The organism is Nocardioides marinquilinus (genome assembly GCF_039543705.1).
Classification (GTDB): Bacteria; Actinomycetota; Actinomycetes; order Propionibacteriales; family Nocardioidaceae; genus Nocardioides; species Nocardioides marinquilinus.
Genome location: NZ_BAABKG010000004.1, coordinates 167,611 through 224,121, shown reverse-complemented (window position 1 = coordinate 224,121; position 56,511 = coordinate 167,611). Strand labels below are relative to the sequence as shown.

The window sequence follows — 56,511 nt, the reverse complement described above, 5'->3', positions numbered from 1 at the left end:
GCGCGAGGTCGCGCAGGTGGCCGCGGTGGGCCCGCTCGAGGCGGTGCACCGTGCCCGAGACCGTGCGGCTGAGCCGCACCGTCTCGGCCTGCGCGCCGAGGCCGCTGAGCACCATGGCGGGCACGGCCTCGCGGACGGCGTTCGCGGGGTCGCGCAGCACGTCGAGGGCGAGGACGACGGCGTAGCCGGCGGCCGCGACGTCGGCGCCGGGCCGGGGCAGGTCGCCGCGGTTGAGCCGGTCGGCCCACGCCCTCACGCGCCGCCACAGGTCGGTGGTCGGGGCGCCGGGGTGGCGCACCGAGACCAGCGCGACGCGGTCGGCGACCTGCACGACCACGCGCGGGGCGTCGTCGTCGGTGGCGTCGAGGGCGACCACCAGGTCGGCCTCGGCCGGGTGGCCCGGCACCACGTCGCCGACGCCGGCGCGCAGCAGGCCGCGGCGGACGGCGTCCATGGGGGCGCCGGCGCCGTGCACCCGCACGGTGGTCGACTGCAGCCGCGCGAAGGTGGCGTAGGGGTCGGGGTCGACCGACTCCAGGTGCGCGAGCGCCTCGGCGTGCCGGCCGCGGACGGCGTCCGACGGCGGCGGCAGGCTGAGGGTGTCGAGGTCGAGCAGCAGGTCGTGCGCGAGCAGCTGGGTGAGCACGGCTCGCACGAGCGGTCGGGCGGGCTCGCCGCCGAGCAGCTCGGCGAGCTCGGTCTCGCTGGCGCCGCGGTGCAGCGCCGGGGCGATGGTGTCGAGGGCGAGGGCGAGCACGTCGGAGCCGCGCAGCGCCAGCTCGCCCGCGACCCCGCTGACGAACACGCCGCCGGGGACGGGGGCGTGGTGCAGTCCGGGTCTGGCCATCAGGGTCATGTCAGTGCTCCTTCGTTCTCGGTGGTGGCTGGGTCGGTGCGGGGCGGGTCGTGCTGGACGGGCCCGTAGCGGAACTCGTCGCCGGGGCGCTGGACGACCTCGACGACCCACTCCGTGGCGTGGGGCGACTCCCCCACCGCGGGCGCGGCCTCCTCGAGGTAGCTGACGGTGTCGTGGGCGCGGCGCTCGAGCATCCGCGGCAGGGCGTGCACGGCGACGGCGCTGGCCAGGTCGAGGTACTGCGGCTTGTTGCGCAGCCGGAAGTCCTGCGACTCGGCGGTGACGGCGCTGTCGGGTCCGGTGTCGCGCGGGATGGTCTTGAGCACCACCTCGGCCGGGACGCCGTGCCGCGCACGCCAGCGGGTGAGCTCGACGAGCCGGGTGGCGTCGTCCGGGGCGCGGACGGCGTCGTCGAGGTCGGGCCCGGGGTACCAGCGGCGCCGGGCGACGACGACGTCGCCGACGCTGATGCGCGGCAGGGCGAGGGTCTGGTCGTGCAGCTCGGGGTGGGCGGCGTGCCACTGGTCGGGGAGGCTGTTGTAGAGCCGGCCGGTCATGGTGAGGCCGGAGGCCACCGACAGCGCGGGCGGGTAGAGGCCGGGGTGGCCGCCGCCGAGCGGCAGCACCCTCACCTCGGCGCCGTCGTCCGGGTCGACGACGGCGAGCCGGCCGGCCTCGGTGCGCAGCCGCAGCCGGTGCCAGTCCTCGGGGTCGAGGCCGTGCTCGAGCACCCGCGGGTGGGCGTTGACGTTGAGGCCGTGCAGCGATCGGTCCTCGACGAGGCGGTGCGGTCCGCCGTACACGTGCTCGAGCCGGGCCCGCAGCAGGTGGACGGCGCGGCCGCCGACGGCGGCGTCGGCGCCGAGGAACCGCGAGAGCAGCATGCCGTGGCCGGGCAGCCCGTCGTTGAGCACGAGCCGGTCGCCGGCGCGCTGCACGAGCGCGCCGTAGCTGAGCGGCGCCTGCCGCAGCGGGTCGGGCAGCCGGGCCAGCAGCGCGCGGACGTCGTCCGGCTCGAGCCGCAGCTCGTCGCCCCCGGCCGCGACGACGGCGTCGAGGCCGGCGTGCACGGTGGCGGTGACGTCGCGGCGCAGCGTGGTGAGTGCGACGACGGTGGCGCGGGTGGCCGCATCCACACCGCCGACGCCGCCCAGGCCGTCGAGGGCGCGGCCGACGGCGTCGGGGTCGCTGCCGGCGGCGGCGAGCGCCTCGGCCGCGGCGGTGACGTCGCCGACGAGGGTGGGTGCCTGCTCGACGAGCGGCACGTCGGCGTCGGCGCCGTAGCGGCGGGCGAACAGGCCGGGCATCACCGAGCGCACGTCGTGCAGCCAGTCGAAGACCGAGAGCAGGCCGGCGGCGGGGCCGAGGTCGGCGAGCGCGCCGGCCCAGGCGTCGGGGTTCACGTGGGCGGGCGGCACGTAGTAGTCCTCGTGGGCGGGCACGCGGGCGGGCCGGCCGCTGCGGGCGCTGAGCTCGACGAGCGCCTGCTCGACGCGCTCGAGCACGTCGCGGCGGCCGGGCTCGCGGGTCTCGAGGTCGGCCAGGGCGGTGCGCACGGCGGCGACCACGTCGGCGACACCGGGGTCGGCGTCCACCGCGCCGGCGAGCAGCCGGTCGACGTCGTCCCAGCGGTCCTCGGGGTCGGCGTAGCGGCAGAGCATGCCGCGGCGCAGGGCCTCGTCGAGGAAGGTGCGGGCCAGGTCGGGGTCGCCGGTGGCCTTGGCCAGCACGTCGCGGACGGCGTCGAGGCGGCGCGGGCCGAGGCGGACGGCGTCCACGAGCACGCCGAGCAGCCCGGTGGCGGCGACGGCCATGCGGGTGGTGCCGGCGGGTCCGGCGCCGAGCCAGAACAGCCGGTCGCCCTCGACGACGGCGGTGGGCGGCAGGCCGCACCAGGCGGCGCGCGGGTCGAGGCCGCCGACGAGGTAGGCCAGCATCACGCGGTCGAGCGAGGCGTGGGCCGACGCGCCGTCGGGGGTGACGAGCGCGGGGTCGACGGCGCCGTCGGCGGCCGTGGCGGGCACGGCGAGCGAGACGGCGGTGAACCGCGAGAGCGGGCTGGTGCGTACGGCAGCGCGGGTGAGGTACTGCAGCAGCCCGCGCTCCGACTTGCGGTGGCGCGAGGCCGGCTGGTCGCCGCGGTCGAGCACGTCGCGGTAGCGCTCGGCCTGGGCGGCCACCTGGGGCGCGACGAGGTCGAGGGAGCGGCGCAGGTCGGGGTGGCCGACCTGCCGGGCGAGGACGACGCGCTCGCCGCGGGCGGCGTCGTCGATCGCGCTCGTGACGGCGTCGAGGGCTGCGTCGCGGGTCGTGCGGGCCGTGGCCCAGGCGACGGCGTCGTCGTGGACGTCGGCCGGGGCGGGCCGGTCGTTGTGGACGGCGCGGCGCAGCGCCACCAGGGCGCGGCGCTCGTCGGGGTCGGTGGCGGCGCCGATGCGCTCGTAGAGCGCGTCCTCCGCGGCGGTGGTCGCGACGGCGAGCGCCTGCTCGGCGTCCACGAGGGCCTCGAGCAGCTCGCGCAGCGCGGGGTCAGCGAGCCGCTCGCGCAGCAGCGGGTTGCTGCGCAGGAACCACAGGCCGTCGGTGACGGCGCGGCGGTCGGCGGGCTCGACCTCGGTGGTCAGGTCGGTGATGTCGAGCGTGCTAGCCACGGTCGGCCTCCTGGGTCAGGTCAGCGGTGGGGCCGGCGAGGCGGTCGCGCCAGGTGCTGCCGAGCACGTCGTCGACGGCGCGGGCCACGGCGTAGGCGGTGTAGTAGCGCTGCATCGGCGGGACGCCGAGCACGGGCAGCTGCTCGTAGGCGAGGTTGACCAGCAGCCGGTAGCCGGTGAACCAGCCGCCGTGGCCGCCCTCGACGCCGGCGGCGTGCACGGTGCGGTGGAAGTCGGTGTCGGGCTGGGCGCCGGTGGGGCCCTGGGCGGCGGCTCCGGGCGGGCCGAGGTGGCTGACGGCGCCGGCGCCGCCGGTGCCGCTGACGGCGTCGAGCAGCGCGCCGGTGACGGTGCCGCGCGAGACGGCCGCGTCCACGACGCCGGAGTTGTAGCCGAGCGCGTTGCGCCAGCCGGTGGCGACGGCGTCGGTGCCGCCGTCGATCCGCGCGCGGACGACGTCGCGGAACAGCTCGGCCTCGCCGTCGAAGCGGCGATCGAAGACAGGGCGCACGTCGGCGGTCGGCCTGGTCCAGGCGAAGAAGCCCTCGGCGTGGGAGTGCAGCGAGAAGACGCCGAACCCGATGCCGAGGGTGTGGGTGTCGGCCATGGCGGCGAGCACCTCGGCCACGCGGCGGGTGGCGAGCGCGGTGTCGCCCGGGTGGGCGGCGAGGTCGTCGAGGGTGGCGGCGAGCGGCGCGCCCAAGGTGCTGGCGCACACCAGCCGCAGCTCGTCGAGGGTGGGCTCGCCCGTGCCGACGTCGTCGACGGTGAGCACCTGCACGTCGCCGTGCCCGCGCATGGGCAGGTAGGGCGGCGGCACCGACTCCAGGCGCCCGAGCTCGCGCGCGGTGGGCAGGTAGTCGGCCTCGGTGACGGCGTCCTCGGCGCTCGACGGCGGGCCGGCGTCGGCCTGCCGGGCCAGCGCGGCCAGCTCGTCGGGCGTGATGCCGTCGACGACGACGTCCACGTGCGGGCCGTACCGCCAGCCCCGCTTGAGGTGCGCGAGGCGTCGTCCGCCGTCGCGGGCCCGGCGCCACAGCGGGACGGCGTGGTGGGCCAGCCAGTCCTGCGTGATCGGGGCGCGGGTGAACAGGCGCACGCCGCCGGTGGTGGTGCCGGCGCGCGGCTGCACGTCCGGTGTGGTCGTGGGCGCTGTGGTCATGGCGTCCTCCCTGCTCGAGGCGACCGGATGGCGGTCGCGTGCTTCGAGCCGTCACTCTCACCGCGTTCTCGCAGGTCAGAGGCCGGTGGACGTCGGGACGGTGACTCGTGTCATGCGCCGGGTGACATGCCGTGATCGGGCCTGGTGGTCACTCGCTGCCAGGCACCGAGTGGCCACCCCCACGGGGTTGTCACCCCTCCTCCGGGGGCGCAGCGTGAGGGGCATGACTATCGGCCACACCGACCACCGAGTCGACGCCGTCGACCCCACGTGCACCAGCCTCGACGAGGGCCTGCGGGTCCGCGGCGTCTGGATCCTGTCGATCTTCGCGGTGGTGTGGACGGCGGTCGCCGCCTCCGGCCTCTCCGAGACCGGCGCCTCGCTCTGGGCCCTGCCCAGCGTGGGCGTCGCCGTCCTCGTCTCGGTGGGCCTGATCGTGACCGCCCGTCGCCGAGCTCACGACCCCGCCCTCGCCCGCGTGCGCCACCTCCCGTCCTGGTGGTCACGCGGCGTGGGCGTGGTCAACGTGCTGCAGATCGTGGTGATCGCCGCCGTGGCCATCACCCTCGCCCGCACCGACCACGCCGCCTACATCCCCGCCGCCGTCGCCGTCGTCGTCGGCCTCCACTTCGTGCCACTGGCCCGCGCCTTCGACCAGCCGCAGTACCGCACCCTCGCGCTCCTGCTCGTCGGCGTCGGCGCCGCCGGCGCCGGCCTCGTGCTCGCCGGCGCCGAGGACGTCGTCGTCCAGGCTGCGGTGGGGTACGCCAGCGCGATCACGCTCTGGGCAACGTCCTCGAACGTCGCGACCCGCAACTAGGTGTGCTGGACAGTACGTACCGCTGATGTGCGAGAGCAGGCACCCGCGTCAGTCCGCCCAGAATGACGTTGCACCTCTTCCCAGGTCTTCCAGCACATTCGTCCTTCACTTCGGACGGGACGCGCCGCGAGGTATGCGCGCGAACTAGTCCCTAGGGAAGGCGGCAACTCCTCACTACGCCTACTGGGACTCCTGTCACGACTTTTCGCCGGAATGCTCAACCCCGCCATCCCCGCGGGCTAGTGTTCCGTCGTGCGCTACCCCTACGAAGACCTCGACGACTCTCGATTCGAGGATCTGGTCGTCGAGGTCATGCGCAAGCTGTTTGGCGAAGGGGTCGAGTCGTTTGCACCCGGCAAGGACGGCGGTCGAGACGCACGCTTTCGTGGCACGGCCGAGCGATTTCCGAGCACAACTGACCCCTGGCGTGGAGTGACCATCGGTCAGGCCAAGCACACGAGTGGTATCAACCTCCACTTCAGTGACAACAACTTTAGCGGCGAGGACAACGCTTCTTCGGTTATTTCCAAGGAGATCCCGAGGATCAAGAAGCTCGTAGAAGCTGGAGAAATCGACAACTACATTCTGTTTAGCAACCGGCGCCTGGGTGGGTCCACGGCTCCCAGCATCGAAGCGCGGCTCGCGTCAGCCACAGGGCTCGCCCGCGAGAGCATCCGTCTCGCGGGCGTTGAGTTCCTCGACCGGATCTTGCGTCGATACCCGGAGTTGATCAGGCTCGCGGAGATCGACCCGATTGACGGACCGTTGTTGGTCTCCAGCTACGAGATCGCCGAAGTCATTCTCACTATATCAACGCAGCTGTCGGCGCCAATTCCAGTCGAGGACGCGCCGGTTGTTGATCGCGTCTCTTTCGACCGGAAGAATGAAACCAACGCGATGAGCACAGAATTCGCCGCGCTGCTTGAAGAAAAGTACCTGAGTTATACGGCGAAGATCGAAAAGTTTCTAGCTGACCCGGCTAACCATGATGCGCTTCAACTCTATCAAAGCGCAGTGGACGATTTCCAACGAAAGATCGTCGCGAAAAAGCGAGAATATCAATCGTTCGACGATGTTTTCAACTATCTAGTCGACTTCCTGGTTAAACGAGACGCCGTCCTGTCGCGTAACCGTCCACTACTGGGCGCTATGATCTTCTACATGTACTGGCACTGCGACATCGGAGAGAGCCCTGATGCTGCTGCCGAATAAGCATTCGCACCCCGATCAGACTGTACTAGCAGCGGCTGTGACAATCCTTAAGGAACTTCGACGGAAGCGCGTTGTAACTTACGATGACCTCAAGGCATCCTTGGATGTTCGCGTGCGCTCTGCCGACTACCTCTTCTCGCCGGCCGTGAGTCTGCTTTACCTTCTCGAACTCGTTGAGTACCGGCCTACTGTAGACTCGTTCGAATACGTCGGTTCAGAATGAAGTTGTATCGCCTTTACTCGAATAGAGACGATGTCTTCCAGGCCGTCCAATTCAACCGCGGACTCTCCGCCGTGATGGCGGAAATTCGGGTTCCTGCCAATAGGCAACTCGATACACACAACCTTGGCAAGACCACCATCGGTGAGTTGCTCGACTTTTGCCTTCTGCGCGGGAAGAATCAAGACTTCTTTTTGTATAAGCACGGCGAGCGGTTCGCGGACTACACCTTCTATTTGGAAGTTCAACTTCCTGACGGCCGTTTCCTGACCCTCGCCCGCCCGGTAACGCCGGGATCACGTGTGTCGTTCGCCCTGTCCGAGGCTCCGTTGCGTGACGTCACGACTCTCGATAGCTCGTTCCAGTGGGATCATGTGGGAGTCGCATTCGATCGCGCCCGGCTTCTCTTGGATGGCTACCTTTCTCTGGATGTGCTTCAACCGTGGCATTTCCGAAAACTGGTGGGGTACCTGATTCGCTCTCAGCGGGACTACCAGGACGTCTTTCAGCTTGGGAAATTCTCCGGCAAGCACCAGGAGTGGAAGCCGTTCGTAGGGCACCTCCTTGGACTGTCACCTCAACCCGTCATTAACCTGTATTCGAAACGAGAAGAACTCGCTGAAGTTAACGCGGCGCTGGCAACCCTGACACGCGAATGGGGAGGCGACGACGTCGACGCCTCCGTAGTCGACGGGCTCATTTCTGTCAAGCGCCGAGAGATAGAGACCCGTACGGCTAGCCTAGATTCTTTCGATTTTTACGAGGTCGACTTGCGCCTGACCGCGGAGGTCGTAGAGGGCGCAGAACAATCTATCTCCGCGTTGAATGACGAGAGCTATCGGCTGGCGCAACTGATGCAACGCATTTCCGAGTCGATTGCCGGGGAACAGGTTGTTTTTCGGCCGCGTGAAGCTGAGCGCCTTTTCAACGAGGCTGGGGTCGTCTTTGGTGAACAGATTAAGCGGGACTACAACCAACTGGTCGCATTCAACCAAGCCATCACGAACGAGCGACGCGAAGCCCTGCAGCAACAGCTTGCGCGCGCCCAACAGCGCGCAGCGGAGATTCGTTCCGAACTCGATCGTCTGAACGATGACCGCGCTCGATCGCTCGAGTTTCTTCGTGAGTCGGATGCACTAGTGAAGTACAAAGAGCTCTCTCGCGAGTTGGCTACCCTGCAAGGCGAGTTGAGCGCTCTGGAGGCTCGGCGATCCGCCGCCTCACGTCTGCTCGAACTGCGGCGCAGTGCACGCGCCTTGCAGGAAGAGTTCGGGCATCTCGAGACCCAAGTCGAGTCTGAGATTGAAGAACTAAGCGCGGATGAAGGGTCCCGCTTTGGTCGGCTGCGTAGGTATTTCACTGAGATTGTCTACGAGGTACTGGGCCAAAACGCGCTCATTGCGATTCGAGTCAATAGTCAAGGCGGGCTCGAGTTCACCGCTGAATTCATCGGCGACGCTGGCAATGCCACGAGCGGAGACCGAGGGACCTCGTACCGAAAGCTTCTATGCATTGCATTCGACTTGGCGATGCTACGCGCCTATTCCGACGTAACCTTCCCACGGTTTGTTTACCACGATGGAGCGCTCGAACAACTCGAGCCACGCAAGCGAGAGAAATTGATCGGCGTGCTTAGAGAATACGATCGGCTTGGTTTTCAGCCTGTCATATCGCTCCTTGACAGTGATCTCCCTGCGCCGCTCGGATCGTCACCATCAACACTTTCCGCAGGCGACGTGGTACTGACTTTGCACGATGAAGGCGCCAGCGGACGACTGTTCAGAGATGAGAGCTGGTAGGCGACGGCGGTCATGCACCTGCCCCTAGCATGGGGTTGTCGTGCGTGATCGCCGGGAATAAAGGGGATGTCATCCATGAGACCGATTGAGGCAGGCGACCTCGCCACTCTGGACTTCACGAAGGCGGCGGCCGCGGAGGCGCTTGCGTGGCGGAACCTTCTCCCGCCCGAGCCATGGCTAGGGGTCGTCGCCAAGTACCCCGAGTTGTTTGGTGATTACGTGCGAACCCGCTTAGAGGCGGGGATGGCAAATGCCCCCGTGGTGGTAGCGCGCGCTCGGAAGGCTCACCAGCAGACGCGTCCTGTCCCGGTGGTGGGGATACCGGAAAGAATCGCGTACCGGGCGCTAAGCAGCCGGGTACTCGCGGACATCGCGTCAGTTGACAGGTCTTCTGAGGCGTACGCCAGATTCGTTGCTGGTCCCATCGAAGCTGCGTACCAAGGAAAGCGTTTCCTTCGCGTGAGCGATGCCGTATATCAGTACGTCATCGAGTCTGATATTACCGCATTTTACGAGTATGTCGATCACGCCCGTTTGTTGGCCGAATTGCAGTTACGAACTTCGGAAGTCGGGCCTCCCCAATTGCTGGTCGAGTTGCTGACTGAAGTACAAGGGCGCTCATTCGGACTGCCGCAGTTGCTCGATCCCTCCGATGAGCTTTCGGAAGTCTATGCACGGATCGTCGAGAGGGAACTTCAGCGGTCCGGGATTGAGGCTTGGCGGTACAACGACGACTTTCGTTTGGCGGCCCGCACGTACGACGAGGCTCAAGCGAATCTCGAAGCTTTGGCGCAAGTCGCTAGTACGGTGGGGCTAGTCCTAAATGAGAGAAAGACCCGAGTTGTAAAGTTCTTCAACTACTTTTGGAAGAACTGGATCGAATCGCCCACGGAGGGTGATGTCGAATTCAAACCCGAGCTGATCAAAGCTGAGGGTGTCTACGGGGAACTGGATGACGACGGTCTAGCCGAGCTGGCCAAGGAGAGTTTTGAGAGGCTAGACCAGCCTGCAGGTTCCCCGACTCACTTGGACGCTCGGGATCTTTCCGCCGAGGACTCCAGGCTCCTGGGGCGGGCGATCGCCATCTCAACGAAGCAGGCGAACTCTGTCGGGCTGAAGCATGTCTCCACTCTCTACGAGTACGCGCCGCATCTGACTCATCGACTCGGCCCCTACCTGGTAGCGCTAAACGTGAAAGCCGTCGATGTCGGCCCCACGTGGGATGCGCTGGTGGGCCGCGGTCAATTCTTCAACGCCTGGCAGCGTGTGTGGTTGGTCTACGTCGCCCGAGTGTGTGGGCTGCTATCGGACCCAGCGCGCCAGGGTTGGGTCCAAACGCAGCGAACCGAAGGCGATGCCCTTCTGCGAGCCGAAGCAACTTTGGCGCTGGCGCCATTCAAACTCGCAAGCTTCGACGACATTGATCGGGCCGTGCGCTCTGAGCCCGAAGCGCTTCTACCCTGGTACGCGCTTGCGGCGAAGGCGATCCCAAACGTGAACGCCAAGCGTCTTGAGGCCTTGAAGGAGAGCCACCGGCTTGTGGAGTTGCTTCTCCATAAGCCGGAGAAGAAGCCGAAGTCATGACCAGTGATGACCCTGCCTGGTCCCTTACGGACGACGCGTTGGTTCTGATCCTCCACGCGGGCGACGTTCACGACTCGCTTCGTGCCCCCGACACCTTCAGCACACTGCGTCCGGGACAGCTAGGGGGAGCCACCGAGAGGCAGGCGTGGCCGCGAGAAACGGCAGTCCTGAGGTTGATCGCGACGGTGGAGGCGTTCGCGAATGCGGCATCCGAGTTGTCCTTCCGGCTCAAGGGGCTGCCGGTCCCCAAGGAGCCGTTCACTTGGCCAGCGCGAAAGAAGCACTACACCCTGTACCACGGCTTCTCTCTAGAAAGTTGTGATGGCTGGCGGCCGGTAGAGGCCGGGATAGACCTTCGAAACTGTCTCGCGCACGGGCTCGGGAACCTGACAGACCTGCTGCTAAAGGACGAGTCTCTGGGCGCTCGAATGAAAGAGCTCGACGTGGTGGTGAGCGGCAACAGGATGCACTTCGCGCGGTCGACTGTCCCGACGCTCGTCATTGCTTGTCGAAAGTTTGTCCGAAGCTTGGAACAGCAGCTCGTCGCGCAGTTGTAGTAGCCGCACCGCCTTGGTTTGCCGACCAGATGCCAGGCCAGGACGTGCCCGTTCTAGGTCGAGAGAGTGTGTCCTTCCGCCGCGACTGACGTAGCGGCTAGACCCTCCTGGGTCGCTTGCTATCTGTGGCCCGAAGCCGCAGCTGCACGACTGCGAAGAACCGCTGTCTCAGTTCGATTCGTCGCAAGGTCGGCGGCGTGGCTGAAGGCGGCAGCAGCTTCGACATCACATCCGGCGCGTTCGAGCAGGTCGCCGCGCACGCTGGGGATTAGAGGTGAGTTCGGGAGGGCGTCAACCGGGAGCAGGTCCAGGATCGCGAGGCCGACGGCGGGGCCGTTGGCACGGCCGTGAGCGACGGCGCGGTTGACATCAACAACGGGGCCGGGAGCGGCGTCCGCGAGGACGTCGTAGAGCGCGGCGATGCGGTGCCAGTCGGTGGCGTCGGCGGTCTCGGCGCGGGCGTGCTGGGCGGCAATGGCGGCCTGGAGGAAGTAGCGGCCCACCGGCGTACCCCCGGCAGCGAAGCGGTCTGCTGCGGCGAGGGCGGTGAGGCCGCTGCGCAATTGGGTGCGGTCCCAGCGGGTTCGGTCCTGGGCCTCCAGCAGCACCGGGGCGCCGTCGTCGTCCAGGCGGGCCGGCATGCGGGAGGCCTGCAGCTCGCAGAGCGCCTGCAGTCCGAGCACCTCGGGCTCCTCGGGTGCCAACGAGGAGAGCAAGCGGGCGAGGCGGATGGCCTCGTGGGCCAGCTCGGGGCGCATCCAGTCCTCGCCAGCCGTGGCGGCGTACCCCTCGTTGAAGATCAGGTAGATCACGGCCATGACGTCGTCCAGGCGATCGGAGCGCTCGGCGCCCGTGGGCAGGTCGAGCTGGACGCGGGCGTCGGCCAGCGTGCGCTTGGCGCGCGAGATGCGCTGCCCCACTGCCGACTCCGCGGCCAGGAAGCCGCGGGCGATCTCGGCGGTGGTCAGGCCGCCCACCAGCCGCAGCGTCAGCGCCGCCCGCGACTCCGGCGTCAGCGCGGGGTGGCAGGTCAGGAATATCAGCCGCAACACGTCGTCCTCGATGTGGTCGACCTGCGCGTCGAGATCGGGCATCTCCTGTCCCTCCCTCCCCTGCGCGTGCTCCAGCTCGACGACCTTGCGGCGCAGCGTCTCGGCGCGGCGGACATGGTCGACGCCGCGCCGCTTCGCCGTCGTCATCAGCCACGCGCCCGGGTTGTCGGGCACCCCGGACGCCGGCCACTGCTCCAGCGCGGCCACCAGCGCGTCCTGCGCGAGGTCCTCGGCGAGGTCGACGTCACGCGTCATCCGCACGAGGGCGCCGACGAGGCGGGCCGACTCGGCCCGCCACGCGGCGTGCACGGCCTGCGCCGCGCCGTCGTCCCTCGTCTGCGTCGGCACCGCGCCAGCGTAGTGAGCCTGCTCAGTCGGTGGGCTCCTCCGGGGCCTCGGAGATTTGGCGCAGCGTCGAGATCACGGTGATCTCGGGCCAGTGCTTCGCGTGCAGTTCGGCGAACAGCTTCTGGTCGGCGATCGCGTCCTCGACGGTGTCGTACTGCAGCAGCGACCAGCCGCCCACGACCTCCTTGGCCTCGGCGTAGGGGCCGTCGACGCGGCTCACCTCGCCCTTGCGCACGACGTAGTTCACGGCGTCCTCGGTGCCGAACAACCCGCCGCCGTCGACGAAGACGCCGTTCGCGGCGCGCTCGCCGATGTAGGCGTCCATGGCCTCGAAGAGCGCCTGGGGCGGGTTGGTGTCGAGGTTCTCCTCCATGCGGACGAAGCCCATGAAGCGCGGCATCTGGATCACTCTCCTGTGTGTTGGTTCCGGTTGGGTTCGTGGGTACGTCGAACGGGGGCGTCAGTCTTCGACATCGGGGTCAAAGGTTTTTCTCTCGATGTCGTTCGGGTGCGTTGGGTGGGTTCGGCCGGGCCCTTCGCCGACCTCAGGGTCCGCATGGCCGGGCCGGGTGAGCAAGGCCAGTGGTTTCGAGGTTCGTCGCCGGGGCTCCTCGCACCTCGACCATCGTCAGTGGGCCCTTTGACAGGCTCAAGGTCCGTCCCGCATGACCGGTGTCATGGGGGGCGTGACCTGCAGACATGGTCTGGGGCGGATCGGTTGGCAGGGCGGGCCAGGACTGAGGAAATGGTCTTGGCCGCACCGAGTGGCCACCAACCGGGCCAGATGGCCCACGACGAAAGGGTTCACCATGACCAAGAACGACGCCTTCGCCGCCTTCGACATCGACGAGCTGGAGGTCCTCGAGACCGCGCAGGGCACCGCCCTCCCCGAGATGGGCGCCTCCTCGGGCTCCATCGGCACCTCGAGCTCCTCGAGCTCGACCTGCTCGGCCTGCTGATCGGTGAGGGAGCGGGAGCCGGCCCCACGATGCGTGTGGAGCACCCTGTAGCCCTCTGAACAGACGATGCGCCCGTTGCGTTCTGCCGAACGCGACGGGCGCATTGTCGTGTGCTCTGAAAGTTGCTGTCCGGTGATGCGTACCGGGCAGGAGGCCCACGATACCCCCTGCCCGGCGCCGCCGGAGCGGATCAGGTGTTCACGAGCGACCAGCCCGGCGCCAGCTCGTCACCCTGCGAGACGTCGAGCGCCGGCCGCGAGCCGAGGATGAAGTCGCCCACCGACGACTCGCTGAGGTAGTCGAGCCCGAACGCGCGGGCCGCGAGGTCGGCGTCCCCGTTGCCCAGGCCGCACGGCGCGAGCCCCATGGCCGTCGCGACCAGGTACATCGTCTGGTAGACGACGCCCGTGTGCCGCAGCGTCGTGGCGTAGGCGATGCTGCGGTACTTCCACGAGACCCGCGCGAACCGCGCCGCCATCGTCACCAGCACGTCGGGCACCGTCTCGAGGCCGACGGCGGCCGAGGCCACGTTGAGCATCAGCTCGGCGTCGCGGTCGAGGTCGCCCACCGTCACCAGCGCGTGGCCCACCGGGTCGTAGTAGTAGCGCCCCGGCGCCAGGCCGGCGCAGCGCCGCACGGTGAGGAACAGCTCGAGCTCGTAGGAGCCGCCACCGCTCGGGTAGGGCCGCGAGACCCGCTGCTCCTCCCCCGGCGACGTCGGTTCGTAGGCCGCCCGCACCCGCGCCGTCCGGTAGAGGAACTCCCCCAGCTGGGCCAGCGTCATCGGCTCGTCGCCGTAGCCGCGCACCGACCGCCGGGTCTCCAGCGCCTCGGTGAGCGTGGGGTCGGCGGCCGCGACGTCGTCCAGCACCGGACGCAGCAGCGGCACGCGGACGCCGTCCGGCACCGGCCGCCGCGCGGGCAGCGGGTCGATCTCGCCGACGTAGGGGTAGGCCGCGCCGTGCACGGCGTCGAAGCGGCCCGAGCGCACCCGCGAGTGCATGAGCAGGTCGTGGAAGTCCCACTGCCGCAGCACGGGGTCGCTCTCGGAGGCGAACCGCCCCTGGTCGTCGGCCCGCTCGACGACTCCGGCGCCGACGAGGTGCGCCAGCACCGCGTGGACGTCGGGGTCGTCGCCCAGCTCGGACGCCGCCCGCCCCCGGCCTAGCGCTGGCACCAGCCGCGCCAGCGCGCCTTCGACCACGAACCGGGTCGTGGCCAGCGGCGACTCCAGCACCAGCGCGTCGCCGTGCGGCCGCAGCAGCGCGAACTTGCTCAGCCGGACGACGTCGTCGGCTGCCACCGGCGCCGGCGTCGGCCAGGCGCCGCGCGCGGTCTGCTCGGCGGACAGCACGACGGTGCCGTCGGCGCGCCACCACTGCCGGGCGACGCGGTGCCCGAGCCGGTCGAGGACGACGTCCAGCGCGGCCCGGCCGCGGGGGCCCAGCTCGCGCTCGACGGCGTCGAGGTCGAGCGGTCCGTCGACCATCCGCTCGAGCAGGTCGAGCAGCGGTGCGGGCAGGGGCCGCAGCACGGTGGCGGTGCCGGCCTCGCCGGCGACGGCGACGCCGTCCTCGAGCCGGCGCAGCACCGTGCCGCGCTTGAAGGTCGGGCCCCAGTGCAGGGGCGGTGAGGTGGTCGTGGGTGTGGGCGCCTCGGGCGCGCGCGTGGTGATCATGCCGCCGACGCTGGCACCTCCGCACGCGCGCGAGGCCCGCCCCGGCGCCCGGCATGACGGGTGTCACGGCCCGCATGACCCCGGGCCCCGGACCCGGCCCGACGACGTCCACGAGCGGCGCTCGCTGCCTAGCGTCCCGAAGCAGTCAGCCACACACCGTCCGAGCCAGGAGTCACGATGTCGAACCAGGCCAGCCGCTTCATCACCCGCCGCCGCGCGCTGCACGCCGGGGCCGCGATGAGCGGTCTCGTCGCCGCGCCGGTGGTCGCGAGCCGGCTGAACGGCGCCGAGCCGGCCCACGCCGCCCCCGCGCCCGCCGCCGGTCACGGCGGCCACAACGGGCACAGCGGGCACGACATGGCCGGCATGGAGGGCATGCCCGGCATGACCGACCCCGGTCCGGCCCACCCGGCCGTCGCCGCCGCGGCCGCCGCCAAGTTCACCCGCGAGCTGCCGCTGCTGAAGACCCGCCAGCCCACCGCGCGCACCAATGGCACCGACGTCTACGCCACCCGCATCGTCGACGGCACCGCCGACATCCTGCCCGGCGTGAAGAGCCGGGTGCGCACCTACGACGGCGACTTCGCGGGCTCGATCATCCGCGCCGAGCGCGGCCGCCGCGTCGTGATGGTGCACCAGAACAAGACCCCCGACCCCTCGCAGGTGCACCTGCACGGCGGCGTCACCCCGCAGCGCTGGGACGGCGGCCTCATGGACAACATCGAGCCCGGCGGCTTCCGCGAGTACGTCTACGCCAACGACCAGCCCGGCGCGACGCTGTGGCTGCACGACCACGTGCACCACGCCCACGCCGCCAACGTCTTCCGCGGCGTCGCCCGCCCCTACCTGCTGCACGACCCCGCCGAGGACGCCTTCAACCTGCCGTCGGGCGAGTTCGACCAGACCCTCGTGCTGCGCGACGCCCGCTTCGACGCCAACGGCGACCTCGCCTACCTGATGGACGACGCCGAGGGCCGCTCGACGATCCTGGTCAACGGCGTCCCGTGGCCGGTGATGCGGGTCACGGCCCGCAAGTACCGGTTCCGGTTCGTCAACGCCGCCAACCTGCGCTTCTTCGTCATGGCGCTCTCGAGCGGGACGCCGTTCACCCAGATCGGCGGGGACGGCGGCCTGCTGCCCGCCCCGTGGCAGGCGCCCGTCGTCGCCATCTCACCGGGCGAGCGCGCCGAGGTCGTCGTCGACTTCTCGGCCTTCCCGAAGGGCACCCGGCTGACGCTCGACAACTACATCGGCCCCGGCCCCGAGGCCGACGTCGGCAAGGTGATGGCGTTCGAGGTCGGCGACCCCGCCCCCGACACCAGCTCGGTGCCGGCCAGCCTCGTGCCGCTGCCGGCGCTCGCGGCGCCGACGGTCAAGCGCCGCTTCGAGCTGGCGATGGGCGAGCCGGGCAGCGGCGACATGACCGCCACCATCAACGGCCAGGTCTTCGACCACGACCGCATCGACACCACCGTGCGCTGGGGCACCACCGAGGAGTGGACGGTGGTCAACACCAACGCCACGCTGCCGCACAACTTCCACACCCACCTCGCGCCGTTCAAGGTCGTCAGCCGCAACGGCGAGGCGCCGATGCCCGACGAGAGCGGGCTGAAGGACACCGTGCAGGTCTTCCCGGCGCAGGAGGTCGTCCTCCGCATCACCTTCGACAGCCACAAGGGCGTCTTCCCCTACCACTGCCACATGCTCGACCACTCCGACATGGGCATGATGGCCCAGCTCAAGGTGGTGTGACCCGTGACCACCGCCGTGCTCCCCCGGCCACTGTCTCCTGGCCTGGCCGCCGAGCAGCTCGACCTCACCACCGGCTACGTCGCCCGGCTCCTCGCCGGATGGGACGCCGACCCCGACCGGGACGTCGTCCTCACCGCCGAGGGCTCGCTCACCGCCGGTGAGCTGGCCCGTCGCACCCGCGCCGCCGCCCACCGGCTGGCCGCGCGGGGCGTCGGGCCGGGCGCGACCGTCGCCCTGCTCACCGTGCCCAACGACCCCGCCATGCTCGTCACCCGCTGGGCCGCCCACCGCCTCGGCGCCGCCGTCGTCCACGTGCGCTCGATGAACCCCCGCACCGACGAGGTCGAGCTGCCGGTCGAGGTGCAGGCCGACGTCCTGCGCGCCACCCGGCCCGCCGTGCTGCTGGCCGACCGCGACTCCGCCGTGCGCGCCCGGCTGCTCGGCTCGCTCACCGGCGTCGACGTCGTCACCACGGACCCTGAGCTTGTCGAAGGGACGGACCCTGAGCTTGTCGAAGGGCTCCCGACCCGAGTCGAGGCCTCCGCCCTCGCCCTCGTCGACTTCACCAGCGGCACCGTCAACGCCCCCAAGCTGGTCGCCCAGTCGTGGGGCTCCCGCGAGCGGCTCGTCGGCCGCCTCGCCGGCGACACCGACCCGACCCGCCCCGCCCGCTTCCTCAGCGTCACCCCGATCAGCCACACCACCGCGCCGATGATCGACGCCGCCCTGCTCGGCGGCGGCTCGGTCGTGCTGCACCCCGGCTTCGACGTCGACGCCGTGCTCGCCGCGATCGGCGCCGGCGTCACCGACCTCTACCTCGCCGTGCCGCACCTGCTCGCGCTGCTGGACGACGCGCGCCTCGCCACCACCGACCTCACCGGCCTGCGCCGCGTCGTCTACAGCGGGACGCCGTCGTCCCCCTGGCGCGTCAAGCAGGCGGCCAAGGCCTTCGGCGGCTCGCTGGTGCAGGTCTACGGCGCCACCGAGACCGGCGGCATCAGCGCGCTGACCCCGGACGACCACCTCGAGCCCGAGCTGCACGGCACGGTCGGCAAGCCGTTCCCGTGGGTCGAGGTCGAGGTCCGCGACGAGACCGGCGACGTCGTCCAGCACGGCCGCACCGGCGAGGTGTGGGTGCGCTCCGAGACCGTGATGAGCGGCTACCTCGGCCCCGACGCCCCTGACCGTCGGCGCACCAAGGACGACGACGGCTGGGTCGCCACCGGCGACCTCGGCCGCATCGACCGCCACGGCTACCTCGTGCTGCTCGGCCGCGTCGGCGGCGTCATCAAGACCGGCGGGCTCAAGATCTACCCCGCCGCCGTCGAGGACGCGCTCACCCAGCACCCCGCCGTCCGCCAGGCCGTCGTCGAGGGACGCCGCTCGTGCGACCAGCGCGAGCACGTGCACGCCACCGTCTCGTGCGCCCCCGGCGCCGTCACGCCCGACGAGCTGCACGACCACGTGGCCGCGCTGCTCAGCGAGACCCACGCGCCCACCCAGTTCACGTTCTGGTCGGGCATCCCGCTCACCTCGCGGGGCAAGCCGGACTACCGGGCGATGCGTGCCCGGACGGAGGAGGAGCGATGAGCGGCCGCGACCTGCGCCTGCGACGCCTGCACCGCCACGGACCGCGGCTGCTCGTCGCCCCCCTCGACCACCCGATGGCGATGGGTCCGCTGCTGCCCCGCGCCCGCGACCTCGACGACCTCGTGGCCGGCCTGGCCCGCGGCGGCGCCGACGCCGTCGTCCTGCACAAGGGCGCGGTGGGCCGTGTCGACCCGCGCCACTGGGGCGACCTGGCGCTCGTCGTCCACCTCAACGGCAGCACGCCCATGGCCGGCGAGCCCGACGAGAAGTACCTCGTCTGCTCGGTCGAGGAGGCGCTCCGCGCCGGCGCCGACATGGTGAGCGTGCACGTCAACGTCGGCGCCCGCACCGAGGCCCGCCAGCTGCAGGACCTCGCCGACGTCGCCGCCGACTGCGACCGGTGGGGCGTGCCGCTGATGGCGATGGCCTACCCCCGCGGCCCGCTCGTGGCCGACCCCTACGACCCCACGCTCGTGCAGCACGCCGTCACGGTGGCCGCCGAGCTCGGGGCCGACGTCGTGAAGACCGTGCAGGTGGCCGACCCGGCCGACCTGCGCGCCATCACCGCGTCGTGCCCGGTGCCGGTGATCGTCGCCGGTGGCGCCCCGCGCGAGCGGGACGCCGACCTCGTCGCCGACGTCGAGGCCGCGCTCGCGGCCGGCGCCGGCGGGGTGGCGCTGGGCCGCTGCCTGTTCCAGTCCGACGACCCCGCCCGAACCACGCGCGCCGTCGCGCGTCTCGTGCACAGGCCCAGCCCGTGGGCCGTGACCCAGGAGGTAGACCATGACCGTCCCCAAGCTGTGCTGGCTTGACCTGCGCGAGGCGTCCGACGTCGGCGCGGTCGTCGAGGAGGCCCTGCACCAGGGCATCGACGCCGTGCTGACCGACGACCCGCGCGTGCTGGAGGTGCTGCCCCCGTCGATCCGGCGGGTGCTGGCGCTGCCGGCCGTCGACGAGACCACCGACGTCGGGCTGGCGGACGTCGTCGTCCTGCCGCACGGCGCCGACCGCGCGCTGCTGCGCGAGCTGCACCCGAAGGTCGAGATCGGCGACTGGGTCGAGATCACCGACGCCGACAGCCTCGACGTCGCGTGCCGCTCGGCGTGCAGCGAGACGTGGAGCGTGCTGCACTTCCACGACCCGACGAAGATCCCGCTCGAGATCGTCATCGCCGCCGCCACCGGCGCCGAGGGCTCGATCATCACCACGGCCGCCGACCCCGAGGAGGCCGAGATCGTCTACGGCGTCCTCGAGCTCGGCTCGGACGGCGTCCTGATGAAGGGCCGCGAGGTCGGCGACGCCACCGCGCTGCGCCGGGCCGCCTCGGGCACGCACGGTGAGGTCGAGCTCGTCGAGCTGACCGTCACCGCCACCGCGCACGTCGGCATGGGCGAGCGCGCCTGCGTCGACACCTGCACCTACTTCGACAAGGACGAGGGCATCCTCGTCGGCTCGACCTCGAAGGGCATGGTGCTGTGCGTCAGCGAGACCCACCCGCTGCCCTACATGCCGACCCGGCCGTTCCGCGTCAACGCCGGCGCGATCCACTCCTACACGCTCGCCGCCGACGGCCGCACCAGCTACCTCAGCGAGCTGCACGCCGGCAGCCGGATCACCGCCGTCGCCGCCGACGGCCGCTCCCGCCAGGTCACCGTCGGCCGGGTCAAGATCGAGACCCGCCCCCTGATCAGCGTGGACGCCGTCTCCCCCGACGGCCGCACGGTCAACCTGATCCTGCAGGACGACTGGCACGTGCGCGTGCTCGGCCCCGGCGCCGTGGTGCTCAACAGCACCGAGCTGCGCCCCGGCGACGTCCTCCTCGGCCACCTCCCCACCGCCGACCGCCACGTCGGCTACCCGATCGACGAATTCTGCCGGGAGCAGTAGGGCATCTCGCTTCTCCCCTCGACGACCACCGTCGGCTCTGCCGGCGGTGGTCGTTGGCGTCTGACGACGGTCGAGGTGCGAGGAGCCCTGGCGACGAGCCTCAGGACCACCGGCCGTCCACGCGAACGTTCCGGAGACCCCCTGCGAGGTCTCGAGGCTGCGGCCGTGGCCGGCCTCGCACCTCGACCACCGTGGGGCCGGCATGACGATGGTCGAGGTGCGAGGAGCCCTGGCGACGAGCCTCGAGACCACCGGCCGTCAACGCCAGCGCTCCCAAGATCCCCTACGAAGGTCTCGAGGCTGCGGCCGTGCCCGGCCACGCACCTCGACCACCGTGGAACCGGCATGACGATGGTCGAGGTGCGAGGAGCCCTGGCGACGAGCCTCGAGACCACCGGCCGTCCGCGCGAACGTTCCGGAGACCCCCTGCGAGGTCTCGAGGCTGCGGCCGTGGCCGGCCTCGCACCTCGACCACCGTGGGGCCGGCATGACGATGGTCGAGGTGCGAGGAGCCCTGCCGACGAGCCTCGAGACCCCAGAGCGCACACGCCAACGCGCCCGAGCTCAGACCGTCGTCCCGCCCTCCCGCTCCTGCACCGCCTTGCGCCTGGCCAACGCGATCAGCGCGTCGTAGTCACCCCGCATCAGCGCCTCGCGCTTCTTGCGTCCCCACCCTTGCACCCGCTTCTCGAAGTCGAACGCCTGCTGGATCGAGGGGAAGTCGGCCGACCACAGCAGCTGCACGGGACGTCGGCGGCGGGTGTAGGCCGCGCCGAGGTCCGGCGTGTTGTGCTCGGCGATGCGCTGATCGAGGTGGACGGTGCTGCCGACGTAGTAGGTGCCATCGGCACAGAGCAGGATGTAGACCCAGGCCATCGCGTCAGGGTCCGGGTCGCGGCGTACGCCGGCAACGACGTCCGGGCGGCCTGTGGATGGCCGCCTGGGTGCGGTGTCGGCTGGCGTCGTCCTTGCCAGGTCTCGAGGCTCGGCCGTGGCCGGCCTCGCACCTCGACCATCGTCGATCACGGTGGTTGAGGTGTGAGGAGCCCTGGCGACGAACCTCGAAACCACCGGCCGTGTACGCGAACGTCCCCGAGATCCCTTGCCAGGTCTCGAGGCTCGGCCGTGGCCGGCCTCGCACCTCGACCATCGTCAGGACCGTCGGCCTCGCACCTCGACCGTCGTCGGGCCGCGTACCAAAAACACCTCGACCACCGCCGGCAGACGGTGGTCGAGGTGTCGGGGCACCAAGGAGAAGTCAGGCCTGTTCCTTCCGGAACGCCGCGGTGCCCCACCACAGCGCGAGCACGCACAGCCCGACGGCCCAGCCGGTGCCGGTGAGGACCGTCGAGACGCCGGCCTCGCCCGAGAAGGCGCCGCGGACGGCGTCCACCACGTAGCGGATGGGCATCAGGTCGCTGATGCGCTGGAGCCAGGCGGAGCCGATGCTCATCGGGAGCAGGATCCCCGAGAGCAGCAGCACCGGCATCATGACGGTGTTGACGATGGGGGCCATGAGGTCCTCGCGCGAGGTGCCCATGGCGAGGGCGTTGGACGCCGCGGCGCAGGCGGTGCCGATGAGCAGCGTCAGCGCGCAGCCGATGGCGACGCCGCCGACCGGGGCGCGCAGGCCCATCGCGAAGCCGAGCACCACCAGGATCAGCACCTGCGCGAACAGCTGGGTGACGTCGCGGCCGAGACGGCCGACGAGCAGGGCGGTGCGGTTGGCCGGCGTCACGCGCTCGGACTCCACCACCCCCTCCCGCTTCTCGCCGATCAGCGCGAACCCGGCGAACAGGGCACCGAAGGTGCCGAGCTGCACGAGCAGTCCGGGCACGAAGAAGATGTAGGCGTTGTCGTAGCCGATGCTCTTCGCGATCGGCCCGAGCAGCGGCGCGAACAGCACGAGGTACAGCACCGGCTGCAGCATGCCGACGACCACCCACACCGGGTTGCGCAGGCTCATCCGCATCTGGCGGCGCCACACGATGAAGCTCTGCCTGAGGAACGTCATGCCGGCACCCCCACCAGCTCGGGCTCCACGGTGAGCGCGTCGGGCTCGACGCCGTCGTCGCGCAGGGAGCGGCCGGTCAGGTCGAGGAAGACGTCCTCGAGCGTGGGACGCCGCACCTCCAGCGAGGCGAGGAGGATGCCGCGGTCCTGCAGCGCCCGCGTCAGCGCGGGCACCTCGGTCGCGGCGTGGCGCAGGCGTCGTCTGACGCGCGCGCCGTCCACCTCGACCGCCCCGGGCGCATCCCCCGCAGCGGCCAGCACCGACGCGGCGCGGTCGGCGTCCCTCGGGTCGAGCACCCCGAGGTCGACCAGGTCGCCGGAGACGGCGGCCTTGAGCGCGTCGGGGGTGTCGGCGGCGATCACGCGGCCGGCGTCGACGACGACGATCCGGTCGCTGAGCGCGTCGGCCTCGTCGAGGTAGTGCGTGGTGAGCAGCACCGTGGTGCCGCGCTCGGCGCGCAGCCTCCGCACGTGCGCCCACAGGTTGGCCCGCGACTGCGGGTCGAGCCCGCTGGTGGGCTCGTCGAGCAGCACCAGGTCGGGCTGGTGGATCAGTCCCATCGCCAGGTCGAGCCGGCGGCGCTGGCCGCCCGACATCTCACGCGGGGTCCGCTCCCAGAGACCCTCGATGTCGAGCTCGGCCATCAGCGCGCGGGCCCGCGGCTCGACGTCGCGGGTGCGGCCGCCGTACAGCAGGCCGCGGTCGATCACCTCGTGCCCGGCCCGCGCCAGGCCCGAGACGCCGCCCGACTGCGAGACGTAGCCGATGCGGCGTCGCACCGCGCCCGGCTCGCGGACGACGTCGTGCCCGGCCACGGAGGCGCTGCCGCCGGTGGGCCGCAGCGTCGTGGTGAGCATGCGCATCGTGGTCGTCTTGCCGGCCCCGTTGGGTCCGAGCAGGCCCACGATCTCGCCGGGGCGGACGACGAGGTCGACGCCGACCACGGCGGGGACCTCCCGACGGGCCCGGCCGCGGCCGACCGTGAACGTGTGGGCGAGCCCCCGCGTCTCGATCATCGGCTTGGTCGATGTCATCGTCGTCAACCCCTTCCTGTCCTAGTTCCTTCTCACCAGCAGTCGATGCAGGGCGTGTGCACGACGATCCCGGCGCTGTCGTCGCGCTGGGGGGCGTTGCCCTCGTCGGCCTGGCCGGAGGCGATCCCCGGGGCGACGAACAGAGCGGTTCCGAGCACGATGGTCGAGACGAGCTTCCGCATGGTGGTTCCCTCCCTGGTGCCGGCCCTCCGAGTTGGGCCGGCTGTGACTTCACCCTCACCCGGCGGCCGGAGCGGTGTCACCGGGCACAAGTTGCCGTGGCTCCTTGTGCCCCGGGGCCCCTCCCCCGACCGGCGGGGGTCACCACGCGCCGGTCGGGTCCTCCGGCAGCCGCGGCGCGTGACAGGTCCACCGGACGGCGTCCGGCACCGCCCCGCCGGCCAGCTCGGCCAGCACCTCGTCGACGCACGCCCGCACCCGCGCCCGCGGGTCGGGCACGCCCTCGCGCAGCACGACGGCGAGCTCGACCAGCCGCGCGCCGGCGGTCATCGACATGACGTGGCCGACCACGTCGGGATAGCGCTCGGGCAGCCGCGCGGCCACCGCGCGGGCCAGGCGCCCGTCGTCCGGTGGGCCCGGACCGTCGGCGTGCAACGCCACCATCAAGATGTTCATCTCAGCCTCCCCATCGGCGTCGTGGGCGTCTGCCTATGCTGGCCAGGCGGGCATGCCTCGTACAGCTCTCGGGAGGGGCAACAGACGGACATGGCAGGTACATCACCCGGCTTCGACCCTGCGCTGCGCGACGACCTCGCCAGCCGGTTCAGCGGGCTGGGCATCACGCCCGACTCCGTGCGCGTCTACCTCTACCTGCTCGCCTACGACGACTGGTCGCTCGAGCAGATCGCCGCCGAGCTCGGGGCCGACGAGGCCGCCGCGCGGTGCGCGCTCGACGAGCTCGTGCAGCACGGTCTGATCGTGCGGGCCGAGGGGGACGACGTCCTCCACGCCGTGCAGCCGAAGGTGGCCCTGGCGCGGCTGCTCGACCAGCAGAGCATCCGGCTGCGCGAGGCCGAGCGCGGCCTGGCCGAGGCGCGGAGGGCGGCCGAGACGCTCACCGAGATGACCGACGAGCTCACCACCCTCGACCCCAGCAGCCTCGAGGTCATCGCGGGTCGCTTCGCGGTCACCGACCGGGTCTCCGAGCTGATGCGCAGCGCCCACGACGAGGTGCTGACGATGCTGACGCGGCGTCCCGGACCGGGCGCCATCGAGCACGCGCGGTCGAACGACGCCGAGCTGCTCGGCCGCGGCGTGCCGTGCCGGGTGCTGGTGCTCGAGGGCCAGCTGCGCGGCTCGCCGCAGCTGATGCAGCACCTGCGCACGCTGCACGAGATGGGCGCCCAGGTGCGGGTGGCCGCCTACCTGCCGACCCGGCTGATCGTCGTCGACCGGTCCGCGGCCGTCGTCCCGAGCAACCTCGACGCGCCCAGCGAGGGCGCCGTCCTGGTGACGCACGAGGTGCTCGTCTCGCTGCTCGTGCACGTCTTCGAGACCATCTGGGACTCCAGCCGCCTGCTCGTCACCACCACCGCCGACGACGCCGAGGAGTGGACGCCGTCCGCCCTCGAGCGCGAGGTGATGCGACTGCTCGCCGAGGGCTTCAAGGACGAGTCCGTGGCCCGCAAGGTCGGCATGTCGCTGCGCTCGGTGCGCCGCCTCATCGCCCACCTCTCCCACGAGCTCGGCGCCGAGAGCCGCTTCGCGCTCGGCGTGAGGTGCGCCGAGCGGGGGTGGGCCTACGACTCCAGCGTGCCGGCGGGCGGCCGCATCACCGCCGAGCGCCTCGAGGACTGAGCCCCGGTGACGGCCTTCCGCACTCCGCAGGTCGTCCTGTTCAGCCCGGACGTCGAGCGCGCCGCTGCGTTCTACGCCGCCCTGGGCTTCGCCGAGGTCTTCCGCACGCCGGCCGACGGACCGCCGATCCACGTCGACGTCGAGCTGGGCGGCTACCGCCTGGGCCTCGCCTCCGAGCGCTCGACCCGCGACGACCACGGGCTCGAGCCGGTCGTCGCGGGGCAGCGGGCCGCCGTCGTCCTGTGGTGCGACGACGTCGAGGCGGCCTACCGGCGGCTGCAGGACGCCGGCGCCCGGCCGGTGTACCCGCCCGCGCCGTGGCTCGGCCGGCTGCGCATCGCCTGGGTCGAGGACCCCGACGGGCACCTCGTGCAGGCGGTCCAGCACCTAGCCGACGGCTGACCCGACCCGCCGCGACGCCGTCCACCACGCCGCGCCCGCGACCGCCAGCCCGACCGCCGTGAGCTGGCCCGCGCCGATCACCGCGAACATCCCGACGTGCCAGGGGTCGGTGTCGAGGTGGCGCACGGCGCCCACCAGCCCGCCCACGACGGCCAGGCCGACGAGGGCGGACGACGTCCACTCCGGCAGCAGGCGCGGGGCCGGCTCGTGCGGACGACGTCCACGCAGCGTCAGCCACACCACCACGCCCAGCACGGTCAGCCCGACGACGCCCGAGCCGTACTGCGCCCAGCGGTGGCCGGCCATGCCGGCGTGCTCGGCGACCAGCCAGTCGACGCTGCGGGTGCCCCAGCGGTTGCGGTGGGTGAAGGCGTCCCACACGACGTGGGTGGCGGCGCCGAGGGCGAGGCCGAGGGGCGCCAGCGCCCACGCGGTCGGGCTCAGCCGGTGCTGCGGGTCGACCCGGGCGCGCACCCACTGCGGCGACACGTCGAGCAGCGCGCCGCGCAGGCACGTCGTCCAGGCGAGCAGGAGGGCCAGGCCGACGAGCACGTCGACGGTGACGACGCCGAGCGGGTCGTGCGTGACGCGGTAGCCCGCCTGCCACCGCAGGAACAGCGGCAGGTCGGGCGCCATCGACCCGACGACCATCGCCGCGAGCGGCAGCGGCGTCCATCGCAGCAGCAGCACCGCCGCCGGGTGGGCGAAGGTCACGGGCACTGGTGCAGGGTAGGCGGGTGAGCCACGCCGACCCCTTCTCCCCCGACGGCCGCAGCAACCGGGAGCGCATGCTCGCCGGCGACCAGTACATCGCCGACGACCCCGAGCTGGCCGAGTGGAGCCACCAGGCCTTCGACCTCACCGCCGCCTACAACGCCACGACCTCGCGGCAGGGTCCGCTGCGCCGGGTGCTGCTCGAGCAGCTGCTCGGCTCCGTGGGCGAGGACGTCGCCATCCGGCCGCCGCTGCAGGTCGACTACGGCCGGCACCTGACCGTCGGCGCCCGCACGTTCGCCAACGTGGGGCTCGTCGTCCTGGACGTCGCCCCCGTGACGATCGGTGAAGACGTCCAGATCGGCCCGAACGTGCAGCTGCTCACCGCCACCCACCCCGTCGCGCCCGGCCCGCGCCGCGACAAGTGGGAGTCCGCGCTGCCGATCACCATCGGCGACAACGTCTGGCTCGGCGGCGGCGTCATCGTCTGCCCCGGCGTCACCATCGGCGCCGACACCGTCGTCGGCGCCGGCGCCGTCGTCACCAAGGACCTCCCCGCCGGCGTCGTCGCCGTCGGCAACCCCGCCCGCGTCGTCCGCCCGGTCGACTGAGCGCCGGCGCACCCTGACGATGGTCGAGGTGCGAGGAGCTCCAGCGACGAGCCTCGAGACCCCCGGACGACGACGCGGACCCGCCCCACGGACCGTGAGCCTGTCGAAGGGCGCGCCGCCCGCGCGCAGGCGCTCGGCCTGCTCGACCACCGGTGGTCGAGCAGCGAGGAACGAGCGTCGTCGAAACCACCGGCCCTCCGGGTCCAGCGCCACCACACGGACCCTGAGCTTGTCGAAGGGCCCTCTACGGGAACGTCGGCGTTGACCGTGCGGGGTGTCGACGACGGCCTCGCGCAGACGCTCGGCCTGCTCGACCACCGGCGGTCTCCGGTGGTTGAGCAGCGAGGAACGAGCGTCGTCGAAACCACCGGCCCTCCGCGGGGAGGTTCGCGTGTGGGTGCCCTTCGACAAGCTCAGGGTCCGTGCGGGTGCGTTCGCGTCGACCATGCGCGGTCTCGAGGCTGGGCCGTGGCCGGCCTCGCACCTCGACCACTGTGAGGCCGACTCCGGTGGTTGAGCAGCGAGGAACGAGCGTCGTCGACACCACCGGCCCTCCACGCGAACCTTCGCCCGGCGGTGGGTGCCCTTCGACGAGCTCAGGGCCCGTGGGCCGAGCCTGCGGCGCCGGCTGACGCTCAGGCCGCCGGCAGCGCGACGACGGCGCGGGTGCCGCCGCCGGGGCGGGGGCCGAGGGTCAACCGCCCGCCGAGCTCGGCCTCGACCAGGGTGCGCACGATCGAGAGGCCGAGGTTGGTCGAGCCGTCGAGGCTGAACCCGTCGGGCAGGCCGCGGCCGTCGTCGTCGACCACGACCCGCCGGCCGCCGTCGTCCGCGCGCTCGACGCTGACCTCGATGCGGCCGGACGCCGTGGGGTCGGCGTCGTCGTAGCCGTGCTCGACGGCGTTCTGCACCAGCTCGGTGAGCACGATCGCCAGCGCGTTGGCGCCCTCCGACGGCAGGACGCCGAACGAGCCGCGCCGCTCGACCCGCACCCGCCCGGCGAGCGCGCCGACCTCGGTGACCATCGCGCCGAGCCGGTCGGCGACCTCGTCGAAGGCCACCGTCTCCTCCACGGCCTGGCTGAGCGTCTCGTGCACGATCGCGATCGAGCCGATGCGCCGCACCGCCTCCTCCAGCGCCGCCTTGGCGACCCCGTCGTCGACCCGCCGCGCCTGCAGCCGCAGCAGCGCCGCCACCGTCTGCAGGTTGTTCTTCACCCGGTGGTGGATCTCGCGGATGGTCGCGTCCTTGGTCACCAGCTCGCGGTCGCGGCGGCGCAGGTCGGTGACGTCGCGCACCAGGATCAGCCCCCCGATGTGCTCGCCCCCCGGCCGCAGCGGGATCGAGCGCACGATGAGCGAGACGGCGTCCGGTCCGCCGCCGGTGGCGATCTCGACGTCGCGGTGGGCCCGCCCGCCGAGCACGGCCGAGAGCGTCTCCTCGTCGGGACGCCGCCGCGACGACACCAGCTCGCGCACCACCTCGGCCGGCGCGAGCCCGGCGAGGTCGCCCGAGAGCCCCAGCCGCCGGAACACCGACTGCGCGTTGGGGCTGGCGTAGGCCACCCGGCCGGCGGCGTCGACGCGCAGGAAGCCGTCACCCACCCGCGGCGAGTCGGCGTGGTCGCTGCGCTGCCCGGTCGAGGGGAAGTGCCCGGTGGCGATCATCTGCGTCAGGTCGGCCGCGGTCTGCAGGTACGACAGCTCGAGCCGGGACGGCGTCCGCACCCCCAGCAGGTTGGTGTGGCGCCCGATGACGCCGATCACCGAGCCGTCGCGCACCACCGGGATCGACTCCACCCGCACCGGCACGTCGTCGCGCCACTCGGGGTCGCCCTCGCGCACGGTGCGGGCCTGGTCGTGCGCGGCGTCGACGAGCGGACGCCGTCCGCGGGCCAGGAACGTGCCCACCACGTCGTCGACGTAGGCGGTGGGGCCGGTGGTCGGGCGCATCTGCGCGGCGGCCCAGAAGCCGGTGCCCTCGCGGTCGGGCAGCCACAGCACGAGGTCGGCGAAGGACAGGTCGGCGATGATCTGCCAGTCGGCCTGCAGCAGCTGCAGCCACGCGACGTCGTCGGGCGTGAGGGCGGTGTGCGTGCGCACGACCTCGGTGAACGACGGCACCCGCCGAGGATAGGGGCCGCCCCGCGGACGGCGGCTGGCCCTGGGGGCGCCGGGCTTGGCAGGATGCGCACCGTGTCTCGGGTGAACTGGAAGCAGGTCTGCGACGACGACTTCCGGGTCCCCGCGGGTCCATCGCTGGCCGAGCTCACCGAAGAGCTCACCGTCATGCTCGGCGACACCGATCCCGAGCGCCGCGACGCGCTCGCCTACCCCACGCTGGCCACCTGGGTCGAGCGTGGCGTGTACGACGACCTGCTGCCCGCGCTCGGTGACGGCATGGCGGCCGGGCTGCGCGCCGGCATCGGCGAGGAGGGCACCGACAGCGTCTTCCGCCGCTCGTTCTCGGCGCTGGTGCTGGCCGAGTGCATCACCCGCGACAACGGCCGCCCGCTGGTGCTCGGCGGCAAGGTGCTGCAGTGGGGCGACGCCATCGCCACCTGGCTGCTGCGCGAGCAGGACGTGCGCGGCTACGTGCCCGGCAAGGGCTGGGCGCACGCCGTCGCCCACGGCGCCGACGCCCTGGGCGCCCTCGCCGCCTCGCCCCACCTCGCCAAGCCCGAGCTCACCGTCGTCCTGGACGTCGTCGCCGACCGCCTGCTGATGCCCCTCGGGTCGCCGTTCGCCCACGGCGAGCCCGACCGCCTGGTCGGCACCACGATGGCCGTGCTGCGCCGGGGCTCGGTGCCGATGACGGTGCTCGAGCCGTGGGTCAACCGCATCGCCGCCGGCGCCTCGCCGTTCTCGCGGGCCGAGGACAGCGACCCCTTCGTCCCCACCGCCGGCGCCCAGGCCTTCCTGCGCTCGCTCTACCTGCGACTCGCCCTCGGCGGCCGCCCGCCGACGGTGCGCGCCGACCTGATGCTGGTGCTGGTCGGCCTGCTGCGCGAGACCAACCCCGCGCTGCGCCACCCGTAGGCCCGCCGGGACGTCGTCCGCGCGCGTTCACGTGCCCGGCCGGTGGTCTCGAGGCTCGTCGCCAGGTCTCCTCGCACCTCGACCGTCGTCAGGGTCCGGCCCTGACGGTGGTCGAGGTGCGAGGCCGGCCACGGCCGAGCCTCGAGACCCCTCGCCGTCCACGCGAACGTCCCCGCAGACGACCGACCCCCGGTGGTCGAGCAGGCCGAGCGTCTGCGCGAGGCCGTCGTCGAGACCCCGCACCGTCAAGGCCGACCTGACCCCACGGACCCTGAGCTTGTCGAAGGGCACTCCCGCGCGAACGTTCGCGAAGAGGGCCGGCGGTCTCGAGGCTCGTCGCCAGGGCTCCTCGCACCTCGACCATCGTCAGAAGCCGGGCCCCACGATGGTCGAGGTGCGAGGCCGGCCACGGCCGAGCCTCGAGACCCCTCGCCGTCCACGCGCAGGTTCCTGCTCACCCCCTACTCGGCGGTAGCGACGACCGCCGGGTGGATAGCCTGCCGGGCATGACCGACCTCACCGGGCACGCGGGCGAGCACGCCGTCGCGGCCGCCCAGGCCCACGGCGTCGAGACGATGTTCACGCTCTCCGGCGCCCACGTGTTCCCGATGTACGACGGCGCGGTCAAGGCCGACCCGCCGATGCGGCTGCTCGACGTGCGGCACGAGCAGACGGCCGCCTTCGCCGCCGAGGCCACCGGCAAGCTGACCCGCGTGCCGGGCCTCGCGGTGCTCACCGCCGGCCCCGGCGTCACCAACGGCGTCAGCGCCATCGCGCAGGCCCAGTTCGCCGGTTCGCCGATGGTCGTCGTCGGCGGCCGCGCCCCGCAGAACCGCTGGGGCAGCGGCAGCCTGCAAGAGCTCGACCAGCCGCCGATCCTCGCCTCGGTCTCCAAGCACGCCGCCACCCTGGCCACCGCCGCCGAGGTCGCCGGCGGCATGGACGAGGCCTTCCGGCTCGCCGGCTCCTCCCACCGCGGCCCGGTGTTCGTCGACGTCCCGATGGACGAGTTCTTCAACTCCGCCACCTCCGACGCACCCACCGGCCACCGCGCCGAGCCGATCGAGCCCGACGGGGACGCCGTGGCGAAGGTCGCGCGGCTGCTCGCCGAGGCCTCGCGTCCGCTGCTGGTGCTCGGCACCGACGTGTGGGCCGACGGCGCCGAGGTCGCCGCGCTGCGCCTGGTCGAGCAGGTCGGCCTGCCCGCCCTCACCAACGGCATGGGCCGCGGCGTCATCCCCGGCGGCCACCGGCTGCTGGTCACCAAGGCGCGCAGCAAGGCGCTCAAGGAGGCCGACCTGGTCGTCGTGGTCGGCACGCCGCTCGACTTCCGCCTCGGCTACGGCGTCTTCGGCGACCCCGAGGCGCCGGCGCGCGTCGTCCACGTGGCCGACTCCCCCGGCCAGGTCTCGCGCCACGCCGACCTGGCGGCCTCGGTCGCCGGCGACCTCACCCAGGTCTTCGACGGCCTGCAGGCCGCCCTCGAGCGCGGCCGCAAGCCCGACTGGGGCACCTGGACCAGCGACCTGCAGGACGCCGTCGCCGCCGGCGTCGAGCGCGACCGGGCGCTGCTCACCGCTGAGGCCGACCCGATCCACCCCGCCCGCATCTACGGCGAGCTCGTGCCGCGCCTGGCCGAGGACGCCGTCGTGATCGGCGACGGCGGCGACTTCGTCAGCTTCGCCGGCAAGTACGTCGAGCCGAAGCGCCCCGGCGGCTGGCTCGACCCCGGCCCCTACGGCTGCCTCGGCGCCGGCCTCGGCGCCGCCATCGCCGCCCGGCTCGCGCGGCCGTCGTCCCAGGTGTGCCTGCTGCTCGGCGACGGCGCCGCGGGCTTCTCCCTCATGGACGTCGACACCCTGGTGCGGCACGACCTGCCGGTGGTCATGGTGATGGGCAACAACTCCGCGTGGGCGCTCGAGAAGGGCCCGATGCAGATGCTCTACGGCTACGACGTCGTGGCCGACCTCGCCCAGCAGACGCGCTACGACGAGGTCGTCAAGGCCCTCGGCGGCGCCGGCGAGACCGTCACCGACCCCAAGCAGATCGGCCCGGCCATCGACCGCGCCTTCGAGGCGAACGTGCCCTACCTGGTCAACGTGATCACCGACGTCGAGGCCGCCTACCCGCGGGCCACGTTCGGGATCTGAGTCGTGCGGCTGCGCCGGCTTGAGGACGCCGACCACGACGCCGTCCGGCGGATCCTGCTCGCCGCCTACGCCGACCACCTCGCCGTCGAGGCCGACTACCGCAGCGAGCTGACCGACGTCGCCCGCCGCGACCGCGAGGCCGAGGTGTGGGTCGCCGAGGACGACGACGGCGCGGTCGTCGGCACGGTGACCGTCTGCCCGCCCGACTCGCCGTGGCGCGAGATCGCGCGCCAGGGCGAGGGTGAGTTCCGGATGCTGGCCGTCGACCCCGCCCGGCAGGGCGAGGGCCTCGGCCGCGCCCTGACCCGCCTGGTGGTCGACGAGCTCGACCGGCGCGGCGACCGTGCGGTGGTGCTGTCGAGCACCGACACCATGCACACCGCCCACCGCCTCTACGAGAGCCTCGGGTTCGTGCGCGAGCCCGAGCGCGACTGGAAGCCGAACCCCGAGGTCTCGCTCCTCGCCTACCGCAAGGACCTGTGATGCCCGAGACGCCCGACCCGGCCGCCACGCTCCGCTTCACCGTCGGCGACGACGACACCGCCGCCGCGGTCGGCTCCGGCTCGCTGCCGGTGCTCGGCACGCCGCGGGTGCTGGCCTGGTTCGAGGCCGCCACCTGTGCCGCGATCGACCCCACGCTGGACGACGGCGCCACCTCGGTCGGTACCCGCGTCACGCTCGAGCACAGCGCCGCCTCGCCGGTCGGGCAGGAGGTCGAGGTGACGGCGTCCCTGGCCTACGTCGACGGCCGGCTGCACCGCTTCACCGTCGCCGCCCGTCACGTGGACGACGGCACGCCCGGCAAGGTCGTCGCCACCGGCGAGGTGACCCGCGTCGTCGTCGACGCCGAGCGGTTCCTGGCCCGGATTGGTCCGAGGCCGTCCGACCTGGGATGATCGAGGGTCTGACGTCGACGCGACCAGGAGGTCACCATGGGCAAGACCGGCCGCAAGCGCCGCGCGCGCCGCAAGAAGAAGGCGAACCACGGCAAGCGCCCCAACGCCTGATCAGTCCGCACTGATCCACGAGCCCCGGTCGATCCGACCGGGGCTCGTTGCTGTTCGTGGGGCTGTGGCCCTTCGACGAGCTCAGGGTCCGTGGCTTGGGTCGGCCTCGAAGGGCCCGTGGTCTCGAGGCCCGTCGCCAGGGCCCCTCGCACCTCGACCATCGTGATCGACGATGGTCGAGGTGCGAGGCCGGCCACGGCCGAGCCTCGAGACCCAGCGACCTCCGGGGCGGGCTCAGCGCTCGGTGATGCGGACCTGCACCTCGCGGATGCGCAGCCGCACGCGGTCGCGCAGGTCGGCGGGGGCGGTCTCGGCGCACGACCGCGCCACGACCATCTTCACGGTGCGCTGGAGGTCGTACTTCTCCAGGCACGGGTTGCACGAGTCGAGGTGCTGGCGCACGGCCACGCAGTCGGCCTGGTCGAGCTCGTTGTCGAGGAAGTAGACCATGCTCTGCAGCACGTCGGCGCACTCGTCGTCGCTGGGCGTCGCCCCGGTCTCGGCGGCCATCAGGCGTCCTTCCCGGCCGGGCCGACCGTGGCGGCCGGCAGCAGGTCGTGGGCCCGCACGTAGTCGGCGAGCATGTCGCGCAGCTGGCGGCGTCCGCGGTGCAGACGTGACATCACGGTGCCGATCGGCGTGTCCATGATCTCGGCGATCTCCTTGTAGGCGAACCCCTCGACGTCGGCGAGGTAGACCGCCAGGCGGAACTCCTCGGGCAGCCGCTGCAGCGCGTCCTTCACCTCCGAGTCGGGCAGGTGCTCGAGCGCCTCGGTCTCGGCCGACTTCAGGCCGGACGACGAGTGGGCCTCGGCCCGCGCGAGCTGCCAGTCCTCGACGTCGCCGCTGTCACCGATGGTCGACTGCTGCGGCTGGCGCTGCTTCTTGCGGTAGTTGTTGATGAAGGTGTTGGTGAGGATCCGGTACAGCCAGGCCTTGAGGTTCGTGCCGGGCTTGAACTGGTGGAAGGCCGAGAACGCCTTCGCGAAGGTCTCCTGCACCAGGTCCTCGGCGTCGGAGGGGTTGCGGGTCATCCGCATCGCCGCGCCGTAGAGCTGGTCGAGGTAGGGCAGGGCGTCGCGCTCGAAGCGCAGCGAGCGCTCGGCCTCGGACTCGGTCGCGGGGTCGACGGGCTCGATCGGCTCGAGGGGGTCGACCGCACTGTCGGGAAGCTGTGTCATCGGCGCCCAGCCTACGTCGACCGGGGTCGTCACCGGTCGCTCCAACGTTGCCATCACGCTCTCCAGAACGCCCTACAGACGGCGCACATTCCCCACGACCTCCCGCACGACCCACTCGAGGGTCGACTGCACGAGCACGTCGAGGGCGTCGTCCTGGCTCACCTCGGCGCGCTTGGGCACCCGGAAGGAGTGGTCGGCCGCCGGGACGACGACCACCTCGACGTCGTCGGGGAACTCCTGCGGGGTGCCCATGGTGTCGCGCTCGCCCTGCACGACGAGGGTGCGCACGCGGGCGCCGCGCAGCTCGGGCAGCCGTGACTTCTCCGGCCGGCCCGGCGGGTGCAGCGGGAACGCCAGGGCGAGACAGCCGACGGCGCCGAGCCGCTTGGCGGTGCGGGCGGCCGAGCGGGCGCCCGCCGAGCGCCCGCCCACCACCAGCGGCGAGCGGGTGCGCAGCCGGCTGGCCCCCGCCGTGAGTCCCTCGTCGAGGACGGCCGGCGCCGGCGCGACCTTGCGGCCCGCCCGCACCCACGGCTGCTCGAAGCGGGTGACGGTGATGTCGTGGCGCGGCAGGTTCTCGGCCAGCGCCAGCAGGTCGGGGGTGTCGATGCCCGCGCCGGCGCCGTGGCCCAGCAGCAGCGTCGCCACCGGGCTGCGGGCACGGTGCGTCACCAGCCGCCCCTCGCCGTGGGGCGTGGCGACCATCAGCTCGGACGGCGTCACGCGGCCGCCCCCTCGCGGGCGCTCACCGGGCGTGCTCCGCCGCGTCGGGCGGGACGTCGTCCAGCGGCAGCGGCGTGATGAGCTCGGGGCCGTTGTTGCGCACGTTGCCCACGGCCGTCGAGACCGGGAACGCCTCGAGCCGGCCGGGCGCGGCCGGGGTCAGCAGGTCGACGTCGCCCCCGGTGCCCGGGTCGAGCCAGGCGTCCCACCGCTCGCGCTCGACCATGAGCGGCATGCGGTCGTGGATGGCGCCCACGTCGTCCTCGGCGGCGGTGGTGATGACGGTGCAGGTCCAGCGGAAGCGGTGCGGGTCGTCGTCGTCGCGGGTGGGGTCGCGCCAGATCTCGTAGAGCCCGGCCATGGCCAGCACGCCGTGGTCGCGCGGGCGGATGAAGAACGGCTGCTTCCTCGGCTTGCCGGCCGAGGTCAGCTGCTCGGTCGGGTACCACTCGAAGTAGCCGTCGGCCGGCAGCAGGCACCGCCGCGTCGCGAACGCCTTCCGGAACGCCGGCTTCTCGGCCACCGTCTCCATGCGCGCGTTGATCATCCGGCTGCCGATCGAGGGGTCCTTGGCCCACGACGGCACCAGCCCCCAGGTGAGGGTGCGCAGCTGCCGCTGCGGCGGCTCCTCCGAGTGCCTGGACGGCGGCCGCTCGACCACCGCGTAGACCGCCTTGGTCGGCGCCACGTTGTAGTCGGGCGGCAGCGCCTCGGCGACGTGGCTCTCGGCGACCGCGAACTCCTCGACGAGGTCGTCCGGACGCCGGCTCGAGGCGTACCTGCCGCACATGCCCCTCACCCTAGGCAATCGCGACGCGAGCCGCTGCCGACGGCGCGGAGGCATCGCATAGGTTGACGCCATGAGCCTGAGCCGCCTGGTCGCCCGTCCCCTGCTCGCCGCCGGTGTCGTCTACGGCGCCGTCAACGCCCTGCGCGAGACCGACGTGGTCGCCCGCAAGGCCCAGCGCGTCACCGACCGCGTCGTCCCGGCGGCCCAGCGCGCCGGCATCCCGCTGCCCGACGACGCCGCCACGCTGGTGCGGCTCAACGCCGGCGTGCAGCTGCTCGGCGGCCTGGCGATCGCCACGGGCAAGGCCCCGCGCCTCGGCGCCACCGCCGTCGCGGCCTCGCTGGTGCCGACGACCGTCGCGGCCTACCCGTTCTGGTCGGCGCGCACCCCGGAGCAGAAGCACTCCCACCAGACCAACTTCTTCCGCAACCTCTCGATCATCGGCGGCGCGATCATCGCCGCCGGCGACACCGACGGCAAGCCGGGTCTCGGCTGGCGCGCCCGCCGCGCCGCCAAGGACGCCCGCCGCGAGGCCCGCCACCTGGCCACCAGCGCCAAGCGCGAGGCGCGCCTGGCCAAGGCCAAGGTCTCCTGACCTCCCCCGCCCTCGGATGACGACCCGGTGAGCACCGACGCCGCCACCGAGCACTGGCCCGCGCCGCGCGCGCGGGTGCCCGTCGAGGCCACCGTCTCGCTGCCCGGCAGCAAGTCGCTGGCCAACCGCGCGCTGCTGCTGGCCGCGATCGCCGACGGGCCCTCGGTCGTGCGACGCGCCCTGCGCTCGCGCGACACCCTCCTCATGGCCTCGGCCCTCACCTCGCTCGGCTCGCACGTCGACACCGGCGGCGATGACTGGACCGTCACCCCCGCGCCGTTCACCGCCGACGCCGACGTCGACTGCGGCCTCGCCGGCACGGTGATGCGGTTCGTGCCGCCCATCGCCGGGCTGTCCAGCGGCACCGTCGGCTTCGACGGCGACCCGCACATGCGCAGCCGCCCCATCGGCGAGGTGCTCACCGCCCTGCAGACGCTCGGCGTCCAGGTCGACGACGGCGGCCGCGGCGCGCTGCCGTTCGCCGTCCGGGGCACGGGCTCGGTGCCGGGCGGCACCGTGGTCATCGACGCCTCGGCGTCCTCGCAGTTCGTCTCGGCGCTGCTGCTGGCCGGCGCCCGGTTCGAGCGCGGCGTCGACGTGCGCCACGACGGCAAGCCGGTGCCCTCGCTGCCCCACATCGAGATGACCGTCTCGGTGCTGCGCGACCACGGCGTCGAGGTCGACGACTCCGAGGCCAACCGGTGGGCCGTCGCGCCCGGGCCGGTGCGGGCCGTCGACCGCCTCATCGAGCCCGACCTGTCGAACGCCGCCCCGTTCCTGGCGCTCGCCGCCGTCAGCGGCGGCACCGTCACCGTGCGCGACTGGCCGCGCCGCACCACCCAGCCCGGCGACGAGCTGCGCGACATCCTGCAGCGCTTCGGGTGCGAGGTCGCGCTCGACGACGACGGCCTCACGGTCACCGGGCCCGACGGCGGCCGGTTGCAGGGCGTCGACCTCGACCTGCACGACGTCGGCGAGCTGACCCCCGCCATCGCGGCGCTCTGCGCCCTGGCCGAGGGCCCCTCGCACCTGCGCGGCGTCGCGCACATCCGCGGCCACGAGACCGACCGGCTCGCGGCGCTCGCCACCGAGCTCGCCGCTCTCGGCGCCGACGTCGTCGAGCGGCCCGACGGTCTCGACCTGCGTCCCGCCCCCCTGCACGGCGGCGTGTGGCGCACCTACGCCGACCACCGCATGGCGCACGCCGGCACCATCATCGGCGCCGCCGTCGACGGCGTCCTCGTCGAGGACGTCGCCACCACCGCCAAGACCTTCCCCGACTTCGCCCGGTTCTGGTCCGGGTTGTTCTGAGGTCGACGGCGGTGTCGGGGCGCTACTACGAGGAGGACGTCGAGCACTACGACCGACCCCGGCGACGCACCCGCCCGCGCACCAAGGAGCGCCCCACCTACGACGACGCCGTCGACGGCGTCGTGGTCACCGTCGACCGTGGCCGGTTCACGCTGCGCGTGGACGACGTCACGGTGCTGGCCGTCAAGGCCCGGCCGCTGGGGCGCAAGGGCGTCGTGGTCGGCGACCGGGTGCGGGTGGTCGGCGACACCTCCGGCGACGAGGGCGCCCTGGCCCGCATCGTCGAGGTCGTCGAGCGCACCACCACGCTGCGCCGCACGGCCGACGACGACGACCCCGTCGAACGCGTCATCGTCTCCAACGCCGACCAGCTCGTCGTCGTCACCGCGCTGGCCGACCCCGACCCGCAGCCGCGCCTGATCGACCGCGCCCTCGTCGCGGCCTTCGCCGCCGGCATGGACCCACTGCTGTGCCTCACCAAGGCCGACCTGCGCCCGCCCGACGAGCTGCTCGAGACCTACCGCTCCCTCGGCGTCCCGTGGGTCGTCACCGAGCGGGGCGGCGACCTCGCCGAGGTGCGCGAGCGCCTCACCGGGCGCACCAGCGTGCTCGTCGGCTCCAGCGGCGTCGGCAAGTCGACGCTGGTCAACGCCCTCGTGCCCGACGCCCACCGCGAGGTGGGCCGCGTCAACACCGTCACCGGCCGCGGCCGCCACACCTCCACCTCGGCCTACCTGCTCGACCTCCCCGGCGGCGGCGCCATCATCGACACCCCCGGCATCCGCTCGTTCGGCCTCGCGCACGTGCAGCCGGAGCAGCTGATCGAGGCCTTCCCCGACCTCGACGAGCTCACCGAGGAGTGCCCGCGGGGCTGCACCCACGGCGAGGAGGAGCCCGAGTGCGGTCTCGACGACGCGCTCGACGCCGGCACCGCCGACCCCGACCGCGTCGCCTCGTTCCGCCGACTCCTTGCCGCCCGCAGCGGCACCGCCTACTGAGCGCTCGCTTCCTCGCCGACGGCCGGGGCGTCATACGCCCCGGTTGCCCCCACGGCCACCGCGTATGACGCCCGACCCGGGTGCCGGGGCGTCATACGTCCCGGCTGCTAGTGGCGCCAGCGCGTATGACGCCCCGCGACCCGGGCTCGCGCGAGTCGAGGCGCCTCAGCCCTGGACGCCGTCCCAGGCGAGCTTGGCGCCGGCGTCGCCGGTGAGCACGCAGTAGACGGCGGTGAGGACGGCGAGCGCGCCGACGCCCGCGCTGAGCCCGATGCGGACCGGGCCGGTGCGGGTGTGCAGCCAGGCCGCGGCGAACGTGACGAGCGCGAAGACGGTGACCGAGATGCGCAGCACGCCGGCGCGCGACTCGTGGGTCTCGAGCAGGTCGGCGCGCTCGGGCAGCGTGGCCGGGTCGTAGCTGGCGGGGTTGGCCTCCTCCACCGACTCGCCCGAGAAGTAGGCGACCCAGATCGAGACGAGCGCGACCGCGGCCAGGCCCACGAGCGGCCAGCGCAGCCAGTCGCGGAACGTCGGGACCGCGGCGTAGAGCACCCCGGCGATGGCAGCGAGCGGGGTGAACACCACCGCGGCGTGCACCACGAGGGCGTGCAGCGGGAGGCCGTTGATCTCCATAGGTGAACGTTAAACGAGATCGATGAGAATAGGGTGAGGGCGTGCCGGCCGACTACACCGACGACCTGCGCCTCGCGCACGTGCTGGCCGACGACGCCGACTCGTTGACGACGACCCGCTTCAAGGCGCTCGACCTGCACGTGATGAGCAAGCCCGACCTCACCCCGGTCACCGACGCCGACCGCGACGTCGAGGAGGGCATCCGGCGCACGCTGTCGCGGGTGCGCTCGCGCGACGCGGTCACCGGCGAGGAGCACGGCTCGACCGGCCACTCCCCCCGTCGCTGGATCGTCGACCCGATCGACGGCACCAAGAACTTCGTGCGCGGCGTCCCGGTGTGGGCCACGCTCATCTCGCTCGTGGTCGACGACGAGGTGGTGCTCGGGGTGGTCTCGGCGCCGCTGCTGCAGCGGCGCTGGTGGGCCTCGCAGGGCAACGGCGCCTACACCGGCCGCTCGCTGCTCAAGGCCTCGCGCATGCAGGTCTCCGACGTGCGCCGCCTCGACGACGCCTCGTTCGGCTACTCCTCGCTCACCGGCTGGGAGGACCGCGGCCGCCTCGAGGACCTGATGCGGCTGATGCGGCGCTGCTGGCGCACCCGCGCCTACGGCGACTTCTGGTCCTACATGCTGCTGGCCGAGGGCGCGCTCGACATCGTGGCCGAGCCCGAGCTCGAGGTCTACGACATGGCCGCGCTCGACGTGATCGTCCGCGAGGCCGGCGGCCGGTTCACCTCCCTCGACGGCACCGACGGACCGTGGGGCGGCAACGCCGTCGCCACCAACGGCCACCTGCACGACGCCGCCCTGTCGTTCCTCGGCGGGCCCGGCGACCACGACGGCGCCCCCGACGCCGACTGGCCCGCCAGCGGGCCCGGCACGGTCAGCGAGCTGCGCCGCCGTCCGGCCCCCACCGACGACTGACCCTGCGACTGACCCTGGCCGCGGGGCCTCCCGGCCGCTAGCGTCCGGCCATGCGCATCGGTGAGATCCTCGCCGCCAAGGGCGAGCACGAGACCGTCACGATCACCGCCGACGCCGGCGTCCGCGACCTGATCGCGCGGCTGGCCGAGCACAACATCGGCGCCCTGGTGGTGAGCAGCGACGGCCGCCGCGTCGACGGCATCGTCAGCGAGCGGGACGTCGTGCGCCACCTGCACCACGACGGCACGGTCATCAACAACACCGTGGCCGCGATCATGACGTCCGACGTGCAGACCTGCGGCCCCGACGACGACCTCGACGAGGTCATGGCCACCATGACCGCCCGCCGGTTCCGCCACGTGCCGGTCGTGGTCGACGGCGCCCTCGCCGGCATCGTCTCGATCGGCGACGTCGTCAAGCACAAGATCAGCCGGCTGCAGTTCGAGCGCGACCAGCTCGACTCCTACGTGCACGGCCAGTGAGAACGCTGACCCGTCGCTTATAAGCGACGGGTCAGCGTGAGGGTTCAGCGTTCGGGGACGAAGACCCGCTGCGACTGCTTGCCGGAGGCGCCGAGGGCGCCCTGGTCGTCGCCGTCGAGGGTGACGGTGAGGCCGCCGTCGGTCGAGCTGATGCGCACGGGCGGGACGACGTCGAGCGCGGCGGTCTGCATGAAGGCCAGCTCCTCGTCGAAGACGACGCGCTGGCGGCCGTCGCGCACGATCACGCGGGCGCCGCCGGTGGCGGTGGTGAAGGAGACCTTCACGGTCTCGGCGTCGTTGCCGGCCAGGCGGGCGCTGGGGCCGCTGGGCGAGCCGTTGAGCACGGGGGTCTGCGAGAGCGGCACGGGTCCGTCCATCACCAGCCGCGCGATCGACCACACCAGGACGGCGGCCATCACCGTCGCGACGAGCACCGACCAGTTGAGCCGGCCGCGGGTGCCGCGGATCGGGGCGCCGGCGCCGGTGGCCAGCTCGGCCTCGAAGACGCGCCGCGGGTCGATCGGGGCGTCGGCGTAGCGCTCGTCGTAGTCGGCGAGCAGCGGCTCGGCCTCGACGCCGAGCACGCGGGCCAGCGTGCGCAGGTGGCCGCGGGCGTAGAAGTCGCCGCCGCACGGCGCGAAGTCGTCGACCTCGATCGCCTCGATGACGTGGGGCCGGATGCGGGTGCGCTCGGAGAGCTGGTCGACGCTCAGGCCGATGCGGGCGCGGGCGGCGGCCAGCTGCGCGCCGACGACCGGCAGCGTGGTGACGGCGGTCTGGTCGCGCGCCACGACGGTGGTCCGGTCGGCGTCGTCAGCAGCGTCGGCACGGTCGGCGGGGGCCATCGGCGTCGGCGCGGCCGGCGGCTCGGCACGCTGCCGCTCCAGCACGACCTCGCGGCGGCGTCCGCGCGCGAGCAGGCGGCCGGGCGCGGGCGTCCCGTCGTCCGGCGCGGGGTCGGTGGGCCCATCGACAGGCTCAGGGTCCGTGGTCGGCCCATCGACGAGCTCAGGGTCCGTGGTCGGCCCTTCGACGAGCTGAGGGTCCGTGGTCGGGTGGGGCGTGTCGACCAGGCGCTCGACGACGGCGGTGCGGCCGTCGCTGAGGTCGTCGAGGGCGCCGGTGAGCTCGTGCCAGTCGCAGCCGATCAGCCGCGTGGAGAGCGAGAGCCGGACGGCGAGCGCCCGGTCGTCGGTGGTGACGACGCGCAGCTCGCCGTCGGCGAGCAGCGAGCGGCGCGGACGGTGCTCGACGCGGGCCACCTCGGGCCACGCCACGCCCTGCCAGTCACGGCCGCGCCGCACCCGCACGCCGTGACGGTCGAGCACCATCAGCGGCGCCCGGGCGTCGACGAAGGCGGCGAGGTGCAGCGCGCCGACCAGGCCGGTCACGACGAACAGGGCCCAGTCGACCGCGTCGGAGGAGCCGACGGCGCGCAGCAGGTAGGCCACGGCCACGGCGGCCGCGAGGCCGCCCACGACCGCGGCGATCGGGCCGTCGCGGCGCACCTCGACGGCGTCGTCGGGCACCGTCGCGAGGTCGGCGTCGAGCTCGGGCTCGGTCACGGAGTCGGTCACGGAGTCGGTCACGGAACGAGTCGAGTCGGTCACTGCTCCCCCTGGATGGTCATGATCACGGCGTCCACCTCGTCGGGCTTGACGAGCACGTCACGCGCCTTGGAGCCCTCGCTGGGCCCCACCACGCCACGGCTCTCGAGGATGTCCATCAGCCGGCCCGCCTTGGCGAAGCCGACGCGCAGCTTGCGCTGCAGCATCGAGGTCGACCCGAACTGGGTCGAGACGACGAGCTCGATGGCCTGCACCACGAGGTCGAGGTCGTCGCCGATGTCGTCGTCGAGCACCTTGTCGCTCTTGGCGGGCGCGGTGACGTCCTCGCGGTAGGTCGGCTCGAGCTGGCCCTTGCAGTGGCGCACCACCTGCGCGATCTCGGCCTCGGTGACCCACGAGCCCTGCACGCGCACGGGCTTGGAGGCGCCCATCGGCAGGAACAGGCCGTCACCCTGGCCGACCAGCTTCTCGGCGCCGGGCTGGTCGAGGATGACGCGGCTGTCGGCCAGGGACGACGTCGCGAACGCCAGCCGCGACGGCACGTTGGCCTTGATCAGGCCGGTGACGACGTCGACCGAGGGCCGCTGCGTGGCCAGCACCAGGTGGATGCCGGCCGCGCGGGCGAGCTGGGTGATGCGGACGACGGCGTCCTCGACGTCGCGCGGGGCGACCATCATCAGGTCGGCCAGCTCGTCGACGATCACCAGCAGGTAGGGGTAGGGCGTCAGCACCCGCTCGGAGCCCGCCGGCACCTCGACCTTGCCGGCGCGCACGGCCCGGTTGAAGTCGTCGATGTGGCGGAAGCCGAAGTTGGCGAGGTCGTCGTAGCGCAGGTCCATCTCGCGCACGACCCACGCCAGCGCCTCGGCGGCCTTCTTCGGGTTGGTGATGATCGGGGTGATCAGGTGCGGCACGCCCTCGTAGGCGTTCAGCTCGACCCGCTTGGGGTCGACCATGATCATCCGCACCTCGTCGGGCGTGGCCCGCATCAGCACCGAGGTGATCATCGAGTTGATGAAGCTCGACTTGCCGGATCCCGTGGCGCCGGCGACGAGCAGGTGCGGCATCTTCGCCAGGTTGGCCACGATGAAGCCGCCCTCGACGTCCTTGCCGAGCCCGGCCACCATCGGGTGGTGGTCGCCGCGGGCGTTGCCCGAGCGGAGCACGTCGCCGAGGCTGACGATCTCCTTGTCGAGGTTGGGGATCTCGATGCCGATCGCCGACTTGCCCGGGATCGGGCTCAGGATGCGCACGTCGGCCGAGGCCACCGCGTAGGCGATGTTCTTCGACAGCGCCGTGACCTTCTCGACCTTGACCGCCGGGCCGAGCTCGACCTCGTAGCGGGTGACGGTCGGGCCGCGGGTGTAGCCGGTGACCTGCGCGTCGATGGAGAACTGCTCGAGCACGGTGGTCAGGCGGTCGACGATCTCGTCGCTGGCCTTCGAGCGGGCCTTGTGCGGCGAGCCCGGCTTGAGCACCTCGTTGGCCGGCAGCGAGTAGACGACGTCGCCGGAGAGGGCCAGCTGCTCCATGCGTGGCTCGATCGGGGTGTGCGGCGGCGGCTCGAGGGGCTCGGGCTCGGCGGGCGGCTGCGCCGCGACGGGCAGCGGCACGGGGGGCGCGGTGACCTGGGTCGCCTCGGGGTCGTCGACGGCGAGCGCGACGTCGAGCGGGTCGGGCCCGGTCGCGACGCCGTCGAGCTCGCCGGTGGCCTCGTCGTCCACGACGAGCTTGCGGCGCTTGCGGCGGGGCTTGGGCTCCTCGACGAGCGGGGTGTCGTAGGCCGGGTCGCCGAGCGGCTCGAGGGGCCCGGTGTCGGCGTCCACGTCGTGCTCGAGGTCGTCGTGGTGGCCGCGGCCGAGCGCGAGGTCGCGCAGCGCCGCGAGCCGCTCGGGCACGCGGTACAGCGGCGTCGCGGTGACGACGAGCAGGCCGAAGACCGAGACGAGCAGCAGCAGCGGGACGACGACCGCCGCCGACTGCAGCAGGTCGAGCAGCAGCGAGGAGACGACGTAGCCGATGGCCCCGCCGCCGTCGCGCAGCGGCGTGGTGTCGCCGTCGACCGGCTGCGGGTTGCCCGCCGCGACGTGCACGATGCCGAGCACGCCGAGGCCGAGCGCCGTCCAGCCGATGACCTGGCGACCCACGGGGCCCTGGCGCTCGGGGTCGCGCATCGTGCGCCACCCGGCCCAGACCAGGGCGATCGGCACCAGCTTGCCCACGGTGCCGACGACGCCGACGACGGCCGCGCGGCAGGCGTCCATGACCGCGCCGGGCACGGAGAACCACACGGCGGCGGCGGAGACGACCGCGGCGCCGAGCAGCAGCAGCGCGGCGCCGTCGCGGCGGTGCGCGGGGTCGAGCTCGCGGGCCGAGCTGCCGAGGCGGCGGGCGCCGGCCCCGACGACGTGCGCGAGGCCGAGCCAGGCCGCGACCAGGCCGCGCAGCACCGCGGTGAAGAAGCGGGCGACCGGTCCGGGCCCGGTGCGCACCGCACGCGGCGGCACCCGGCCCGTCGAGACGGCCCGCGGCGTGCGGGTGCTGGTCTTCTTGGCCGGCGTCCGCTTGGCGGGTGCCTTCGCGGACGTGCCCTTCCTGGTCGTGCCGGAGCTGCTGCTGGAGGTGGACTTCCGCGTGCTCCGGGTTCGGGATGAGGAGCCTCCGGCCGACCCGCCGCGCGTGCTGCCGCGACTGGTGGTGGACGTGCTCCTGCTCCGCGACCCCGGCGGGGAAGACGTACGGGTCGCCATGCCACCAAACCTAGGTGGTCGTCACACCAGCCTCAGGGATCACAGGACGCGTGTCGAGGCCGGACGACCGGCGTCCGCCCGGGTCGGCCCACCGGACGCGCGCACGCGCATCCCGGGCTCACCCGGCCGGGCACCGGCCCGAGCGCCGGTGCGAGTGCCGGTGCGAGTGCCGCCGACGGCCGTGGGCGGGCCCGCCCGGCCTCGTGTTCCTGCGTCCGTGCGGATGCACCGTGTCGTTTGTTGCCGGGGCGCAACAGCCGAGGACGGTCTGTCACGCGCGGGTGACTAGAGGACGGAATCCTCCTTTTTGACCACCTCGCACTAGACCGTTCGGTCGGTGGTTCATAAGGTGCACGGTGGCCGGCCCCGATCTGAGTGGGCCGCCACTCACTCACTCGGAGGCACAATCTCGTGAAATTCCTCAGAACGGGGCTGGCCGTGGCGATGGTCGGGGTGGCCCTGTCGGCCACGCCCGCCGCGCCGTCGCTCGCTGCCGCGCCCACCACCCCCAAGGCGGCGGCAGACGACCCCTCGCTCCTCTCCCAGATGCGTCAGGAGGCCGACGGCACGCTGCGCAGCTCTACCGAGCGCGCGACGGGCAAGCTCGGCTTCGTCGGCGTCCGCGGCGCCGACGACGACCTGCTGCCCGGTGTGGCCGGCCGCACGGTCGCCCAGGCCGTCTCGAAGGCCGACGGCTACCTCGCCGACTACGCCAAGGCCTTCGGTGCCGACGCCAAGCAGCTGGTGCGCAACGACGTCTCGACCGACGGCTACGGCCGCACGATCACCTACGTGCAGCGCTACCGCGGCGTCAACGTCTACGGCGCCGAGCTGCGCGCGCACGTCGCGCGCAGCGGCGAGCTGACCTCGGTCAACGGCGAGCTGGTCCCGTTCGAGGCGGTCGACACCACCGCCGACCTGTCCGCCGCCGAGGCGGGCAAGCGTGCCGTCGCCCTCGTGAAGGCGCAGCCGCCGGCCACCGACGGCGCGATCGGCCTCAAGGGCCTGCGTGCCGACAAGGTCGCCCTCGTCGTCTACAAGCGCGGCCTGCTGCAGGGCCTGACCAACGGCGCCACCGAGCTGGTCTACCAGGTCGAGGTCACCAACGGCTCCAGCGTGCGCGACATGGTCTTCCTCAACGCCGACACCGGCAAGGTCGTCAACCGCTACACGATGCTGGCCGACGCCCTCGAGCGCGAGCTCTACGAGGAGAGCCCCGACACCGCCCCCGTGTGGAAGGAGGGCGACGCGTTCCCCGGTGACCTCAACGAGGACCAGCAGAACCTCGTCCGCTCCGCCGGCGAGACCTACTGGCTCTACAAGAACACCTTCGGTCGTGACAGCTACGACGGCGAGGGCGCGACGATGAAGACGGTCAACAACGACCCGCGCATCAACTGCCCCAACGCCAACTGGAACGGCGTCACCACCAACTACTGCGACGGCGTCACCTCCGACGACGTGGTCTCGCACGAGTGGACCCACGCCTACACCGAGTACACCCACGGCCTGATCTACCAGTGGCAGTCGGGCGCGCTGAACGAGGGCTACTCCGACATCTTCGGCGAGACCCTCGACCTGCTGAACGACCGCGAGGACGAGGGCGAGGGCGACATCAACGCCCAGCGCCCCGACGGCCTCTGCTCGCAGTTCAGCCCGGCCCGTCCGCTGCTGACCATCAACGCGCCGTCCGACATCGCGAAGGACTGCCTCACCGGCGGTGCCTCCTTCGGTGAGCAGCTCGACGCCGAGGGCATCACCGGCGACGTCGTCATCGCCGAGGACGCCGCCGAGGCCGGTGGCACGACCACCGACGGCTGCTCCGACTACACCAACCAGGCCGAGGCCGCCGGCAAGATCGTCATGGTCGACCGCGGTCTGTGCTCGTTCGTCGAGAAGGCCCAGAAGGCCACCGAGATGGGCGCCGCGGCGCTGATCATCGGCAACCGCGACGACGCGCCGATCGGCATGTCGGGCGACAACCCGGACGTCGTCACCACCGTCTCGATCGGTCTGACCGACCGCGAGTCGATCCGTGACGCCGTCGAGGCCGGCGACACCGTCAACGTCACCATGCGCGACGCCTCCGGCGACGACAAGGCCAACTCCTACCGCTGGCTGATCGGTGAGAAGTCGGGCTCCTTCGGCGGCGCGATCCGCGACATGTGGAACCCGACCTGCTACGGCGACCCGGGCAAGGTCTCCGACGCCGAGTACAAGTGCTCCACCGACGACAACGGCGGCGTGCACGGCAACTCCGGCGTCATCAACCACGGCTACGCGCTGCTGGTCGACGGCGGCACCTCCAACGGCGTCACCGTCGAGGGCCTCGGCTTCGACAAGGCGCTCAACATCTACTACCGCGCGATGACCGAGTACCAGACGCCGGCGAGCAACTTCGTCGACCACGCCGACTCGCTCTACGCGGCCTGCACCGACCTGGTCGGCAAGGCCTACAACAAGGTCGAGATCGGTGGCCCCGGCGGCTCCAACGCCCCGGTGCGCTCGGCCAAGAAGATCAGCCTGGCCGACTGCGACCAGGTCAACAACATGGCCGAGGCCGTCGAGCTGCGCCTCGACCCGACCGAGCAGTGCGGTTGGGAGCCCCTGTTCGAGCAGGGCGCGCCCCAGCCCGCCGACTGCGGTGACGGCTCGTCCGTCTCGCTGCTCAGCGAGGACTTCGAGCAGGGCCTGACCAACTGGTCGCTGTCGTCGTTCAACCCGTACGGCGGTCTGACGCAGAAGTGGAAGACCGTCCGCGAGCAGGACTACTACGGCGACCACACCAGCGCGGTCGCCTACGGCCCCGCCCCCGACCGCGGCGCCTGCGACGGTGGCACGAACGACTTCTCCAGCGTCGACTACATGACCAGCCCGGTCATCACGGTGCCGGCGAACGCGTCGTCCCCGCGCATGGCGTGGGAGCACTCGATCGCCTCCGAGGTCGGCTTCGACGGCGGCACGGTGCAGGTCAAGGTCGCCGACGGCGAGTGGGAGACGGTGCCGGCCGAGGCCTACACCTTCAACGCTCCCGGCCGTCTCTCGACCGCGGCCGAGCAGAACACCAACCCGCTCGCGGGCGAGCCGGGCTTCACCGGCACCGACCCGAACAAGCTGTACTCCGAGTGGGGCACCTCCGCCATCGACCTGACGCAGCTGGAGACCCCGGTCGCGGCGGGCGAGGAGATGCAGGTCCGCTTCGCCATCGGTCGTGACGGCTGCGGCGGCTCGCTCGGCTGGTTCGTCGACAACGTCGAGCTCGTCGCCTGCGCGGACGACGTCCCGACCGTCACCGCCCAGCGCCACACCCCGGAGCCGGTCACCGTCGGTGAGCCGCACAGCATCACCGCCACCGTCACCGGCACCACCGCGGACGTCGTCGCCACCATCGGTGGCGAGGAGGTCGGCCGGGCCACGCCTCCGGCCGAGGGCGGCACGGTCACCATCGACCTGCCCACCGACCTGCCGGTCGGCACCCACGAGGTGACCCTCACCTCGGGCAGCGCGACGGACACGATCACCATCACGATCGTGGCGAAGCCGAGCGCCTTCGCGGTCTTCCAGCGCACCCCGGAGCCCTCGACCTACGGCGAGCCCAGCATCCTCGAGATGCTGCTCGAGGCCGAGGACGCCACCGGCACGGTCACCGTCCGCACCGGCGGGCAGCAGATCGGCACCGGTGAGGTCGACCAGGGCTACGCGGGCGTCGAGCTGCCCGCCACCCTGCCGGCGGGCAACCACACCCTGCGGGTCATCTACTCGGGCGACGACACCTACGCGCCGACCGAGGACACCGTGGCGATCGTCATCAACAAGGCCGGCACGACCACCACGGTCACGCAGGCCCCGAAGACGGTCAAGCGCACCAAGACCGCCACGGTCCGCGTCAAGGTCGACCCGGCCGCGCCGGGCACCGTCGTCCTGAAGTCCGGCGGCACGAGCTTCGGCTCGGCCAAGGTCGTCAACGGCGTCGCGAAGATCACGACGCGCAAGCTGAACAAGGTGGGCACGTTCCGCATGACGGCGACCTACCAGGGCGACAAGAACCACTCCGCCAGCAGTTCGGCGGTGTTCGTCATCAAGGTCGTGAAGTAGTCACCACCACGACCTGAGCTCCACCACGAGGCCCCGCCGGGATTCCCGGCGGGGCCTCGTGCTGTTTGGGGGGCCGGGAGGGGGCGGGGGGCTGGGAGCGGTGCGCCAGCCACCGTTCCGGCGTCCCGGACCGTGGCCCATGCACCGCTCGCTGGCTCGGGGCAGTTGGGCGGTGCGCCAGCCACCGATTCGGCGTGCGCGACCGTGGCCCACGCACCGCTACCCGGCCCGGGGCGGTTGGGCGGTGCACCAGCCACCGTTCCGGCGTCCCGAACCGTGGCCCACGCACCGCTCCCCGGCTCGGCTCCCGTGGGCGGTGAGCTGGTTACCGTTCCGCCCCTCGAAACGGGAACTGAGACACCGCCACCCCGACCCGACCCAGGTGGGCGGTGAGCTGGTTCCCGTTCCGCCCCTCGAAACGGGAACTGAGACACCGCCACCCCGACCCGACCCAGGACGGCGGTGAGCTGAATACCGTTCCCGACCCCGAAACGGGAACTCAGACACCGCCACCCCGACCCGACCCAGGAGGGCGGTGAGCTGGTTACCATTCCGCACCCGGAAACGGGAACTGACACACCGCCACCCCGACCGACCCCGGCCAGCGGTGAGCTGGTCACCGTTCCCGCCGGGCAGACGGGAACTGACACACCGCCGCCCCCACCCACGCGCGCAGGCTCGCCGCGCCGCCTCAGGCCTCGACGACCACCGGGATGATCATCGGGCGGCGGCGGTGGGTGTTGTTGACCCAGCGGCCGACGGTGCGGCGCACGATCTGCTGCAGCTGGTAGGAGTCGGTGGTGCCGTCGCGCATGGCGGCGTCGAGGGCGTCGATGATGGGCTGCCGGATGTCGTCGAAGGTGGCGTCGTCCAGGGCGTTGCCGCGGGCGTGGATCTCGGGGCCGCCGGAGACCTTGCCGCTCACCGAGTCGACGACCACGATCACCGAGATGAAGCCCTCCTCGCCGAGGATGCGGCGGTCCTTGAGGTCGGTCTCGGTGACGTCGCCGACCGTCGTCCCGTCGACGAAGACGTACCCGCAGTCGACCTTGCCGGAGACGGTCGCGACGCCGTCGACGAGGTCGACCACGACGCCGTCCTCGGCCACCACCACGTTCTGGACGCCGGTGGCGCGGGCCAGCTCGGCGTTGGCGAGCAGGTGGCGGATCTCGCCGTGCACCGGCATCACGTTGGCCGGCCTGACGATGTTGTAGCAGTAGAGCAGCTCGCCGGCGCTGGCGTGGCCGCTGACGTGCACGAGCGCGTTGCCCTTGTGCACCACGCGCGCCCCCCAGCGGGCCAGGCCGTTGATGACGCGGTAGACGGCGTTCTCGTTGCCGGGGATCAGGCTGCTGGCGAGCAGGACGGTGTCGCCCTCCTCGATGTGGACGAAGTTGTGGCTGCGCTGGGCGATGCGGCTCAGCGCGCTCATCGGCTCGCCCTGGCTGCCGGTGCTGACCAGCACCTGCCGCTCCGGCGGCAGGTCGGCCAGCTGCTTGGCCTCGACCAGGACGCCGCCCGGCACCGTCAGGTAGCCGAGGTCGCGGGCGATGCCCATGTTGCGCACCATCGACCGGCCGACGTAGGCGACCTTGCGGTTGTGGGCGACCGCGGCGTCCAGCACCTGCTGCACCCGGTGGATGTGCGAGGCGAAGCAGGCCACGATGATGCGCTGCTTGCTCTCGCGGAAGACCTGGTCGATGACCGGGGTGATCGACTTCTCGGCGGGCGTGAAGCCCGGCGTCTCGGCATTGGTGGAGTCGGTGAGGAAGAGGTCGACGCCCTCCTCCCCCAGCCGCGCGAAGGCGCGCAGGTCGGTGATGCGGCCGTCGAGCGGCAGCTGGTCCATCTTGAAGTCGCCGGTGTGCAGCACGGTGGCGGTGCCGGTGCGGATGGCGACGGCCAGCGCGTCGGGGATGGAGTGGTTGACCGCGATGAACTCGAGCTCGTAGGGCCCGAAGATGATCCGGTCCCCCTCCTTGACCGCGTGGTGCACGGTCTCGCGCAGACGGTGCTCCTGCAGCTTGCTGCGGAGCAGCGCCAGGGTCAGCGCCGAGCCCACCAGCGGGATGTCGCCGCGCTCGCGCAGCAGGTAGGGCACCGCGCCGATGTGGTCCTCGTGGCCGTGGGTGAGCACGAGCGCCTCGATGTCGTCGAGGCGGTCACGGATGGGCGCGAAGTCGGGGAGGATCAGGTCGACGCCGGGGTGGTGGTCCTCGGGGAACAGCACGCCGCAGTCGACGACGAGCAGCCGGCCGCTGTGCTCGAAGACGGTCATGTTGCGACCGACCTCGCCGAGGCCGCCGAGCGGGATGACGCGCAGGCCGCCGTCGGGCAGGGCCGGGGGTGCGGACAGCTCGGGGTGCGGGTGACTCACGTGGGTTCCTTTGCAGATGGGAGAGGGCTCACAGGAGCCCGGCGGCCTCGAGGCCGTGGCGCAGCGCGGCCACCTCGCCGTCGTCCAGCGGCACCAGGGGCCCGCGGACGTTGCGGTTGGAGAGGACGCCGGCCAGCTCGAGCGCGGCCTTGGCGGTGGTGGCGCCGTAGTGGGTGACGCCCATGACGGCGGTGAAGGCGGGCAGCAGGCGGCGGAAGCCCGCCAGTGCCCCGGCGGGGTCGCCGGTGAGGAAGCGGTCGATGACCTCGTGCAGCTGGACGCCGGCGACGTGCCCGACGACCGAGACCAGCCCGGCCGCGCCGTGCGCGAGGTAGCCGAGCAGCAGCGCGTCGTCGCCGGAGTAGACCGAGTAGCCGAGGTCGGTCAGGCCGACGACGGCGGTGGGGTCGCCGGTGGCGTGCTTGACGCTGACGAACGCGTCGAGCTCGGCGCACCGCTCGTAGACCTCGAGCGGGATGGCCTGCCCGGTGCGCCCGGGGACGTCGTAGAGCATCACCGGCAGGTCGGCCGCCGCGGCGACCTCGGTGAAGTGGTGCAGCTGCCCGGCCGGGCCGGGCTTGTTGTAGTAGGGGGTGACGAGCAGCATGCCGTCGACGCCGACCTTCTCGGCCTGCCGGGCCAGCTCGGCCGAGTGCGCGGTGGCGTTGGTGCCGACGCCGGCGATCACGACGGCGTCGGAGCCCACGGCGTCCTTGACGGCGCGGAGGATCTCGCCGTCCTCCTCGACCGTCGTGGTGGGGCTCTCGCCGGTGGTGCCGCTGACCACGACGCCGTCGTTGCCGTGCGCGACCAGGTGCGCGGCGATGGCCGCGGTGCCGTCGAGGTCGACCCGGCCGTCGTCGTGGAAGGCGGTGGCCATGGCGGTGAGCATCCGGCCGAAGGGCGCTTCGGGGGTGACGCTCATGGCTCCACGCTATCGGTGGTCACCACGCGCGTGCGTCACCTGTCCCCGCGCGCGGGTCGGCGGCCGCGACGAGGCGGGCCTCGGAGCCGTCGCCGTGCCGCACGAGCAGCTGGGCGTGGCCGATGCCGCGCTCGCGTGCGTGGACGTCGTGCCCGAGCGCCCGCAGGTCGCGCGCCCAGGCCTCGGGGGCGGCGTCCTCGAGCAGGACGGCGGGCTCGACCCGGCCGTCGGGGCCGGGCTGCCAGGTGTCGAACCCGGTGCCGTCGCGGCCCTCGAGCGCCCACCGGGGCCGGGCGAGGGCTTCCGCGGGCGTGGCACCCGTGGCGAGCGCGTCGAGCAGCTGCAGCAGGATCTGCGGCTGCGCGTCGCCGCCCATGGTGCCGAGCGCGGTGACGGTGCCGGCGTCGTGACCGCCCGCGAGCCGCAGCGCGGGCACGAGGGTGGTGGTGGGACGGCCGCCGGGGCGCAGCAGCGCGGGCGAGTCGGGGTCGAGCGAGGCGCCGATGCCGCGGTTGTGCAGGAACACGCCGACCTCGCGCACGGCGAGGCCGGAGCCGAAGCCCGAGGCGTTGCTCTGCGAGAGCGAGACCACGAGGCCGTCGCCGTCGGCGACGCACAGGTAGGTGGTGCCGCCGGAGCCGGCCGGCCAGTGCCCCGGCGCGCGGCGGTGCGGGTCGACGGTGGCGGCCTGGGCGGCGAGGCGGCCGGGGTCCAGCAGGGCGGCGGGGTCGGCGTCCTCGTGCAGCACCTCGAGCCGGTCGCCGCCGACGGCGCGGGCGGCCTCGACGAGCAGGTGCGGGTCGCCACCGCCGAGGGCGCCGACCGCGTGGGCCACGTGCGCGCCGGCCAGCACGAGGTGCCCGGCGGTGGGCGGCGGGGTGCTGAGCAGGACGGCGTCGCCGACGCGCAGGCGGGCGGGCGTCGTCCACCCGGCCTGGTCGCGGGCCAGGTCGGCGTCGCTGAACAGACCCGGCGCGAGGGCCTGCAGGCCGCGGCCGAACGCGCCGCCGTACCAGGCGTCGCGTCCGTCGCGCCCGATCGCGGCGAGCGCCGCCGCGAGGGCCGGACGACGCCGCCGGTCGCCCGCGGCGACGGGCAGGTCGCCGACGAGCTCCTCTCCCCCGGCCACGTGGGCGACCGAGGGCAGCGCGGCGGCCAGCAGCGGCGTGACCTCGAAGCCGTCGGTGGCCAGGGCGACGGCCGGCTCGAGCAGGCGGGCGAGCGGCAGCCGGCCGTGCCGGGCGTGCAGCGCCGTCCAGCCGTCGACGCACCCGGGCACGGTGACCGCGCGCGGGTCGCCCTGGTGCGGCACGCGCCGGTGGCCCTCGGCCCGCAGCCGGGCGGCCTCGCTGTTCGAGCCGAAGCGGCCCACGGCCAGCAGCGCCTCGACGTCGCCGGTGGGGGTGCGCACCAGCGCCACGAGGTCGCCGCCCGCCCCGCACAGGTGCTGGCCGGTGACCGCCAGCACCGCGTTGGCGCAGACCGCGGCGTCGGCGGCGCTGCCGCCCTCGCGCAGCACCGCCTCGGCGGCGGCCGTGGCGCGGTGGTCGACCGTGGCGACGGCGCCGTTCACCGGCCGCTCACAGGTGCGGCACGACCTCGGCGGCGACGAGGTCGAGGTGGTCGAGGTCGTGCAGGTCGAGGACCTGCAGGTAGACCCGCTGCGAGCCGGCCTCGGCGTAACGGCCGAGCGTCTCGAGCGCCTGCTCGGGCGTGCCGACGAGCACGCCGGAGCCCTGCCGCAGCTCGTCGAGGTCGCGGCCGATGGCCTGCGCCCGCCGCGCCAGCTCGGCCGCGTCGCTGCCGATGCAGGTGACCAGCGCGTTCGACCAGCGCATCGTGGCGGGGTCGCGACCGGCGTCCTCGCAGGCGCGGCCGACCCGCTCGACCAGCGTGCGCGTGGTCTCGACGTCGCTGAACGGCACGTTGAACTCGTCGGCGTGGCGGGCCGCCAGCGCGGGAGTGCGGCGCTTGCCGCCCCCGCCGATGATGATCGGCACGCGCTCCTGGGCCGGCTTCGGCAGCCCGGGGCTGTCGGCGACCTGGTAGTGCCGGCCGTCGTAGGAGAACCGGTCGGGGCCCCAGAGCCCGGTGACGACGTCCAGCTGCTCCTCGAAGCGGTCGAAGCGTTCGCCGACGTCGGGGAACGGGATGCCGTAGGCGGTGTGCTCGGCCCCGAACCAGCCGGCACCGAGGCCGAGCTCGACGCGGCCGCCGCTCATGCGGTCGACGCCCGCGACGCTGATGGCCAGTGGCCCGGGATGACGGAACGTCGCGCTCGTCATCAGCGTGCCGAGGCGGATGGAGGTCGTCTCGCGGGCCAGGCCGGCGAGGGTCACCCAGGCGTCGCTGGGGCCGGGCAGGCCGTCGCCGCTCATCGCGAGGTAGTGGTCGGAGCGGAAGAACGCGCCGAAGCCGAGGGCCTCGGCGCGCAGGGCCACCGCGAGGAGGTCGTCGTACTCGGCGCCCTGCTGGGGCTCGGTGAAGATGCGCAGGTCCATGGCCCCACCTTGCCAGCCGACCCGGCGGACGACGCAGGGCCGCGTTAGCCTGCGCGACGTGCTGGCGATGCCGAGCGCCGGGTTCTGCTTCCTGGCCATGACCAAGACCGGCTCGACGGCCGTCGAGTCGGCGCTGGGGCGCTACGCCGAGATCGCGGTACGGCGTCCGCCGCGGCTCAAGCACATGTCGGCACGCACCTTCGACTCGGTGTGGGCGCCGGTGCTCGAGCACTACGGCCACCCGCGCGAGAGCTACGAGCTGACCTGCGTGGTGCGCGAGCCCGTGGCGTGGGCGCACTCGTGGTTCCGCTACCGCGCCCGGCCCGAGGTCGCCGGCCGCCCGAACTACACCGGCGACCTGACCTTCGCCCAGTTCGCCGAGCGCATCGTCGCCGGCGACGTCGACCTCGGCTCGTCGGCCCGCTTCGTGCGCACCCGGCCCGACCGCCCCGACGTCACGCACGTGTGGCGCTACGAGAACCTCGGCGACGCCGTGGCGTGGATGGCGGGCCGGCTCGGCGTCGACGTCCCCGAGGTCGCCCGGGTCAACGCCTCCCCCGACCGCCCCGACGACGGCATCGACCCCGCCGTCCGCCGGATGCTTGAGCGCCACTTCGCCGCCGACCTCGCCGTCTACGAGGCCGCCCGCTGAGCCCTGGCGTCAGGTGGTGACGCGCTCGTACCAGACCCGCTCGTAGCCCTCGAAGACCTCGCGGTCGGTCTCGACCCAGCGGTCGGGGTCGATGGGCGGGTAGAACGCGTCGCCCTCGGGCTCGAGCGGCACCTCGGTGACGATCTGCTCGGTGGCGAGCGGCATGGCCTCGGCGTAGACCTGGGCGCCGCCGGCCACGACCACCTCGCCCTCGCGGGTCGCGGCGAGGCCGAGCGCCTCGAACATCGAGCGGGCCACCAGGACGTCGTCGCGCCCCGGCGTCCAGGCGGGGTCGCGGGTGAGCACGATGGTGGTGCGCCCCGGCAGCGGCCGACCGATCGACTCGTAGGTCGTGCGCCCCATCACCAGCGTGTGGCCCAGGGTCAGCGCCTTGAACTCGGCCTGCTCCCCCGGGATCGACCACGGGATGTCGGGGCCGTCGCCGATGACGCCGTTGCGGGCCACGGCGGCGACGAGGATGACGCGCTTCACGGGCCGCAGGCTACGGGTCGGGGCCGCGGCACGGGCCCCGGCCCCGCGCGAGGACGTCGGCGTGCTCCGTGCGAGGTCTCGAGGCTCGGCCGGGCCGGCCTCGCACCTCGACCACCGTGGAGCCGGCCCGGACGATGGTCGAGGTGCGAGGAGCCCACCGACGATGGTCGAGGTGCGAGGAGCCCACCGACGATGGTCGAGGTGCGAGGAGCCCTGGCGACGAGCCTCGAGACCGCCGGGCCAGCCGGGACGACGCGAGCACCCGACGGCCGAGTGCCTCAGCAGGCGAACTGGCGCCGGTAGGCCTGCGGGCTGACGCCGCGGGCGCGGGAGAAGTGGTGCCGCAGCGTGGCGGCGTTGCCGAAGCCGACCTCGGCGGCGATCTGGTCGACGGAGTTCTCGGTGCGCTCGAGCATCTCCTCGGCCAGCTGCAGCCGCTGCGCGGTGACCCAGGCGTGCGGGGTGGTGCCGGTCTCGTCACGGAAGCGCCGGGCGAAGGTGCGCGGCGACATGTGGGCCTTGCGGGCCAGCGTCTCGACGTCGAGGTCGTCGGCCAGGTGCTCGTTGGCCCACGCCAGCACGGCCCCCAGCGTCTCGGCC

Annotated in this window: 52 protein-coding genes (2 of these 52 cut by a window edge); 26 read left to right on the top strand and 26 right to left on the bottom strand. The window is 72.5% G+C overall.

The window, feature by feature from the left end; all coding sequences use genetic code 11:
- The 3 genes in view from ABEA04_RS16475 to ABEA04_RS16465 are tightly spaced (each overlapping or abutting the next) and all read right to left on the bottom strand, a layout consistent with a single transcriptional unit that may run on beyond the window.
- On the bottom strand, positions 1-856 hold the 5' portion of the coding sequence (locus ABEA04_RS16475) for a hypothetical protein (RefSeq protein WP_345461005.1). It extends 635 nt beyond the left edge of the window; 856 of the gene's 1,491 nt are visible here — the first part of the coding sequence; the start codon lies at positions 854-856; its stop codon lies beyond the left edge, outside the window.
- Positions 853-3,507 (bottom strand): lantibiotic dehydratase, encoded by a 2,655-nt coding sequence (locus ABEA04_RS16470; RefSeq protein ID WP_345461003.1) that lies wholly within the window; start codon positions 3,505-3,507, stop codon positions 853-855. Before ABEA04_RS16470 ends, ABEA04_RS16475 begins: the two co-directional genes overlap by 4 nt.
- The gene (locus ABEA04_RS16465; protein WP_345461001.1) at positions 3,500-4,669 is read right to left on the bottom strand and encodes a hypothetical protein; all 1,170 of its coding nucleotides are present in this window, start codon (positions 4,667-4,669) and stop codon (positions 3,500-3,502) included. The genes ABEA04_RS16470 and ABEA04_RS16465 overlap by 8 nt, the downstream gene beginning before the upstream one ends.
- Before the next feature lie 223 nt (positions 4,670-4,892).
- Between ABEA04_RS16465 and ABEA04_RS16460 the strand changes: the two genes are divergently transcribed.
- The 6 genes from ABEA04_RS16460 (at position 4,893) to ABEA04_RS16440 (ending at position 10,861) form a co-directional block, all read left to right on the top strand.
- The gene (locus tag ABEA04_RS16460) at positions 4,893-5,489 is read left to right on the top strand and encodes a hypothetical protein (protein WP_345460998.1); all 597 of its coding nucleotides are present in this window, start codon (positions 4,893-4,895) and stop codon (positions 5,487-5,489) included.
- A 252-nt stretch (positions 5,490-5,741) separates the two neighbouring features.
- On the top strand, positions 5,742-6,701 hold the full coding sequence (locus tag ABEA04_RS16455; RefSeq protein WP_345460995.1) for an ABC-three component system protein: 960 nt from the start codon (positions 5,742-5,744) through the stop codon (positions 6,699-6,701).
- A complete protein-coding gene (locus ABEA04_RS23030) occupies positions 6,685-6,924 on the top strand; it encodes an ABC-three component system middle component 8 (RefSeq protein WP_425577044.1) in 240 nt (79 codons plus the stop codon). Before ABEA04_RS16455 ends, ABEA04_RS23030 begins: the two co-directional genes overlap by 17 nt.
- A complete protein-coding gene (locus ABEA04_RS16450; RefSeq protein ID WP_345460992.1) occupies positions 6,921-8,720 on the top strand; it encodes a DUF2326 domain-containing protein in 1,800 nt (599 codons plus the stop codon). The genes ABEA04_RS23030 and ABEA04_RS16450 overlap by 4 nt, the downstream gene beginning before the upstream one ends.
- A 75-nt stretch (positions 8,721-8,795) precedes the next feature.
- Complete coding sequence (locus tag ABEA04_RS16445; RefSeq protein ID WP_345460989.1) at positions 8,796-10,304, top strand: reverse transcriptase domain-containing protein; 1,509 nt, start codon at positions 8,796-8,798, stop codon at positions 10,302-10,304.
- Complete coding sequence (locus ABEA04_RS16440; RefSeq protein ID WP_345460986.1) at positions 10,301-10,861, top strand: hypothetical protein; 561 nt, start codon at positions 10,301-10,303, stop codon at positions 10,859-10,861. The genes ABEA04_RS16445 and ABEA04_RS16440 overlap by 4 nt, the downstream gene beginning before the upstream one ends.
- Before the next feature lie 119 nt (positions 10,862-10,980).
- On the opposite strand, the gene ABEA04_RS16435 is transcribed toward ABEA04_RS16440, so the two are convergent.
- Positions 10,981-12,261 (bottom strand): RNA polymerase sigma factor, encoded by a 1,281-nt coding sequence (locus tag ABEA04_RS16435; protein ID WP_345460983.1) that lies wholly within the window; start codon positions 12,259-12,261, stop codon positions 10,981-10,983.
- 22 nt (positions 12,262-12,283) lie between these two features.
- Positions 12,284-12,661 (bottom strand): YciI family protein, encoded by a 378-nt coding sequence (locus ABEA04_RS16430; RefSeq protein WP_345460980.1) that lies wholly within the window; start codon positions 12,659-12,661, stop codon positions 12,284-12,286.
- A 409-nt stretch (positions 12,662-13,070) separates the two neighbouring features.
- Between ABEA04_RS16430 and ABEA04_RS16425 the strand changes: the two genes are divergently transcribed.
- The gene (locus ABEA04_RS16425) at positions 13,071-13,220 is read left to right on the top strand and encodes a thiazolylpeptide-type bacteriocin (RefSeq protein WP_345460977.1); all 150 of its coding nucleotides are present in this window, start codon (positions 13,071-13,073) and stop codon (positions 13,218-13,220) included.
- A gap of 190 nt (positions 13,221-13,410) precedes the next feature.
- On the opposite strand, the gene ABEA04_RS16420 is transcribed toward ABEA04_RS16425, so the two are convergent.
- A complete protein-coding gene (locus ABEA04_RS16420; protein WP_345460974.1) occupies positions 13,411-14,898 on the bottom strand; it encodes a SagB/ThcOx family dehydrogenase in 1,488 nt (495 codons plus the stop codon).
- A 177-nt stretch (positions 14,899-15,075) separates the two neighbouring features.
- Here ABEA04_RS16420 and ABEA04_RS16415 point away from each other — a divergent pair, with 177 nt between their 5' ends.
- From ABEA04_RS16415 to ABEA04_RS16400, 4 genes are read left to right on the top strand one after another with little or no spacing between them, the layout of a single operon-like run.
- Entirely contained in the window at positions 15,076-16,650 is a 1,575-nt protein-coding gene (locus tag ABEA04_RS16415; RefSeq protein WP_345460971.1) for a multicopper oxidase family protein, read from the top strand.
- Positions 16,651-16,653: 3 nt separating this feature from the next.
- The gene (locus tag ABEA04_RS16410; RefSeq protein ID WP_345460968.1) at positions 16,654-18,240 is read left to right on the top strand and encodes a class I adenylate-forming enzyme family protein; all 1,587 of its coding nucleotides are present in this window, start codon (positions 16,654-16,656) and stop codon (positions 18,238-18,240) included.
- Positions 18,237-19,052: a 2-amino-3,7-dideoxy-D-threo-hept-6-ulosonate synthase gene (locus tag ABEA04_RS16405; protein ID WP_345460965.1), complete on the top strand. Its 816-nt coding sequence runs from the start codon at positions 18,237-18,239 to the stop codon at positions 19,050-19,052. Before ABEA04_RS16410 ends, ABEA04_RS16405 begins: the two co-directional genes overlap by 4 nt.
- A complete protein-coding gene (locus tag ABEA04_RS16400) occupies positions 19,024-20,127 on the top strand; it encodes a 3-dehydroquinate synthase II family protein (RefSeq protein WP_345460962.1) in 1,104 nt (367 codons plus the stop codon). The genes ABEA04_RS16405 and ABEA04_RS16400 overlap by 29 nt, the downstream gene beginning before the upstream one ends.
- 564 nt (positions 20,128-20,691) lie before the next feature.
- Here the strand turns inward: ABEA04_RS16400 and ABEA04_RS16395 are convergent.
- The 5 genes from ABEA04_RS16395 to ABEA04_RS16375 all read right to left on the bottom strand — a co-directional run bounded on the left by ABEA04_RS16395 (position 20,692) and on the right by ABEA04_RS16375 (position 23,811).
- A complete protein-coding gene (locus tag ABEA04_RS16395; RefSeq protein ID WP_345460959.1) occupies positions 20,692-21,003 on the bottom strand; it encodes a GIY-YIG nuclease family protein in 312 nt (103 codons plus the stop codon).
- A 382-nt stretch (positions 21,004-21,385) separates the two neighbouring features.
- Complete coding sequence (locus tag ABEA04_RS16390) at positions 21,386-22,141, bottom strand: ABC transporter permease (RefSeq protein WP_345460956.1); 756 nt, start codon at positions 22,139-22,141, stop codon at positions 21,386-21,388.
- Complete coding sequence (locus ABEA04_RS16385) at positions 22,138-23,175, bottom strand: ATP-binding cassette domain-containing protein (protein WP_345460953.1); 1,038 nt, start codon at positions 23,173-23,175, stop codon at positions 22,138-22,140. The genes ABEA04_RS16390 and ABEA04_RS16385 overlap by 4 nt, the downstream gene beginning before the upstream one ends.
- A gap of 32 nt (positions 23,176-23,207) precedes the next feature.
- The gene (locus tag ABEA04_RS16380) at positions 23,208-23,357 is read right to left on the bottom strand and encodes a hypothetical protein (protein ID WP_345460950.1); all 150 of its coding nucleotides are present in this window, start codon (positions 23,355-23,357) and stop codon (positions 23,208-23,210) included.
- A gap of 139 nt (positions 23,358-23,496) precedes the next feature.
- Complete coding sequence (locus ABEA04_RS16375; RefSeq protein ID WP_345460947.1) at positions 23,497-23,811, bottom strand: hypothetical protein; 315 nt, start codon at positions 23,809-23,811, stop codon at positions 23,497-23,499.
- A gap of 90 nt (positions 23,812-23,901) precedes the next feature.
- Between ABEA04_RS16375 and ABEA04_RS16370 the strand changes: the two genes are divergently transcribed.
- Positions 23,902-24,993 carry a TrmB family transcriptional regulator sugar-binding domain-containing protein gene (locus ABEA04_RS16370; RefSeq protein ID WP_345460944.1) on the top strand — a complete coding sequence of 364 codons (1,092 nt, stop codon included), beginning with the start codon at positions 23,902-23,904 and terminating at the stop codon, positions 24,991-24,993.
- A gap of 6 nt (positions 24,994-24,999) precedes the next feature.
- A complete protein-coding gene (locus tag ABEA04_RS16365; RefSeq protein WP_345460941.1) occupies positions 25,000-25,395 on the top strand; it encodes a VOC family protein in 396 nt (131 codons plus the stop codon).
- Here the strand turns inward: ABEA04_RS16365 and ABEA04_RS16360 are convergent.
- Positions 25,381-26,115, bottom strand: coding sequence for a DUF4184 family protein (locus ABEA04_RS16360; protein ID WP_345460938.1), 735 nt, complete (start codon positions 26,113-26,115; stop codon positions 25,381-25,383). The two genes, ABEA04_RS16365 and ABEA04_RS16360, sit on opposite strands and share 15 nt — an antisense overlap.
- 17 nt (positions 26,116-26,132) lie before the next feature.
- Here ABEA04_RS16360 and ABEA04_RS16355 point away from each other — a divergent pair, with 17 nt between their 5' ends.
- A complete protein-coding gene (locus tag ABEA04_RS16355; protein ID WP_345460935.1) occupies positions 26,133-26,720 on the top strand; it encodes a sugar O-acetyltransferase in 588 nt (195 codons plus the stop codon).
- 635 nt (positions 26,721-27,355) lie between these two features.
- Here ABEA04_RS16355 and ABEA04_RS16350 read toward each other — a convergent pair.
- The gene (locus ABEA04_RS16350) at positions 27,356-28,843 is read right to left on the bottom strand and encodes a histidine kinase N-terminal domain-containing protein (protein ID WP_345460932.1); all 1,488 of its coding nucleotides are present in this window, start codon (positions 28,841-28,843) and stop codon (positions 27,356-27,358) included.
- A gap of 81 nt (positions 28,844-28,924) precedes the next feature.
- Here ABEA04_RS16350 and ABEA04_RS16345 point away from each other — a divergent pair, with 81 nt between their 5' ends.
- The 5 genes from ABEA04_RS16345 to ABEA04_RS23025 all read left to right on the top strand — a co-directional run bounded on the left by ABEA04_RS16345 (position 28,925) and on the right by ABEA04_RS23025 (position 32,915).
- A complete protein-coding gene (locus ABEA04_RS16345; protein ID WP_345460929.1) occupies positions 28,925-29,758 on the top strand; it encodes a DUF2785 domain-containing protein in 834 nt (277 codons plus the stop codon).
- Positions 29,759-30,264: 506 nt separating this feature from the next.
- On the top strand, positions 30,265-31,908 hold the full coding sequence (locus tag ABEA04_RS16340; protein ID WP_345460926.1) for an acetolactate synthase: 1,644 nt from the start codon (positions 30,265-30,267) through the stop codon (positions 31,906-31,908).
- 3 nt (positions 31,909-31,911) lie between these two features.
- The gene (locus ABEA04_RS16335; protein WP_345460923.1) at positions 31,912-32,391 is read left to right on the top strand and encodes a GNAT family N-acetyltransferase; all 480 of its coding nucleotides are present in this window, start codon (positions 31,912-31,914) and stop codon (positions 32,389-32,391) included.
- The gene (locus tag ABEA04_RS16330) at positions 32,391-32,804 is read left to right on the top strand and encodes a thioesterase family protein (RefSeq protein ID WP_345460920.1); all 414 of its coding nucleotides are present in this window, start codon (positions 32,391-32,393) and stop codon (positions 32,802-32,804) included. Before ABEA04_RS16335 ends, ABEA04_RS16330 begins: the two co-directional genes overlap by 1 nt.
- A gap of 36 nt (positions 32,805-32,840) precedes the next feature.
- Entirely contained in the window at positions 32,841-32,915 is a 75-nt protein-coding gene (locus tag ABEA04_RS23025; RefSeq protein WP_425577050.1) for a 50S ribosomal protein bL37, read from the top strand.
- A gap of 234 nt (positions 32,916-33,149) precedes the next feature.
- On the opposite strand, the gene rsrA is transcribed toward ABEA04_RS23025, so the two are convergent.
- The 4 genes from rsrA to ABEA04_RS16310 form a co-directional block, all read right to left on the bottom strand.
- Entirely contained in the window at positions 33,150-33,425 is a 276-nt protein-coding gene (rsrA, locus tag ABEA04_RS16325) for a mycothiol system anti-sigma-R factor (protein ID WP_345460917.1), read from the bottom strand.
- A complete protein-coding gene (locus tag ABEA04_RS16320; RefSeq protein WP_345460914.1) occupies positions 33,425-34,096 on the bottom strand; it encodes a sigma-70 family RNA polymerase sigma factor in 672 nt (223 codons plus the stop codon). The genes rsrA and ABEA04_RS16320 overlap by 1 nt, the downstream gene beginning before the upstream one ends.
- A gap of 72 nt (positions 34,097-34,168) precedes the next feature.
- The gene (locus ABEA04_RS16315) at positions 34,169-34,819 is read right to left on the bottom strand and encodes an alpha/beta hydrolase family protein (protein WP_345460911.1); all 651 of its coding nucleotides are present in this window, start codon (positions 34,817-34,819) and stop codon (positions 34,169-34,171) included.
- Between the two features lie 22 nt (positions 34,820-34,841).
- On the bottom strand, positions 34,842-35,609 hold the full coding sequence (locus ABEA04_RS16310) for an SOS response-associated peptidase (protein WP_345460908.1): 768 nt from the start codon (positions 35,607-35,609) through the stop codon (positions 34,842-34,844).
- Between the two features lie 70 nt (positions 35,610-35,679).
- Here ABEA04_RS16310 and ABEA04_RS16305 point away from each other — a divergent pair, with 70 nt between their 5' ends.
- The 3 genes from ABEA04_RS16305 to rsgA are packed head-to-tail and all read left to right on the top strand — an operon-like array spanning position 35,680 to position 38,513.
- Positions 35,680-36,204 carry a DoxX family protein gene (locus ABEA04_RS16305; RefSeq protein ID WP_345460905.1) on the top strand — a complete coding sequence of 175 codons (525 nt, stop codon included), beginning with the start codon at positions 35,680-35,682 and terminating at the stop codon, positions 36,202-36,204.
- Between the two features lie 27 nt (positions 36,205-36,231).
- On the top strand, positions 36,232-37,515 hold the full coding sequence (gene aroA / locus ABEA04_RS16300; RefSeq protein WP_345460902.1) for a 3-phosphoshikimate 1-carboxyvinyltransferase: 1,284 nt from the start codon (positions 36,232-36,234) through the stop codon (positions 37,513-37,515).
- A gap of 11 nt (positions 37,516-37,526) precedes the next feature.
- On the top strand, positions 37,527-38,513 hold the full coding sequence (gene rsgA / locus ABEA04_RS16295; protein WP_345460900.1) for a ribosome small subunit-dependent GTPase A: 987 nt from the start codon (positions 37,527-37,529) through the stop codon (positions 38,511-38,513).
- Positions 38,514-38,678: 165 nt separating this feature from the next.
- Here rsgA and ABEA04_RS16290 read toward each other — a convergent pair whose 3' ends face one another.
- Positions 38,679-39,146 (bottom strand): DUF2231 domain-containing protein, encoded by a 468-nt coding sequence (locus tag ABEA04_RS16290; RefSeq protein WP_345460898.1) that lies wholly within the window; start codon positions 39,144-39,146, stop codon positions 38,679-38,681.
- A 41-nt stretch (positions 39,147-39,187) separates the two neighbouring features.
- Between ABEA04_RS16290 and ABEA04_RS16285 the strand changes: the two genes are divergently transcribed.
- Together ABEA04_RS16285 and ABEA04_RS16280 are read left to right on the top strand one after the other, a co-directional pair.
- Positions 39,188-40,069 carry an inositol monophosphatase family protein gene (locus ABEA04_RS16285; protein ID WP_345460895.1) on the top strand — a complete coding sequence of 294 codons (882 nt, stop codon included), beginning with the start codon at positions 39,188-39,190 and terminating at the stop codon, positions 40,067-40,069.
- Positions 40,070-40,119: 50 nt separating this feature from the next.
- Entirely contained in the window at positions 40,120-40,551 is a 432-nt protein-coding gene (locus ABEA04_RS16280) for a CBS domain-containing protein (protein WP_345460892.1), read from the top strand.
- Between the two features lie 44 nt (positions 40,552-40,595).
- Here ABEA04_RS16280 and ABEA04_RS16275 read toward each other — a convergent pair whose 3' ends face one another.
- Entirely contained in the window at positions 40,596-42,140 is a 1,545-nt protein-coding gene (locus tag ABEA04_RS16275) for a helix-turn-helix domain-containing protein (RefSeq protein WP_345460889.1), read from the bottom strand.
- A 17-nt stretch (positions 42,141-42,157) separates the two neighbouring features.
- Positions 42,158-44,869: a DNA translocase FtsK gene (locus tag ABEA04_RS16270; protein ID WP_345460886.1), complete on the bottom strand. Its 2,712-nt coding sequence runs from the start codon at positions 44,867-44,869 to the stop codon at positions 42,158-42,160.
- A gap of 411 nt (positions 44,870-45,280) precedes the next feature.
- Here ABEA04_RS16270 and ABEA04_RS16265 point away from each other — a divergent pair, with 411 nt between their 5' ends.
- Positions 45,281-48,964: a M4 family metallopeptidase gene (locus ABEA04_RS16265; RefSeq protein WP_345460883.1), complete on the top strand. Its 3,684-nt coding sequence runs from the start codon at positions 45,281-45,283 to the stop codon at positions 48,962-48,964.
- 691 nt (positions 48,965-49,655) lie between these two features.
- Here the strand turns inward: ABEA04_RS16265 and ABEA04_RS16260 are convergent.
- From ABEA04_RS16260 to ABEA04_RS16245, 4 genes are read right to left on the bottom strand one after another with little or no spacing between them, the layout of a single operon-like run.
- Positions 49,656-51,341 carry a ribonuclease J gene (locus tag ABEA04_RS16260; protein WP_345460880.1) on the bottom strand — a complete coding sequence of 562 codons (1,686 nt, stop codon included), beginning with the start codon at positions 51,339-51,341 and terminating at the stop codon, positions 49,656-49,658.
- A gap of 28 nt (positions 51,342-51,369) precedes the next feature.
- Entirely contained in the window at positions 51,370-52,266 is an 897-nt protein-coding gene (dapA, locus tag ABEA04_RS16255) for a 4-hydroxy-tetrahydrodipicolinate synthase (RefSeq protein WP_345460877.1), read from the bottom strand.
- 19 nt (positions 52,267-52,285) lie between these two features.
- Complete coding sequence (locus ABEA04_RS16250) at positions 52,286-53,839, bottom strand: gamma-glutamyltransferase (protein ID WP_345460874.1); 1,554 nt, start codon at positions 53,837-53,839, stop codon at positions 52,286-52,288.
- Between the two features lie 7 nt (positions 53,840-53,846).
- Complete coding sequence (locus tag ABEA04_RS16245; protein WP_345460871.1) at positions 53,847-54,767, bottom strand: LLM class F420-dependent oxidoreductase; 921 nt, start codon at positions 54,765-54,767, stop codon at positions 53,847-53,849.
- A 58-nt stretch (positions 54,768-54,825) separates the two neighbouring features.
- On the opposite strand from ABEA04_RS16245, the gene ABEA04_RS16240 reads away from it, so the two are divergent.
- Positions 54,826-55,419: a hypothetical protein gene (locus ABEA04_RS16240; RefSeq protein WP_345460868.1), complete on the top strand. Its 594-nt coding sequence runs from the start codon at positions 54,826-54,828 to the stop codon at positions 55,417-55,419.
- Between the two features lie 9 nt (positions 55,420-55,428).
- Here the strand turns inward: ABEA04_RS16240 and ABEA04_RS16235 are convergent, their stop codons facing one another.
- Both ABEA04_RS16235 and ABEA04_RS16230 read right to left on the bottom strand, forming a co-directional pair.
- Positions 55,429-55,911, bottom strand: a complete 483-nt coding sequence (locus tag ABEA04_RS16235) for a dihydrofolate reductase (protein WP_345460865.1) — start codon at positions 55,909-55,911, stop codon at positions 55,429-55,431.
- Between the two features lie 278 nt (positions 55,912-56,189).
- Positions 56,190-56,511, bottom strand: partial view of a GlxA family transcriptional regulator gene (locus ABEA04_RS16230; RefSeq protein ID WP_345460862.1) — the 3' end only. It continues 623 nt past the right edge of the window; only the last 322 of its 945 coding nucleotides appear in the window; its start codon lies off the right edge, out of view; its stop codon occupies positions 56,190-56,192.

Coding starts and splice junctions, on each gene's coding strand:
- ABEA04_RS16290 (WP_345460898.1), bottom strand. CDS start 39,146: ATGGAGATCAACGGCCTCCCGCTGCACGCCCTCGTGGTGCACGCCGCG.
- ABEA04_RS16400 (WP_345460962.1), top strand. CDS start 19,024: ATGACCGTCCCCAAGCTGTGCTGGCTTGACCTGCGCGAGGCGTCCGAC.
- ABEA04_RS16375 (WP_345460947.1), bottom strand. CDS start 23,811: ATGAACATCTTGATGGTGGCGTTGCACGCCGACGGTCCGGGCCCACCG.
- ABEA04_RS23030 (WP_425577044.1), top strand. CDS start 6,685: ATGCTGCTGCCGAATAAGCATTCGCACCCCGATCAGACTGTACTAGCA.
- ABEA04_RS16280 (WP_345460892.1), top strand. CDS start 40,120: ATGCGCATCGGTGAGATCCTCGCCGCCAAGGGCGAGCACGAGACCGTC.
- ABEA04_RS16340 (WP_345460926.1), top strand. CDS start 30,265: ATGACCGACCTCACCGGGCACGCGGGCGAGCACGCCGTCGCGGCCGCC.
- ABEA04_RS16460 (WP_345460998.1), top strand. CDS start 4,893: ATGACTATCGGCCACACCGACCACCGAGTCGACGCCGTCGACCCCACG.
- ABEA04_RS16445 (WP_345460989.1), top strand. CDS start 8,796: ATGAGACCGATTGAGGCAGGCGACCTCGCCACTCTGGACTTCACGAAG.
- ABEA04_RS16465 (WP_345461001.1), bottom strand. CDS start 4,669: ATGACCACAGCGCCCACGACCACACCGGACGTGCAGCCGCGCGCCGGC.
- ABEA04_RS16450 (WP_345460992.1), top strand. CDS start 6,921: ATGAAGTTGTATCGCCTTTACTCGAATAGAGACGATGTCTTCCAGGCC.
- ABEA04_RS16270 (WP_345460886.1), bottom strand. CDS start 44,869: ATGGCGACCCGTACGTCTTCCCCGCCGGGGTCGCGGAGCAGGAGCACG.
- ABEA04_RS16385 (WP_345460953.1), bottom strand. CDS start 23,175: ATGACATCGACCAAGCCGATGATCGAGACGCGGGGGCTCGCCCACACG.
- ABEA04_RS16320 (WP_345460914.1), bottom strand. CDS start 34,096: ATGACACAGCTTCCCGACAGTGCGGTCGACCCCCTCGAGCCGATCGAG.
- ABEA04_RS16395 (WP_345460959.1), bottom strand. CDS start 21,003: ATGGCCTGGGTCTACATCCTGCTCTGTGCCGATGGCACCTACTACGTC.
- ABEA04_RS16405 (WP_345460965.1), top strand. CDS start 18,237: ATGAGCGGCCGCGACCTGCGCCTGCGACGCCTGCACCGCCACGGACCG.
- ABEA04_RS16330 (WP_345460920.1), top strand. CDS start 32,391: ATGCCCGAGACGCCCGACCCGGCCGCCACGCTCCGCTTCACCGTCGGC.
- rsrA (WP_345460917.1), bottom strand. CDS start 33,425: ATGGCCGCCGAGACCGGGGCGACGCCCAGCGACGACGAGTGCGCCGAC.
- ABEA04_RS16380 (WP_345460950.1), bottom strand. CDS start 23,357: ATGCGGAAGCTCGTCTCGACCATCGTGCTCGGAACCGCTCTGTTCGTC.
- ABEA04_RS16430 (WP_345460980.1), bottom strand. CDS start 12,661: ATGCCGCGCTTCATGGGCTTCGTCCGCATGGAGGAGAACCTCGACACC.
- ABEA04_RS16370 (WP_345460944.1), top strand. CDS start 23,902: ATGGCAGGTACATCACCCGGCTTCGACCCTGCGCTGCGCGACGACCTC.
- ABEA04_RS16420 (WP_345460974.1), bottom strand. CDS start 14,898: ATGATCACCACGCGCGCGCCCGAGGCGCCCACACCCACGACCACCTCA.
- ABEA04_RS16310 (WP_345460908.1), bottom strand. CDS start 35,609: ATGTGCGGCAGGTACGCCTCGAGCCGGCGTCCGGACGACCTCGTCGAG.
- ABEA04_RS16415 (WP_345460971.1), top strand. CDS start 15,076: ATGTCGAACCAGGCCAGCCGCTTCATCACCCGCCGCCGCGCGCTGCAC.
- ABEA04_RS16390 (WP_345460956.1), bottom strand. CDS start 22,141: ATGACGTTCCTCAGGCAGAGCTTCATCGTGTGGCGCCGCCAGATGCGG.
- ABEA04_RS16305 (WP_345460905.1), top strand. CDS start 35,680: ATGAGCCTGAGCCGCCTGGTCGCCCGTCCCCTGCTCGCCGCCGGTGTC.
- ABEA04_RS16425 (WP_345460977.1), top strand. CDS start 13,071: ATGACCAAGAACGACGCCTTCGCCGCCTTCGACATCGACGAGCTGGAG.
- ABEA04_RS16245 (WP_345460871.1), bottom strand. CDS start 54,767: ATGGACCTGCGCATCTTCACCGAGCCCCAGCAGGGCGCCGAGTACGAC.
- ABEA04_RS16440 (WP_345460986.1), top strand. CDS start 10,301: ATGACCAGTGATGACCCTGCCTGGTCCCTTACGGACGACGCGTTGGTT.
- dapA (WP_345460877.1), bottom strand. CDS start 52,266: ATGAGCGTCACCCCCGAAGCGCCCTTCGGCCGGATGCTCACCGCCATG.